The sequence below is a fragment of the Prevotella bivia DSM 20514 genome, assembly GCF_000262545.1.
GTDB classification, from domain to species: Bacteria; Bacteroidota; Bacteroidia; order Bacteroidales; family Bacteroidaceae; genus Prevotella; species Prevotella bivia.
In genome coordinates this window covers 5,240-62,068 of the sequence record NZ_JH660659.1, presented here as the reverse complement: position 1 = coordinate 62,068, position 56,829 = coordinate 5,240, and the positions used below count along the sequence as shown (strand labels likewise).

Here is a 56,829-nt window from a genome sequence, read left to right as displayed (position 1 = left end):
AGGTCTACACTTCCATATTGGCTCACAAATTCTTGATATGGACGATTTTATTGCCCTATGTAATCGCATCAATGAAATACAAGACGATTTGGAAGTAAAGGGTATCAAGCTAAAGATTATCAATGTTGGGGGTGGTTTAGGAATTGATTATAACAATCCTTCAGAGAACCTTATCCCTAACTTCAAACTCTACTTTGATACTTATGCTAAATACCTACAGTTGCGAGAAGGACAAGAAGTACATTTTGAATTAGGCCGTTCTGTAACTGGTCAAATGGGAAGTTTGATTACTAAAGTGCTGTATATAAAACATAGCTCTACAAAAAAGTTTGCTATTTTAGATGCTGGCATGACCGACTTAGTTCGCCCTGCTCTCTATCAGGCTCACCATAAAATTATCAATCTTTCAAGTACAGAAGTCAAAGAAACCTATGATGTTGTTGGTCCTATCTGCGAATCGAGCGACATCTTTGCAAAAGATATTCTGCTACCTAAACTCCATCGTGGCGATTATGTTGCTTTACAGTCGGCTGGTGCGTATGGAGAAATTATGGCATCACAATATAACTGCCGTAAACTTCCTATTGGATATTTGTCAGATAAGTTGTAAATTTGTCCATAGATTTGGAAATAAAAAGATGCAAAATATAGATACTCTAACAATAATAGTATCAGTAGTGCTAATTTTTCTAGCACTACTGACACCTTTTATAAATCCTTTCTTTAGAAGTGTTCGTAAAAAAGGATATGCACAAAGTAAGGATAACATTATAGAAACTTGTGAAAGACCAACTACAAATTCTGAAACAAGCCAAAAAGAAGGCTATCCTTCTATTTCTATCTTGCTTACACCAACAGACAATGCAGAAGTAGTATCGGAGAACCTTTCTTTATATCTTAACCAAGATTATCCTAGCGATTTTCAAGTGATTGTTGTAGCCCCAGAAAAGGATAAAGAAACGGAAGATGTTCTAAAGCAACATACTAATGAAAGACTTTATTTTACTTTCATACCCGACTCTTCACGCTATATGAGCAAAAAGAAGCTCGCTATTACCCTAGGAGTGAAAGCTGCTGAATATAATTGGATAGCAATGGCTGATATTTTCTGTAAACCATCATCTGAGAACTGGTTGAAAACACTTGCTGATGGCATATCAGAGAAAACTGATCTCATTGTAGGCAGCACCCAATATGATGAGGGAACAACCGATTTTAAAAAGTTCGAACGCTTCCTGACTGCGCAATATCTCCTACGAGAATATGCCTTTAAAACCCCATATCGTTGTGAAGACAATGCACTTATGTTTAAGAAAGACATGTTTTTAAACAATGAGGGCTTTAGAGGTAACTTAAAGTACATTCGAGGAGAATTTGACTTTATCGTAAATAAATATGCACTAAAAGGAAACCTTACCTATATAGATAATGAAGAGGGAACATTGATAGAACCAGCTCCTACAGACAAGATGTATCGTGACAAACATCTATTCTATATGGAAGATAGAAAGCATTTGGAACGAAGCACAAAGCATCGCCTGATTTTTAATATTGATCAATGGGCATTACACCTTAACTATATTGCTTTATTAGCGGGGGGAACTTTCGCTGGAGTTACAAAGAATTGGATCATATTAGGAGCAGCAGTTCTAGCTTTGCTGCTCACGCTTAGTATCCGTATCTTGATATTCTATAAAAGAAGCAAACTTTTAGGAGTAGACATTTCTTTATGGAAAATTATTTTCTATGAAATAAGAATAATTTGGCACAATATAAAATTCATGATAATGTATCGTCGTGCTGATAAATATGACTTCATCTCACATAAGTTATAATGAAAGTATTACATTACGTTGATAATCTCAAGCATAGCGACCTACGGTCAGACAGCATCCAAACATTAATAGATGCTGAAAGGAATTATGCAGAAACTTATCTAGCTAAAAACTTTGATGACTTTCAGAAATTATCAAATGATGTTCATCCTGATATTATCCATTTACATGCTTGTTGGGATCATCAAGCATATCGTTGCGCCAAGTTTGCCACAAAGAAAAATATTCCAATAGCATTATCCACTCATTGGAGTTTAAACTCTTTTGCAAGAAAGAATGAACAGCATGTTGAGAAGGTTATTAAGTCTATTGCTTATTTTTCGCAGTTAGTTAAGCTTGTAGATGCTTTTGTTCTTGACGATGAGAAAGAAAAGAAAGCAATCCTAAAACAAGGCTGGAGTAATCGCATAGATATTATCGCATCAAGTATTCTTAATAGTGCTATAAGCACTGATAGTATGGCTACTAGTATGATTACTTTTTATAAAAAGGTACTTAATACTGGTTATCAATTTTCTATGTCTGCACAAGAATACGAAGCTATGATTAGCTTAATGACTGCTGGAATTGATCAGGCCACTAATCATAATCCATTGCCCAGTAACCAACTACTCAATCTTAGAAGTTTAAATCCAAACCAATGGAGACATATTTTCCTCTACGCTGACGATGAAGGGGTTAGGGATATTATAGATAAAAGTATTCAATACTTACAATTATATGCTCCCAATATTAACACTACAGAAATTGTTAGATACCCTTTATTTCTACAGAAAAATTTACAATCTCTTGATGAGTATAGAGATAAAACTGGAAAGAAACTTGCAAAAAAACTTTTTGCCGATGAGGATATACCTTGCGAATACATATTAAAAGATATTGTAATTGCATTTTATCATACAAAGCAACTCTATGATAAAGGAACACTTAGTTTGCTTCATTTATGCAACTTACATACGCTCATAAAATATAATGATTACGATGAAGATCAGCTAAAAGATATTCTTAAAAGAATGCAACTATATAAGTTTAGCCGTCGGATGATTAAAATATTGGAAGAGTTTACTCAACTTGAAGAAGGCTTTATGCCACTCATTCCACTTGACGACAAACATACGAAACAGATACGAAACATCTTTAACAAACGAAAATAAAAACGTTTCAGCCATTCAATAATGACTATTATGACAAAAAAAATATACGATTTACAAAAAGACGAGAGGTATCTACAACTCTTATCACAAACATTCCCTACTATCGCAGATGCTTCTACAGAGATTATCAACCTAGAGGCTATAATGAACTTACCTAAGGGAACAGAACATTTTCTAGCAGATATACATGGTGAATATGAAGCTTTTCAACATGTTTTAAAAAACGCTTCTGGTAACATTAAACGAAAGGTTAATGAGCTTTTTGGAGACACGCTCCGCACCTCTGAAAAGAAAGACTTATGTACACTGATTTATTACCCAGAACAAAAACTTGAGTTAGTAAAGAAAGAAGAGAAAGATCTCAACGACTGGTATCACATTACTATCTACCGTTTGGTAGAAGTTTGTCGTGATGTTTCTAGCAAATACACTCGTTCAAAAGTACGCAAAACATTGCCAATCGACTTTGCTTACATCATTCAAGAACTTCTCCATGAAAATTCAGATGATAAAGATAAAACCGATTACATTAGTGCAATTATCACAACCATCATCACAACAGGACGTGCTGATGCTTTTATCACTGCCATTTGTAAAGTAATACAGCAATTGGTAATCGACCTCTTACACATTCTTGGCGATGTTTATGATCGTGGACCAGGCGCACATATTGTTATGGAAACCTTAAAAAACTATCATAATTGGGATATCACTTGGGGCAATCATGATATTCTTTGGATGGGTGCTGCTGCTGGTAATACATCATGCATTTGCAATGTTATCCGAATAGCATTACGCTATGCCAACATGAATACCATTGAAGATGGTTATGGTATTAATCTTATTCACCTAGCTACCTTTGCCATGGACACTTATGGCAATGATCCTTGTGCAGAATTTTATCCAAAAATCCTCGTTGAAGATAAACTTGACGAAAGAAACAAGACCCTCTTAGCACAGATGCATAAAGCTATTAGTGTGCTGCAATTTAAACTTGAGTCTCAGCTTTTTGAACGTTATCCGTTTTGGAAAATGCAAGACAGAGAACTGCTAAAACAAGTTGATTATGAGAAAGGAACAATAACACTTAATGGGGTTGTTTATAATATGCGTTCATGCCATTTCCCTACCATTGATCCTAACAATCCTAATGCCCTCACTCCTAAAGAGCAAACACTGATTGATCGATTGCAACAATCTTTCAAAACAAGTGAACGATTACAAGAACACATTCGGCAATTGCTTTTACATGGACGTATGTATCGTATCATTAACCACAACCTCTTGTATCATGCTTCCATCCCCCTTACAGAAGAAGGAAAGCTAAAGGAGGTTGAGATTTATCCTGAGTTAAAAGCATGTGGGCGTGAACTTCTTCACAATATTGGAGTTATTGTTCGTCGTGCTTTCCAAAAAGGTACAGAGAGCGACGGAGGTATTGATCCACAGTATGCCATTGATTTCTTCCTATACCTATGGTGCGGACCAGAAAGCCCTCTCTTCGACAAAGCCAAAATGGCTACCTTTGAACGCTATTTCATAGAAGACAAGGAAACCCACAAAGAAACAAAGGGAGCCTACTTCGTAATGCGAGATAAGGAAGAAATTGCAGATATGATCTTAGACGAGTTTGACGTGCCTAAAACAAACAGACATATTATCAATGGACACGTTCCTGTTCACGTAGCGAAGGGTGAAAATCCTATCAAAGCAGGAGGTAAACTCATGGTGATAGATGGTGGTTTGTCAGAAGCCTATCACAAGGAAACAGGTATTGCAGGATATACTTTGGTATTCCACTCACGTGGTTTCCAACTAGTGCAACATGAACCATTTACATCAGCAGAAGATGCTATCAAGCGTGGTACTGACATTGTAAGTACTACTCAAATAGTGGAAATGAATCAACGCCGCACTCGTGTGGCAGATACCGATATGGGTACCGAACTTCGCTTACAAATCAATGCGCTAAAAGAATTATTATACGCTTACCGCATAGGGTTCATAGCTGAGAAAGAGAGCAAAAATCCTCCTAAGAAATACTAAAGTATAGAGAGAATGAAAAGTAAAAGCACGGAAATCTGATCGCCATCAGATTCCGTGCTTTTTGAGTTATAACTAATTTATATATCTATTGTTCAAAGCTTGGAAGGTCAGAAACATCAAAATTGTTAATGTAAGCAACCTTTCCTATTACATTTTCTTCTGTCATTTTCACAAAGACATGTGCGCTCTTGGCAAAAAGTTCTGGAGCTTTAGAAGCATCTGCGATAATCAACAAAGACATAATGATCTCTGTTGTCATATCGTAAAGACGGCGCGCTAAGAAGTCTTGAACATCTTGATTCTCAATTTCTTTCACCTTATTTACAGCAGCTTCATAATCCTCTACCAATGTTGCTATAAGCTTACGCAATGGTTCCATTTCTACAGAAACCTCTTCTTCTAACATCTCACGGATGATAGATAAATAAGTACCATTAGTAATGTAACGAATAGCAGCTACCACTTGCAACTGGGTTGTACCTTCATAGATAGAGAAGATACGAGCATCGCGGAACAAACGTTGGCACTTATACTCCATAATAAAGCCTGAACCGCCATGTACAGAGATACCATCGTAAGCATTCTGATTAACATATTCAGAGTTCATTCCTTTAGCAATTGGAGTGAAAGCATCAGCCAAGCGAGTGTATTTTTTCATTTCCTGACGTTCTTCTGGAGATAGCTTCTCATCGCGTGCAATATCTTCCAAAGCTTTATAGATATCTACATAACGAGCTGTTTGATACAACAAAGAACGACCTGCATCTAGTTTTGCTTTCATACGAGAAAGCATATCATAAACAGGAGGCATATTAATGATTTTCTTGCCAAACTGAGCACGATCCTTTGCATACGCTAAAGCTTCGTTGTAAGCCTCTTGGCTCACACCTACCGATTGTGCAGCAATACCCAAACGAGCACCATTCATCAATGCCATAACATACTTGATTAAGCCCATACGAGTGCTACCACATAGCTCAGCCTTAGCATTCTTATAAACTAGCTCACAAGTTGGCGATCCGTGAATACCTAACTTATGCTCAATATGACGAACATCAACACCGCCCTCACGCTTATCATAGATAAACATTGATAAGCCACGACCATCCTTCGTACCTTCTTCTGAACGTGCAAGAACAAGATGAATGTCAGAGTCGCCATTGGTAATAAAACGCTTCACACCATTCAAACGCCAGCATTTCTCTTTTTCATCGAAACTAGCTTTTAGCATTACACGCTGAAGATCTGAACCAGCATCAGGTTCGGTTAAATCCATTGACATAGTTTCGCCTGCACAAATACGAGGAATATACTTTTGGCGTTGCTCTTCACTACCAAACTCATAGAGTGTATCAATACAACTTTGTAATGACCATAGATTTTGGAAACCGCCATCGCCAGCAGAGATCATTTCTGACATCATGGAGAAAACTACATTAGGTAGGTTTAAACCACCATAACGGCGAGGCATGCTAACACCCCATAAACCAGCCTTACGCGTTGCCTCAAAATTCTCAAGGGTTTTGCTGGCGTAGTGCATACGGTTATCTATAAGGTGTGGACCTTCTAAATCTACTGCTTCAGAATTAGGTGCCAAAGTATCCCCTGCCACTTCACCTGTGATATCAAGAATACGCTTATAGTTCTCAATAGCATCCTCATAGTTTACAGGTGCTTCTTCAAACTTATCTTTATCAGCATAGTTGCGCTCTTTCAAGTCAACGATGCGTTTCATCAATGGATGATTGAGGTGGAACTCAATCTCTGGATGTTCTGTATAATAGTTAGCCATGATATCTTACTTTATTTAGTGTTCTGTTTGTAATACTTTATCATCTTAGGCACTACTTCTTCTACTGTACCTATAATAACATAATCGGCAATCTGATTGATGGGTGCATCAGGATCGCTATTAATAGAAATGATAATACCCGACTCCTGCATACCAGCAATGTGTTGGATCTGCCCAGAGATACCACAAGCAATATACACCTTTGGATGAACGGTAACACCTGTTTGCCCTATTTGTCGATCATTGTCTACCCAACCAGCATCAACAGCAGCGCGACTAGCACCTACCTCACCATGAATTTCCTTAGCTAATTGGAACAAAAGATCGAAACCTTCTTTTGATCCTACACCATAGCCACCAGCTACAACAATAGGTGATCCCTTAAGGTTATGCTTTGCTGCTTCAACATGTCGCTCTAGTACCTTTACAGCATAGCTCAACTCGCTAACATATTTATCTACTTCTGGATAAACAACCTCGCCTTTAGCTTTACCTTCATAAAGTGCTTTCTGCATTACACCTGAGCGTACAGTTGCCATCTGCGGACGATGCTTAGGATTAACAATCGTAGCAACAATATTACCACCGAAAGCAGGGCGGATCTGATAAAGGATCTTATCATAATGCTTTCCCTCTTTCTTATCATCGTATGAACCTATTTCTAATTGGGTGCAATCGGCTGTTAAACCACTTGTCAAAGATGAGGATACACGAGGACCAAGATCACGACCTATTACGGTAGCACCCATAAGACAAACTTGTGGTTCTTCCTCTTTGAATAAGTTTACTAAAATATCTGTGTGGGGGGCAGAAGTGTAAGGAAAAAGGCGTTCATCGTCAAATACAAACAACTTATCCACTCCGTATGGAAGCACCTGCGATTCCACTTTATCTTTAATACCAGCACCAGCTACAATGGCATTCAATTCCACACCAAGTTCATTGGCTAGTTTTCTTCCTTTTGTTAGTAATTCTAGCGAAACCTCTTGAACTGTAGAACCTTCAATTTCACAATATACAAATACGTTATTCATTTCTTGAATTGAAAATTAAGAATTGAGAATTGAGAAATAATCTCCTTATTAAGGGCTGAGAAAAAGGAAAAGGAAAACGCTAAAGCAAAAATTTTCTATTCGTAATTCTCAATTCTCAATTTATTACTATCCTATAATCTTCTCATCCAACAATTCTTTCATGAAGCCTTCTACATCTTCATCTGAACTGGTGAGCGTTTTACTCTCTTTAGCCTGAAACACAATATTCTGCACAGCTTTCACCATAGTTGGTGAACCTGACAATCCACATTGAGCTTCATCACCATCAACATCGGCAACCGACCATTGATTTAACGTTAAATAAGGACGCTCTTCGTAAAGCTGCGCCCATGGCTCATTGCCTGTGCGCTCCATTGGGCATTTAGCATATTTATACTTCATAACTCGCTTCACATTACATGGACGAGCAGGAGCAGCCGAACCATTTACCGTGATCAATACTGGTAATGGAGCCTCAACAAGCTCTACACCACCGTCTATATGACGACGAATAATAGCTTTACCATCTTCAATCTTTACGATTTCTTCTGCGTATGTAACTTGGTTCAAACCCAACTTCTGTGCCACCTGAGGACCAACCTGTGCGGTATCACCATCAATAGCTTGACGACCACCAATAACAATATCTACATCGCCTATCTTCTTGATAGCTATTGATAGTGCATAAGAAGTAGCTAAAGAGTCAGCTCCAGCAAACTTACGATCGGTAAGCAACCAACCAGTATCTGCTCCACGATAAAGACTCTGTCGAATAATTTCACCTGCACGTGGAGGTCCCATTGTTAATACACCGACGGTAGAACCAAGGTTCTGTTCTTTCAATCTTAAAGCTTGTTCTAGAGCGTTTAGGTCTTCTGGATTAAAAATTGCAGGAAGAGCAGCTCGGTTAACAGTACCAGCCTCTGTCATTGCGTCCTTACCCACATTTCGTGTATCGGGCACCTGTTTAGCAAGTACTACGATTTTTAAACTCATAGTTATATAATTGTTTATTATGATATTTCATTTACGGTATCCATAGGCAAAAGTAAGGCTTTTTCTGCTAGAATGGAAAACTTTTACTCTTTTTTCTATATATTTCTTACGTTATTGGATTTTACCAATAATTCTTCTTAATTTCACTTCGGCTTCCTAAAATCCTTTCTTTTTTTCTAGGGCTATTGCTTAATTTAACAAAGAAACAAGATGTACTCCCAAGAATCGTTACCGTTATAGAGCGATTTAAAGGTGTTGGTGGAAAAACTTTGCTTATGGCAAAACGGTAGCTCTGATGATCTTTACGTCTTCTACTGGACGATCATTAGAATCGGTTTTTACAAAGTCGATTTTCTCTACCACATCAAACCCTTCCACAACCTCCCCAAAAACGGTGTACTGACCATCTAGGTGTGGAGTGCCACCATGCTGTATATAGTATTGGCGCACTTCGGGAGTGAGCCTTACTGTGCCATTGGTACGCTTGTCAATTTTTGCCTGCATTTGATCAAGCCCAGCCTCATCATACACCTTACCCCATACGATATAGAATTGGGCTGCAGATGACTTTCGAGCAGGATTAACATCATCGCTCTCGCGTGCTGCTGCTAACGCACCACGTTTATGGAAGATTTTAGGATATTTTATCTCTGCATCTAAGGTGTAATTGAGATCGCCCTCACCGAGAAGATCACCAGGTAAGGCATGACGTGAGGTGGTATCGCCCGACTGGATCATAAAGTTGGCGATCACACGATGCCACAAAACACCATCATAGATGCCTTGACGGGCAAGTTTGAGAAAATTATCACGATGGCAAGGTGTCTCATTATAGAGTTCCACTACAATGCGCCCTTTGGAAGTGATGAGTTCTACACGTGCCCGCTTATCACATTGAGTTGCTCCACAGCATGAAAGCTTTTGTGCCATAACAATCATAGCGGTAAGCACAAGGCTAAATATCAATAATATTCTCTTCATATCTTAATTTATAAAACTAGACTGGTGCTAAATGTAAACCTTTCTAAAACGTAATCCGCCTACAGCTACCTTCTGTTTCTTCTATTGTTACCTTTACAACATTCTCAGGAAGAAGATCCTCTATAAGCTCTGGCCATTCTAAGAAGCAGAGGTTACCACTATCAAAATAGTCGGCATATCCCATATCGTAAACCTCGTCTAATTTCTTAATTCTGTAGAAATCGAAGTGGTAAATAGGACTACCTTTACCATCAGTATATTCATTTACAATGGCAAAAGTAGGTGATGTAATAACATCCTCAACACCCAACTCTTCGCAAATGGCTTTAATAAAGGTTGTCTTACCTGCTCCCATCTTACCATAAAAGGCAAAAACATTATCTTTGCTAATAGCACTAATAAACAGCTTTGCTGCTTCGTTGATCTCTTCTAGCTTACTAATTTTTATTTCCATACTTTATTGCTTTCTTTTTATCATCTTTCCATATTTTATCTTCACCCATTAATAATGGTGATAAGCTCATCTTTTATTTGATTAGGAACATTGATACCTCTCACTACTAAGCTCCTATTCCAACCCTTAGCTTCATGAGGTTGCATCGTATAAAGAACCTTGGCAAATTCTTCAGCTTCCTCTACTGTATAGCTATCCGATGACCTACCTATGAACCTATCCAACTCTTCATCATCATAATATTCAGCTTGCTTGGTAGCTGCTTCCATCATACAGACCTGCTCGCAACTATCAGCAATACCAGTACATGTAGAGCAATCGCCCGAAGTGGGCTGTACCACATCAGACTCACCTTCTTGTTTCTTGCTAAGAAGCGTGATTACCCCTGCTGTTAAGCCTAAGCCCATCAACGCTACCACACCTATTATTATAATATTCATCTTAATCTCTATTCTCTATTCTAAAGCCTACACTTTTGAGATCTTCCCAAAAATGTGGATACGATTTTGTTACTACCAACGGATCATTAATAGTTATTTTCCCCAACTTTAAAGCAAGAGGGGCAAACGCCATTGCCATACGATGATCTTCGTAAGTCTCAATAACAGGGTCGTTTTCAGCCTCACAACGTTCACCATCCCAATACAGCTCGGCATCATTCTTATCGTGCAACACATATCCTAGCTTACGCATTTCAGTTTTCATTGCCATTATTCGGTCAGTTTCCTTTATTTTTAAACTAGCTAATCCCGTGAAGTGGAAAGGCATATTCAACAATGGGCATAGTGCTATAAACGTCTGTGCAAGATCAGGTTGATTGATAAAATCATACTCTAATCGCTTCAACATACAAGCATGCTTTGACAACTTCACTGCCGATTGATCACCGTCGCCATTATTTACAAAAGCAGTCTTAATACCTAATAACGAAAAAATATAACGCACAGAGGAGTCGCCTTGTCGCGAACCATCTCTCAGCCCAGGTAAGGTGAGCTTTGCTTCAGTGCCTTTATGCAGAGCTAGGATTTCATACCAATAATTTGAAGCAGTCCAATCATTTTCAATATAATAGTTATCTGCTTGATAATCTTGAGCAGGAACAGTAATAGTATCAACATCTGTCCATTCTACTCTCACTCCATATTCATGCATAATGTGTAGCGTGAGGTCGATATAAGGACGAGATACGATATTACCTATCAATCTCAATTCTAACCCCTCTTCAAAGATAGGGCCTACCATTAACAATGCTGAAATGTATTGCGAGCTTACATTCCCTGCTATATCTAAGTGCCCTCCCTTCAATCGTTGTCCCTGAATACAGAGAGGTGGAAATCCTTCCTCACCCTCATAAGTGATACTAGCACCAAGCGATCGCAAAGCACTCACAAGAACCCCTATTGGGCGATGCTTCATTCTTTCGCTGCCCGTTATTATATGCTCACCAGCCGTTACACTTAAAAAAGCAGTCATAAAGCGCATAGCCGTACCTGCCGCACCTACATCTATCACCTTTGGCATATCTTTCAATGCTTTTATGATAACATTAGTATCATCGCAATCGGAAAGATTATTAGGCGTTATCTTACTTTTTGACAACACATTAATGATAAGCGAACGATTACTGATACTCTTAGATGACGGCAAATTAATGCTAGCATCTATCGGTTCAGTAGGAGGTTTTATCGTATATTGCATGATATTTTGCTTCTTAAAATGGTGCCATTTTACTTATTCTATAATAGTATAAAATCCGTTTCTAATAGCTCTAATTATAACTTCTATAAAGATAATGCAAACGAGGGCAATACAAGCACGCTTGAATATTGCCGAGTGCAGACTTTTCTATACAAAGATACTATTTATATTTGAGTAGCGTTAAAAACAAAATGAAAAATTTGCTAATCCCACTATTTCTCATTAATTTTGCACAACAAAATCACGAGCGGGATGTAGTTCAGTAGGTTTAGAATGCTGGTCTGGGGGACCAGTGGTCGCAAGTTCGAGTCTTGTCATCCCGACAAAAACAAAGTTAAGCGATTGATTATTTGATACTTCCGTATGGTCGGGGGTGTTGAGGTCGGCGAAAAGTCGGTGAAGCTTGATTTTAGTTTAATACTAATTGTTCAATGGGGCATTTCAAACAAAGTTTAGAAATGCCTAAAAAAAGTTTTCCTTATCAGAGTGGAGCAACAGTTATCAATGAGATAATTGGATGGAAAATTCCGAAGTTTCATCAGGCTTCGGAATGTTATGTTTCTCTTTCTGCCTTTGACCCTGCAAGGGGTAAGTTTCATATTAAGAAGTTTATGCTTGGTCATATTAAAGGTAAGCGTAGTCAGCGTATATTCGGCGAAGCTCTTATCAAAAGACTCACAGAAAAACTACTGCAGGGATGGAATCCTTGGGTGGAGATAGAACAGCCTTTAGCATATTCTTCTTTCGATGATGTATGTAGGAAATATGAGGAATATTTATGGAAACTACTGAAAGAGCATAATATGAGAGAAGAGTCAGTGGTATCTTATATGAGTAGACTGAGGGTATTGAAGGAGTGGAAGGAAAAAGAGAAAGTAAACCTATTTTATTCTTATCAGTTTGACCATCGAATGGTGGGTCAGTTTTTGGATTATGTTTTTATAGATAGGAATAATACACTTCGTACGAGGAATAATTATTTATCTTGGTTAAAGACGTTTTGTAAGTATTTGGTGGAGCGTGGTTATGTTCCGAATGACCCTACTAAGAGTTATTCCGTGGTAAAGCGTAGGGAACAGATAAAGAATCGTGATGTAATTCCTAATGAAGTGTTAACCATAATACATTCTTGGTTATGGGAGCATAATAGGCATTATTTGTTGGCTTGTTATATGTTACATTATCTTTTTATTCGTCCTCGTGAGATGAGTTATATAAAGGTGGAGGACTTTAGTGTTAAACGGAAGACTTTGTTTTTACATGGTAACATAACAAAAAATCATCACGATGCAGTGCTTACAGTTCCTGATCATGTGTTACGACTGATGATTGATTTGAAAGTGTTTAATAATCCAGGAAGTTATTATTTGTTTGGTGATGATTTTATGCCTGGTGCGGAGCGTAGGAACGAGAAGTGTTTTAGAGATTATTGGAGTCGAGTGCTGCGTAAGGAGTTAAATCTTAGCGACCGTTATAAGTTATATTCACTCAAAGATACTGGTATAACGAATATGCTTCATGCGAACACAGATATTTTGACAGTGCGTGATCAGGCACGTCATTCTTCGATATTAATAACTGACATTTATACACCAAAGGATATAAAGGAGGCTAATAAGTTGTTGCTAAGTTATAAAGGAGTGCTGTAACCTATTTAATATTTAAAAAAATAGAATGGCATATATTACCGTCCTACTATCCATCTTTCCTACAAATTATTAAACAAACGCACTCCATGCATAACTAAGGCAAAAAGAGCATACTCTTAGCCATGCGAGGAATGCAGTGAGAGGGATATGGGGGCATTAGTTCTGCCACCCCCAATACCATAAATGGTTCACCGCATCGTAGACGAATTGGTGAATACGTGCACCGTTAATACTTCGCTCAGTACCACTATTTCTGCTTGAGAATCTATCTACTCCTTGAGTGTGTATCGTTAAGGAACAGTCCACCCCAGGTACAATATGCACCACTTGCCCATCTTCACAGTCTGATGGTAGATACCAATTAAGATAGCCAGTTGTTGCGGTGTTGACAAGGAAAGTATCCATTTTGTCGATGTAATACGTTCTTGCGCCAATACGGGCAACTTTTAGCCTGAATCCTTTGATAGTGCCAGCAGATATATATAGAGCAATGTTGTTATTTTCTGTTTCAAATCCTGACCCTTTCGAAGATAAGTATAATGCTATGTTATTATGGACATCATTATAACCGTTAGTTTCTTTAATATTATATTCAAACCGTGCGACTCCTCGTAACATAGATGTTGCAGGCAGAGCATCTCCTAAAGAAACATACTGTCCTTTATCATGATCACCCAGCCATATACTAGGAATAGTCCACCCTGAAAATATACTTGGTTCACCGTGTAATTTATAATCCCTTATATCAAGTCCCCCAATACGACCTTTATCAGCTTCAATTGTTCCTTTCACGTTAACATTCTCAAACGTAGCATTCTCTGCATCAATGGTTTGTGCCTTGATGCCCTCTGCAACGATTTTCTTCGCATCTATAAAGTTGGCATTGAGCTTTCCATTCTCAAATAGAGATGCTTCTTTATCGTTATTGGTAACTTTCACCTTGTTACCCATTAAGTTCACGCTATCAGATGTTATCTCTATCCCTGCTTTCTTTAATCCGTCTGTAACAAACAACCTAATCTTGTCCGATAACATTTTGAACATAGAGTAAGCCTTACTTAGCAACGAACCATCCTCTTTCACTGCTGTATCCGATACTATCGCTTCGATAGCCTTTTCATTAGCTTCAAACTTAGCATCATACACGTGGTTAGCGTTCACGTTGAAAGCTACACTACCTACACGAGTGTTACCCTTGTAAGTAGACGTGATATCCACTCTTCCGCTATATGCGCCCTTGGTAACGCTAGTAATAGTTAGCACACCATTAGCAAGTGTAGCCGTACAATTCACAGGAGTTATATTGTACTTCTCGGCTGTTACCTCTGTCTGTCCGTCATACAATCCCACCTTAGCCGTGTTCGCTGATAACACCTTTGTAAGAATTGCTCCGCTCTCATCGGTATCAAAGACTAGCTGACTAGGAATGACAGCTAAGGTAAGGGCGGGCGTACCGTCCTTACGATCGATAGCGGGAATGCCCACAGCCTTTAGGCGTGGGATGAAAGCGTTATTTCTTTTGATCTTCAATGTATCTCTTAATGGTTTCTTCTGATATGTGTCCAACACTTTCGCAGTAATAAGAACGAGACCAAAGTGTAGGCAATCTTGATTTTAACCAAGGCATCTCGTTCCTTAATAGGCGTGAGGTATAACCTTTGAATTGATTGACCACAAAATGCACAGCAAGCGTTGGTGGTGTTTTGATGAACAAATGCACATGGTCAGGCATAACTTCCATCTTAACAATTTCCACATCTATGGACTTGGCTTTTTCAAGCAACAGTTCTTTTAAGCGCTCGTCAACTCCACCTGTAAGCACTTTCCTACGATATTTAGGACACCAAATAACGTGATAACCAATATTGAATACGCAATGAGAGTTGTAATGGTATCTATTCTTTGTTGTCATTAAAATAGTATATTTTTTATTTGCAATGTAAGAATAATATTATATATTTGCAAGTAGCATAACTTAAAATATGATTTCACAAAAGTACAAACTATATAGAACCGACAAGACGAAGCACCTTGACAAGATGCTTCGTGAGGGTGCATTTGTGTGGAATCATACACTCGCTTTGCAAAAGCGGTACTATAAGTTATACCATAAGTATGCAAGCGTTGTTGATATGCAAAAGCACCTTGCTAAAAGATTCAAGTTTGCAAGACTTCACTCTCAGACAGTGCAAGAAATCATACAACGCCTTGATGTTGCTTATAAGCGTTTCTTTAACCATATTTCCAAGCGTCCGCCAAAATTTAAGAGGGCATCTGATTTCTGCTCGATAGTGTTCAAGCAAGGTGGATATTCATTGAATGGTAATGTTCTGACTGTGAACAAAATCAAGAAACGCTATAAGTTCTCATTGAGCAGAATATATGAAGGCAAGATTAAGCGACTGACGATTAAGCGCAACCATTTAGGAGAATACTTTATCGTTATGTGTATCGACAGAGAAGTCGAGAAATACGGAAAGACACACGATGGTGCATCCGTAGGCATCGACTTCGGATTGAAGAAATACATGACGTTAAGCAACGGGGTAGAGATAGACAATCCGCAATTCCTTAAATCTGACTTGGGTGAGCTTAGGTGTAAATCACGCAATCTTTCTAAATGTGCAAAAGGCTCAAACAACAGCAAGCGGAAAAGGCTTGAATTGGCTAGGCTGTACAACGATGTTTCCAACAAGAGATGTGATTTCCAATGGAAACTCGCCCACGAACTATGTCGCCAGTATGACAACATATTTATAGAGGACTTGAACCTCACAGGTATGTCGAGATGTTGGGGAAGGAAGATGAGCGACCTTGCGCATGGAGAATTTGTATTGAAGTTAGAGTATGTCGCATCCAAGTATGGTTGCACAGTACATAAGATTGATAGGTTTCACCCATCAAGCAGGCTTTGTATGTGTGGCTACAAGAATGATACGCTGACACTCAAAGACCGTGTGTGGACTTGCCCTGAATGTGGGGCAGTACATCAACGTGATTTGTTAGCGGCGAACAATATACTTCGGCAGGGCATTGCCGAATTGGGGAGTGGTAGTAAGTCGTCCAAGCATCAGCGAGGACGCAGCCACGTTAGTCACCCAAGAATCTCATCCCTTTAGGGGTGAGAGTATGTCAACGTGAATATTCTTTCTAACCGAGAATGTCTTTTGTGCTAATACCATACGCTAGTCCTCCCCTAGGTTAGTTTAGTTCCACCGTGAAAGCCTGCGTACCGCTCAACAAGTCAGCGTATGCAATTGCCAGCTCATAGCGTGCCTGTTGTGCGTTGAGTGTACACTCTTTTTTACCTTGTGTTCCCCACGTGGTATCCATAGCATTGTTGGCAGCAAATCGCCACACGAACATCTTATGCGCCTGAAGAAAAGCAGCATTCGTAACGTAGGTAGCACCCTGACGGATTTTAAACCAATGTGCCAACGTACCGCCTATGTCCACGCTGTCGCCATTGGGCTGAAATACATCTATCTCATAAGGGTCGCTACCGTCATAGAGCGTACCAATAGCAAACACTTCCTTTTGCGCTGTGGCACTACCCGCATCGGCATCTTTGATAACACACTTAAAGATACCCACATTCGTAACTGCCGAAGCAGGTACGGTGATTTCGTTAGAGGTAACCCCCGTGATACCCTGTGCTGTGCTTGCATTCAGTTCCACCCACGAGCCACCTCTCAACATCATCCACTTGTAGGTAACATCTGTCTTATCAATATCGCCACCACGCATAAGATCACAGTGCAGCTTCAATGATGCTGTCGAGTTGTCGAACGTGTCGCCTTGTGGCATATACATACTTGCAAGAATGTTCATACCCGCATTCTCCACCTTGGTGATATCAATAGATGCCGTTATAGGTGCGGTAATCTTACTTGTTGGGTCGGTATAAGTCGCTTCACAAGTTATCTTCAAGCCTGTACAATCGGTAAGGTTGGTAGCCAACTTCTTAGCCGAACTACTCGCAACATCCACTAGCTTTGTAGCCGATGCCGTGCCGTCCTGCTTTGTTAATGTCCACTTAAACCCGCTAACATTAGCGATTTGATCGCCCTTGACATACTCTCACCCCTAAAGGGATGAGATTCTTGGGTGACTAACGTGGCTGCGTCCTCGCTGATGCTTGGACGACTTACTACCACTCCCCAATTCGGCAATGCCCTGCCGAAGTATATTGTTCGCCGCTAACAAATCACGTTGATGTACTGCCCCACATTCAGGGCAAGTCCACACACGGTCTTTGAGTGTCAGCGTATCATTCTTGTAGCCACACATACAAAGCCTGCTTGATGGGTGAAACCTATCAATCTTATGTACTGTGCAACCATACTTGGATGCGACATACTCTAACTTCAATACAAATTCTCCATGCGCAAGGTCGCTCATCTTCCTTCCCCAACATCTCGACATACCTGTGAGGTTCAAGTCCTCTATAAATATGTTGTCATACTGGCGACATAGTTCGTGGGCGAGTTTCCATTGGAAATCACATCTCTTGTTGGAAACATCGTTGTACAGCCTAGCCAATTCAAGCCTTTTCCGCTTGCTGTTGTTTGAGCCTTTTGCACATTTAGAAAGATTGCGTGATTTACGCCTAAGCTCACCCAAGTCAGATTTAAGGAATTGCGGATTGTCTATCTCTACCCCGTTGCTTAACGTCATGTATTTCTTCAATCCGAAGTCGATGCCTACGGATGCACCATCGTGTGTCTTTCCGTATTTCTCGACTTCTCTGTCGATACACATAACGATGAAGTATTCTCCTAAATGGTTGCGCTTAATCGTCAGTCGCTTAATCTTGCCTTCATATATTCTGCTCAATGAGAACTTATAGCGTTTCTTGATTTTGTTCACAGTCAGAACATTACCATTCAATGAATATCCACCTTGCTTGAACACTATCGAGCAGAAATCAGATACCCTCTTGAATTTTGGCGGACGCTTGGAAATATGGTTAAAGAAACGCTTATAAGCAACATCAAGGCGTTGTATGATTTCTTGCACTGTCTGAGAGTGAAGTCTTGCAAACTTGAATCTTTTAGCAAGGTGCTTTTGCATATCAACAACGCTTGCATACTTATGGTATAACTTATAGTACCGCTTTTGCAAAGCGAGTGTATGATTCCACACAAATGCACCCTCACGAAGCATCTTGTCAAGGTGCTTCGTCTTGTCGGTTCTATATAGTTTGTACTTTTGTGAAATCATATTTTAAGTTATGCTACTTGCAAATATATAATATTATTCTTACATTGCAAATAAAAAATATACTATTTTAATGACAACAAAGAATAGATACCATTACAACTCTCATTGCGTATTCAATATTGGTTATCACGTTATTTGGTGTCCTAAATATCGTAGGAAAGTGCTTACAGGTGGAGTTGACGAGCGCTTAAAAGAACTGTTGCTTGAAAAAGCCAAGTCCATAGATGTGGAAATTGTTAAGATGGAAGTTATGCCTGACCATGTGCATTTGTTCATCAAAACACCACCAACGCTTGCTGTGCATTTTGTGGTCAATCAATTCAAAGGTTATACCTCACGCCTATTAAGGAACGAGATGCCTTGGTTAAAATCAAGATTGCCTACACTTTGGTCTCGTTCTTATTACTGCGAAAGTGTTGGACACATATCAGAAGAAACCATTAAGAGATACATTGAAGATCAAAAGAAATAACGCTTTCATCCCACGCCTAAAGGCTGTGGGCATTCCCGCTATCGATCGTAAGTCCACTTACCAGCAACATCGGTGTAATGGTAAGATTCTGCTTTGTGTAGTCGGGCGCAAAACTCTTTGCATCGCGCGAATAAATCTGTGTTAAAGCCTTATCCACCTTTAGCGTAAAGGTGAGTGTCTTACCATTGATAATCTTTTTGACCGTAAAGGTCTTTTGTGCTAATACATTTGCCATTGTTTCTATTTTTTTTAATTAAAAAGTTCTACTTGCTAATACATCGTTACCGTCGGCACTTAAAAACGCACAGATAAACGAGGTATCCCCCTTTAAGTCATCGTAAGTTACCGATAGCGTATTACCTATATTCTCGTGCGCCCCATTCCAAGCCGTATCACCAGCCGAATACTCGCTTACCCTCGTCCAACGAAAGCGAGTAGTGGGCAGCGTGTCTGTCGTTTCAATATCATTCTCCCATACGTGCAGCTCAAAGGTAGCCCTCCAATCCGTCTGTCCCTCCGTAAAAGCTGCACTACCAGCCGAGGAGAAACCCTCCACCCTTAGCCCACTGCCACCCTTAGCAGCATAGATACCCCATGCTGCAGATTGATCGCTAGGTTCATCAGTTGTATCCATGAGACATATCCTTGTACTTCCGTTATAGGTATAAGTCTCATATCGGTGTGCTTTCGTTCCAGGCTTCCAATCGCCCATATATAGCACATTAGGCACTTCCGCACCACTCTCGCTAATCCATTTCAAGCTATTAGAGCGTAAGAACACTTGCCCAGCACTTAGATAAAATACGGCATTATCGGCAATGGAGTAATTGAAACTAGAGATAGACCTATATCCCGCACTGACAGGAGAACCACCGCTAGTGGTCTGCATAATCACATTCATACGATTGGCAGTAGTAGCCGTATCTATGCCGTGTGCAAGATCCCACACTGCATTATGCCCGAACTGCACCACGCTATCGCCAGCTTGTGGCGCATCTGTGCGCTTGTCGTCATAGTAAGGTGTTTCGTTAGAAAGAATAATATAAGCTTCTTCGCTGTCGGTCTTATCCTTAACATCGGCTACCACACGCCAATAAGTGCGATTAGCAGCATCTTTCGTCAATCCTTGGCGAAGATTAGAAGTTTGGCAGAAAGCCTGATCACCGGCAGCCCAAGTATTAAATATTTGTGTAGTGCCGTCATCTGTTTTGAGGTGGCACTTCCACGCTACCACCTTACCTTCAGTAAGTATTGGGATAGCATCTAGCAATACGCTAGCAGCATTGCTCTGCATCTGATCGCCACTAATACCAATCATACGCCTAACCTCCAACTCGTGGAAAGCAGCTCTCACCATTGCTTCAAAGAAATCTACTTGTATATGGCTTTTGCCCATGTGGTCTAACCACAACCTCCAACCAGCCCCACCTATACCTTCAGAGAAAGCATTACTCCCAAGACTGCCATGAACGGTAAGATTTCCTCCAATGGTAAGGTCGTGGCTAGTAGAGTCGTTGCGGTCTTTTCTCAGGATAGCATCCCAATCGGTGCTTTTCGGAGCAAGGTTGTTAGCTATCGTAGCCTTATCCGCCATTCCCGCTGCTATTTTCTCCGTTCCTAAAAGAAGATATTTTCCAAACCTATTCAGCGCATCAAGCACAGAGATATTGGTATGCGTATGACCAAAAGCTCCATCTCCCTTATATGCCGCAGTTATGGTCTCTTTGAGAAATGCAATAATAGCATCCGCGGTTGTTACCCCCCATGACTCAGCATAAGGGTTCTGCACGGGGAAGAGTGCCCCACCACTCAGTTGTAGCTTTTGGAACTCAACTAAGCGTGGGGCGATGGTAAAAGACCCAACATCGGGTACTTTAATATTGAGTTCAGAAAGTGTCTCAGAGAGCGGATTGCGTGGTAGGTTGAGATAAGGTCTGGCATCAGCATACTTATAAGTGAAACTATAGCTAGACGGTAGTTCCTTCACTTCATAATTGACATCGCTCTCCGTTACTACAATGCGCCGTATATACGCATTAACATAGATATACTTGCCCAGCGACGGAAAGAAATCAAGTAACCACTGCCGTTCCTGCTTAGATAGTAATCCTGTATTTTTCTTAAATTCCCTCGCCGTATCAACACGATATTCCAGCGCATCGTTCTCTATCTCCGCAATATTATGCGTATGCTTTGCCGTATTTTCAGCATCGCCATAAGCACGGAACGTATCAATACCCCCGAGCGAGTTTTCAAACAAGATCCACTGTTCCTGTTCGCTCTTGATATCAGAAGCATAGTACCGCTGCTTATAGGTGAGCCTGACACCCATGGTATTTTCTATCCAAACATCATAAAACGATGGCATCTTTTTAATTTTCTCCGCAATGATAGCATACTGTACGGGGATTGTCCACACACTGTCTTTAGGGAGATTAGCCAATAGCAAGTCGGTAGTACCGTACTGCCCATTGTTGTCAACAAAGGCTTGACACTTAGCCACCACATCTTCGGTGGCATAATAAGTTAAGAATTCAGGTGTATAATAAGTAACGGGCTTTATGGATGGTTGCCATGTAAGAAAGTTCTCTTTCAGGAAATTGGTAGGCGAGTCAGCCAAATGGTCGACCCCTGCCCTCATAACCCTAAATGTATAAACGAGTTTATTCTCCTGATCATCCTTTTCCGCTATTTCTACCTTAAACGAACGTGCTATGAGTTCCTGCTTATACGGTTCTTTCTCCTCTTTAAGTATGAAAGTTAATAGCGGAGCAATAATTTTTTCGACATCAATATCCACCCTATTCTTCTTATTGGGCGTATAAGCATGCTGCACGACTATAGAGTCTCCCTGCTCAAGCCTTAATACAAAGGAGATTTCTTTATTCGTCGCAATAACGAAGTGATTGATATTGCCAGTGAATGACAAACTATCAGGTCTTAATATAATATCCATAAACGAAGATATGTGAAAGTATTAAGCACAAAAATAATTACAAGCACACAGAAGAGAAAGGACATACTCTCTTATTATGGCAACGCTACCTAGTCACAATTAGGCACAAGCTCCAACCATACTGTAGTGCGTGTAAACTCCCATTCCGAGTGATGCCAAAAAGAGCTATCCCTAAGCATTTTCGAGGTGAAGGAGGTTTGTAACCCATATTTTTCCCCCACGAACTCCTTAGACGGTAATGGGGGATAAATTGTAACGAAGGTGCGATCCTTATCTATCCCCGAAGTCTCGTAAGCCTCTCTTGATACCTGCTCCTGCGTTACTTTAGGCACCCACTTGTATTCAGCCACCATATTAACAAGAATATCCTGTATTTTTGGAGCTTCGGTAATGGGCTCCATTAATGATATGGTCTTAAACTCCGACTCAATGGGTTCGTTCTTCCCACCGAGTGTAAACTTTAGCTTATTAAAAAAGAGCGGTGTACCTCTGATAACTATCTTAGCCACAGCGGGTAAGTTTTGCTTCTGCGATAGCGACAGTAACAATTTCACCTTCATGTCGTGTAACGAATTGCGAAGCATGAGATCGTAAGGACGATAAAACTTCTCGTAGATGCCCTCAGGACCATTATAATAGAGTGCGTAATCGAATAATTTAATATGATTATCACCATAAGCCACCCAATAGGGCGAAATGGTACCTCTAGTTAGGCTAAAATCATAATAAGTGAAAGCCAGCATTGTGTTTTGCTTCACCGGCTTTTCGGATGTCTCCTCCTTATCGCTACCTGTAACTACCATTTTCGAGTTAACCGCAATGTAATTCCCCACATACAAGAGTTTTCCCAATTCGGTAGTACGCTTCTTCCCCTGCACGTTTGTTTTAACTGTTAACATTCTAAACTCAGGGATGAGTTCTGGTATCTTTATTTCCTTTGGCTCTAAATGTTCACCTGTATTATAGTCTTGTGCCGCTTCCCCAATTTTCGTGATGACCTCATACGCGCCCGAGAAGCCCACCTTATAGAAAGTACCCTCTGCGGGATTGAACAATGCGCCAGGGTTAGCATAATACATACTCTTTAGGTCATCGTAAGAATCAGTAGACTCGGCATCGAGCTTATCAGCAGCTTGCAGGATAATTCTTTGGTAATCCTTTTCCGACTTATAGATAACTGTAGGTTCTTCTGTAACACAGTCCGTAAGATCCTCTGAAGGCACGTTCTGGAGAGCCTCCCTTAAAAATACTACCTTTACCTCACGGCTTCCCTCATCGGCAGAGAACTCACAGCAGAACTTCTTGCGAAAAACATCTAAAAAATCGAAACAAGTTACATCAGGTACAAGGTCAGCCACTTTTATTTTACCATTGACCAAAACATCGATAACATTATTAAGTACTGCCATATTATCAAAAGGCTCGGTAATAGAAAAGAAATTGTCTTGCAACGTGTATCCAAAATACTTGAAGATACGTTGTAGCAGATAATTAGCACGAATAAAGGGCGATATGTAGTAACCAGGCTTTAACCTAATGGGGATATTGTTGACATATTCCGTACGCTCTACAGCATTATAGAAGTCGCAAAACGGTCCACCCACATGAGGAATGAAAGCATAAACAGGGGCTCCTTTTTCCTCTTTTATTTTAAAACCTTCGGTTAGCACAAATCGCGGCTCGTACTGTACAGCTCCTTCCCGTCCAAAAGCATTAATGATTTTGTAATTATAAGCGTTAGCACCTCCAGAGTCGTCGGTAACGAGGATGGGGAAAATGGTAAACTTATCGTTGGTATTATCGAGGAGCTTACGACAGAACTCTATGCCCTGCTCCACGGTATTAACCCCAGGAATAAACTCACCTTTAAATACCTCCTTGAGCTTAATGTTTTGTATCTTCGAGTAAAAAGAACCATTATTGATGTAAAAAGACGTAGCAATATTGCCCTTATATTGTGCCGATAGTACCATTTGTCGGCATTGTGCAAAGTATTCCCCATCTTGGATAGTTACATCAATGAGTTGTGCTTTTCGCCTTTGTGCCAGCGTATCGGGAAAATTGAGCAATCGCCTATTGTGATCAGAGGCAGGAAGCTCCAGCGGAGTTGATTGCTCGCCATAGTCATTGAAGAACGGATTGGTACGTTCAATTTGTATTTGGGTATCAGGCTTGAGGTTGTAGTCCTCGCCCTTTTCGAGATTCGTTATTCTCATGATTTACTTCCGTATTTACGCGCTTTATCGCGCAGTTGTTGTTTCTGTTCAAGCTCGTTTAGTGCCACGCTAGCAGCGATGCCGTTGGTGGAGATATTATCGAGAACATCAGTAAGGCGTTTGATGAGCGAGTCCTTAAAGGAGTCCTGGACAATACCACGCACATCATTGGTGGTAGGAATAATGTGTCCCCCCGAGGCACGCCCCGAGGCTTGCTGTATGAGGAACTTATTCATATCGAGGGTGCGTATCTTACCTGCACGCTGGGCGCGGTCGATAATGTCGATGATAGGGGCTACGGTAGGGTTCTCGACGGCTGCATTCGATGCCACCCACTCCTTGCTATGACCATAGCCACCCTCGCCAACGATGACCGTAGGCTTGTTGATAAACCCTCGGCGGTCGGGGTCGTAGGCAGCGTGGAAGAGCTTGCCATCCTGCTCTCGCTCAATGTCTATGCTACCGCCCGACTCCAAACCAGTGGCGACACGTGCGCCCGAAGCAGAGGCTGAGCCACCAGCACCATTCAAACTCATTCGCTTCACTTTCTGACGTTCGGCGTTGGCTGCTGCAAGCTGTGCCACACCAGTGACACCCATCAGGGCTGCTGCGATAGGACCAGCGATAGGACCGAGTTCACCAAGAGCCTTCATAATGGAAACAGCCGTATCGGCAATAATCTGTGATGCCTTGATGGCAAAGTTCATATCGGCATACTTCTTCTGTATCTTCAGCTTCTCATTGGCTTTCTTCTTCTCGATGTCAGTAGTGTCCTTACCTGCGTTTCGTGCAGCCTCTATCTCGGCATCGTACTTGGCGTCGACATTCGCCATCTCGGCATCCTGAAGCGCCTTGACCGCACCACCTGCAAGATTAGCGTAGTAATCGAAAGCCTCTTTTGCCTTCTGTATCTTGAGGTTCTTGACGGCTTCTTCGTATTCCTGCTGTGAGATTTCCTTGTTCTGCAAGTGGAGCTGAAGCATCTCAAGCTCGGCGTTGTAGAGTTCCTGCTGGGTGGCAAGTCCGTACTGCTGACGTATCTGTAGGCGATGCTCCTCTGCCTCTCGGTCGAGGTTAGCAAGGGCTTGTTGATGCTCTTGTTCCGTAAGTAATCCTTTTGCGTGGTCGTCATTTATCTTCTGTTGGCGTGCCGCAAGCTGGTCCTCGAAAGTGTCAAGACCATATTCTTGGCGAGCCTGTGCCTTTTGCTGCTCAAACTCTTTTATCTTGGCGAGTTGCTTATCATTGTACTCCGACAAGATATTGAGGCGAGCCTGCTGGTAGGCAGCGTCAACGGCAGACTCGTCCTCTCCGCTTTGCTGCGCCAGCTGTAAAGCCGTGTCATAGAGCCCACGGAGGACTTCGAGTATGGCATCGCGTTCCTGTTCCAGGGTTAAGGTTTGCTGAACCTTGCCCTGGTCTATGAGCTGCGTCATTACGGCTTGATACTTCTCTTCGGCAGCGATGCGTGTCTCTTCAAGTTTCTGCTGGGCTTGGGCAACATTCTTACTCTGACCCGTTTCGAGTTCCTTCTTCTTGGCGGCATCCTTGAAAGCCATCTGCGTGGACTTGGTGTAATAGTTCTGCTCAATAGTAAGGAGGTTGGTAGCGTGCTGCGTGTTGAGCGCAGAGATATAGACGTCGTATTGCTCCTGTGAGATTTTCTTCTGGGCAAGCGACATATTGAGGTTGTTTACATCCTTTTGATAAGCGGCATTGGCTGCGTCGAGCGAACTTTGTCGGGATTTTGAAAAATTACGGGATGCTATATCATCGGGGTCTTTCTCCTTTTTCTCTTTCTTTACTTTTTCAGCCTTAGATGAGTTAGGTTTTTCTTTCTCTATTATTTTTTCTTCTAAGTCGATTTGTTGTTGCTTCGCTAACTTGCGTATGGCTTCAATACGGGCATTGCCATCCGATATATATTTCGTTTCTTCTTCTATACGTTTATCATTATAAAGAACTAACTTTTGGAAAGCCAAAATTTGATCTTCCGTATCTCTACTTATTTCTTGAATGAGTTTACCTGTTTTCTTATCAAAGATACCTTGCTTCATAGTAACATTTCCACCTCGACTGGCATGAATATCAAAAGTGCGAATCTCACGATCGTCATTCATGCCTAAAGCACGGAGCTTGTTAATGGCGTAGTTACGATTTCCTTTTCTGTTTTCAAGTAGCAGATTGTGATTTAGCTGATTACCAGTAATGCTCCCAATCTTACCTATCATAGCTTGTGCCATAGCTGCTTTCATAAGGTTCTTTGTATAGTCCTTGATGGCAGAGGTATTATTGTTTATCAATTTTCCCTCTGTTGTGAGCTGTGCATGATAGGATGGGATAATCCTCTTTAATTCGTCCAAAGCCTTAATTCGCTTTGCATTTGTTTCTGTGTTATCATTAATCGTCTTTGTGAGCATATCAATCTTCGACTTCTGTGATGTTACTGAGTCGTTAACAGCCCTCTTGATAGAAAGCTGGTCGGAAACAATTTGTTTTGATACGTTACTGGACATGGAAGCAAGACGTTTTTGTGTTTCCTCTAAACGCTTTGTTATTACATCTGCTTTCGATGTTCGGGCTATATAAGTACCGATAGCAACAGCTGCAGCAGCAATAGCTGTGGCAAGTAGCATCATTACGTTAGCCTTACAGGTAGCATTAAACAGGCGCATGGCAGCATTGGCGCGTGTAGTAGAACTGGTAATGGCAATAAAAAGGAGTTGTAAACCTTTAAAAGTACTTGTAATGGTTGCCCATCCAGCAACGATAGCTTTTGAAAGAGCCATGTTTGAAATGAATGCCTTGAAGCTGGTATTCAATGCTGTCATAGACACAACAAGGCCAACCATAGCAACAGTGAGGGATATAGTAGCGGTGCGATGCTGGGCAAAGAACTTGATAATATCGAGCAGCCCTATCTTAATTCTACCATAAACTCCCTCTACAAGCTCGTCATATTCCAATAAAGCCTTACCCACCTCATATTGTTTGTTTTGTAGGCGTACAGCTGCCTGTGCTGCACGGTCGGCGGCAGAAATATATCTGGGGCCAGCTTCCGACAAAGACTTCTCTACAATAGAAGCTACTCCACGCATAAAGTCTCCTGTTTCTTTGGTCTTTTCGCTGATTTCGGCAGCAGAAAGTCCAAGGTTGTCAAGAATTATGGGAGACTGGCGACCAAGACCTGTAACGAGGGAGTCTACCATATAATCCAGAGACTGACCCGTCTGTTGGGCTTTAAGCTGGGCGAAGGATAAGTACTTGCCAAGGTCTTCGAGTGGGATGCGGAAGTCCTTGGCCTTGACAGCAGCCTTCATTAGCTCTATATCTCCAACGGTTCCCTTGGTGGCGGTACGGAGTTGGTTTAATAATTCTGGGTTTCCAAACTGGCTAAAGGCATGAGTAATACCATCGGCAGAACGAGCCATCTCTACACCCTCGTTGGTAAGTTCTCGCACAGAATCACGTAATTCTCCCAGTTTACTACCGAACAATTCCAAAGCCTTATAGCCCACTTGACCGTAAAAGAAGTTATTAACTCCATCGCTTGCAGCCAATTCGGTAAACGACTTGGCATTTTGTCGAAGTTCAGCTATTCTACCATTGACATGGCTTAACTGATCCTCCAGTTTTTTATACTCTCCTGGATTGAGGGATTTAGAAACATTGTCGAGCTCGCGCTGGAGTTCCTTCGACTGTTTACGAAGCTGAGACATCGTCATAGTGGTTACATCAAGGGAACTACGGAGCTTTCTCATTTTATCCTCGTTATCCTTGATTTGCTTGCTATAGGACTTGCACTCTTCGCTTAACCTTTTATACTGTGCAGAGTTTTTTTGCCCTGTAGCCTCCAACTCTATCATTGCTTTGCGCCGTGCACTCTCCTCACGACGGAGTTGTGCCGTGGATTTACCAAGACTGTGAAGTTCCTGCTGTGCCTTGGAAGAATCGGCAGAGATAACGTATTTTATCTCATCCTCAGAAAGATGTTTTGATGCCATAATTATTTTGCTTTGAAATATGATTTGCTATCAGTGTCGAAAATATCCTTGAGTTCCTTGTTAATGCTTTTGCGCACTTCGTCCGTAAAACCAAAAGAAAGTTCGGGGAATGTCTCACGGTAAAGCACTCCCCATACAACACGGTTATAAAGAGCAAAGTTGCTGCGCTTATATTTTGCCACACGATCCTTCCTGATGCGATAAGCCATATCAAGAAAACGAAGATAGGGAAGAACACGAACAAAGAATTTACGCTGAAAGCCTTGGCTTTCGGCTGAAAAGTTATGGGCAGAAAGAGAGGTGAGAAGACGCCCTGTGCGTAACTGAAAGTTGTTACGAACCACCTGCTCCTGTGTGGAATAAATTTTGTGTATGCCACGAGTGATGGTCTGATGAACAAACTGCTCGCGGATAAGAGTTTCTGTTACCATATTTACCTATATTATATAAGGCAAAGATAGTAACAGAATAGATAAGAAAAAAGGACAGGAATGTGTGACTATTCCTTTCCGAAGAGTAATAGGTAAACAGGTATACCAATCAATGGCGTAAGCAAAGATACCAATAGGAACCATGCTAACCGTATCATGAATATACGGTTCATAGGAATAGTAATAATCGCTATAATAGTAGATATAATAAATATCAGTTCCATATTACTTATGTTTAAGTAATGCAAATATAAATTTTTATTAGGAATAACGCAAGTTATTCTTCGAAAATCTCCGCCTCTATTGCCCTGAATAATTCAAGGACAACTTGCGGAACCATAGAGTTGCCGAGGGCTTTTATTGACTCCTGTCGCCATCTTGTGAAAGGAATGGTAAGACGAGATATATCAAAGGGTAGCCCATCATTTCCTCTACAAATAGGGGAGACAGTTGGGAAGTCCCTCCACCAATCTTGTGGGCAATCTGCTCCGCCAAGTTGCTCTGCGCCGCGTTCTTCTTGCGATGCGCCTTGAGGTTGTCCATCGTCATTATGGCACGCATCCCGTCGCTCGCCCTTGGGGTCAGCAGCCAGTCGCATTTGCGGAACATCTCGGGCAATCCCTTCTGCTTGGAGTTCACGCCCCTCTTCTTGAAGTCCTGGGCACAGGGTGTCGGCAGGAGTTGAACCGTCCTTGCAAGACCGAGGCTGAAATTCGTTGTCGGGGTTACCTTGCGCAGAGTCCCTGAGGGTGTCTGTACTATTCTGTCGTTCTTGCCGAGGACTGCCCCCATCGTCGCATCTGCGGCACTCGGTGTCGGCAACATCCCATTGATAGCCATCGCTGTCAGCCCTGACCCCATCTGACTGTCGGGGTTGTATGTCGTAGCCCATTTCGTTGCCTCGGAGGCATTCGGGGTCGGCAGTATCCCGTGAAAGTTGATGAAGTCCATCAGACCGTTGGGTCGTTGCTCGCCGTTGGCTCTGCTGTCCATCGTCTTCCCTCCCTTCTCCTTCAGTGCCTTGATGCGCTTGCTGTGTTGTATCTCCACCGCTAAGGGCGTAGGGAGCAGACCGAGGGAAAGGAACCTCTGTTTGCTGTTCTCGCATACCTTTAGCCCTTGTGTTACTGGCGTGGGAAGAATATCGGAGTAGACCACTTGGCTCAGTAGGCTGTTGTACTTCGTTCCGTTCTTGTAGCCGTTGCGCTTCGCCCTCGCCCTCATCGACGCTGGGTCCTCGCAGAACTCCATCGTGCAGGGTGTCAATAGTAGGTGTGGGAACATTCCTTCTTGCGACGAACCACACTCGGTCTCGTTGGTGGGGCGCACCGACGGCACAAGCCGGAATAACAAACGGCTGGACGGAGTATCCTTCACGCTCAAGGTCTGAGCAGACTGTTTCGATGACGAACTGCTGTTCTTTCTTGTAAATGTCGTCGTTCTCGTCGAAGAGAGAGGTTGTGCTTCCCACCTTAACCTCTTCGCTGGGCTGTACCATCGAGAGGATACCAGCAACGTTCTCACCAATGACGAAAGTGGGCTGTATCTGCCTGATGACTCGTAACATCTCAGGCCAGAGGTAGCGGTCATCGTCCGCTCCAAGTCGCTGCCCTGCTGAGCTGAAAGGTTGGCAAGGAAAGCCTCCCGTGAGAATGTCAATTTGTCCTTGCCACTTTGAGAAATCTGTTGTCTTGATGTTTTCATAATTGATGGAGTTTGGAAACCAGTAGCTGAGGATTGTGTTGCAGAACTCGTTGATCTCGCAGTGAAAAACATTTTGCCACCCAAGCCATAAGGCTGCGAGTTCGGGTGCCCCAATACCGCTGAAGAGCGAAGCGTGTCTGATTATTTGTCTCATTCATTTTACCTGTTTGTTTGTCAATGGCAAATTTATGTACTTCTTTTTGGGTTGTAAAGGACACCTCGTCTCACGACGAAGTGCCCTGACAAACAAACATCCAAATGAATGGATGCTTTGACAAAAAAGAAAATTATCGCTCACGGAACATCCACTTGAACTCTAAGCCGTGCGCCCCGGGGCGGTTGCAGAAATTGAAACCTGCATCGATAAGGGCGGAGAACACTTGCTCGGGGCTGACCTTAGCAGAGGGGTCGATGCCACGAATGGCATCGACAACCTCGGCGGTGGAGAAGAAATGGGTGGCTTCGCCTGGTGCGAAAGCAGGGCGGTAGGTAGTGGAGAGAGCTGCCACATAAATGCTGATGTCGGTAATGGGCTGCTCAGGGTTTTCTTTCTTATTATTCATTGTCTGGAATATTTAGGGTTTGACGATCGTCGGCTTCGCCTGAGGGGTCTACCGAGGTGAGGAATGTGCCGAAGTCCTTACGCAGGGCGCGCAAGGTGTCGAGGAATGTGAGGGCTGCCTCGGGCTTGATGTTGTGGGCATCGCGCCACTGATCGATAAGGAAGTCCTCGATGGCCTGAAGACGCTCGGTGCGCTCATAGATGTAACCAGGGTCGAGCATCGCCTCAAGGGTAGCGGTGGCTTCCTCGCTCAGATGAATGAGAGTGGTTTTCATTGTGCGCCTCCTTCCTTTAAGCGGTTACTAATATCGCTGAACTTGCAGGAATTCAGGTCGTACTCCATAATGGAACGTGCAGGAGTGAACCTCATTCGGAGTAAGCTGTCTCCACTATTGCGATGCGAGTACACATAGATGCCGCCTGTATCTTCTTCGCTAAAGGAATTATACACCTCGACAAAAGCCGTACTGCCTTCGGGTTTTGACCGCTCAAGGCTTTTCTTGAGACAGTCGGTGAAAATCTGAAACTCATTATAGTCAAGAAACACCACACTATCAAATTTTGCCATCAGTTCTGCAACCGGTTGCATATACGACGGAAGTGTGGTTTTGATAGTAAGGTCGAAAACATAAATCATCGTTTACCTCCTTTTTTATCTGTTTTGTTGATACGATAGACGAGCCAGCCTGCGCAGAGGGCGGAGGTGATGGCAACGAGTGGACGCTGCTCGACGGCGATGGCGGTGAGCATGAGGCACAAAGATACGGCATTGACACGAAGCACCAAACGACGGGTTACGGGGAACTCGGCGATACGGCTGTAAAACTCGCTCTTCTGGTCGAGCCAAAGATTAATAGACTTGATTTTGCGCTGTATCGTAGCACGTACGTTGATGGCTGGGCGAGTAGTTTGCGCCTGAGCTTCAAAATTGATTGTCTGTTGCATGTTGCACATTGTTTAGCATTGCCTGGATCCGCCAGGTACGGATACAGAAAAAAGCGGATGCTCTTCCTGTCGCTAAACAATGTGTCTTACACCAACAAGGGCAAATTCACTGGAAGGCATCCGCCAATATCGAAAGTCGTAGCCGAGGCTACAATATGGGCATAAAAATAAGCCCATCGAAATTCTAATAAGTTCGGGGCTTGATGTTCATCTCGCCCTTATTTGTGTATTACTACACATTGTTTAGCGGTTGCAAAGATAGGTAGAAGTTTTGTAACTGCCAAATAAAAGCGCAATTATTTTTGCGTGGGGCAAAAAAAGGCGAAAACTTTATTGCTTTCACCTTTTGCCTCATTATCTAATGTCTCTTTTTAGTTTTCCTTGCGCTCATCTTTCTGTGCTTCTGAAAGATTATCTTTATCGGGCTCTTTTCGTAGTACAAATATAGTTCCCACAGTGGCAATAATGGCGACCATTGAACCAGCCAGCCAATCGTGCCCATTCATGCCAAGAAAAACACTTCCAGCAAGGCATACTAACACTATAACGGCTCCAATGACCTGTCCGTACTTGCTTTCCTTAAGCCCTGCATCAACGATTTTTGTCTCGGTGTTTATTCTGTGTTCCAACTGTTTTTCCGCCATTCTCAAGATACGCTCAGGTGCATCAGGCAGCACTACTTTGTAGGCATTAAAGTCTTCGGGTGCGGGAAGAGGACCTCTGAAAGACTTATGGGCTCAGTAGAAATTTAGTGGGGGATATTTTCATAATTGTTTTATTTTTCTTTCCTTTGTATTATGGAAGAGAAATATCTTTATCAGTTAGCCGAGTTAGTTCTTCCCAGCGAAGTCCTTCGGTATTTTTCAATAGTTAGGATAGAAAAGGATTCTACCTTGTTTCGTATTTATTTAGATGAGAAGATGGAAACGGAACTTCTCAATGACCTCCATTTTGAATCAAAGGGTTTTATGGCAGTAGTTGATATAACGGACTTTCCTATTCGTGATCACAAAGTAATCCTTTCCTTTCGCCGTCGTCGCTGGGTTGATACTCGTACAGGTAAAAGCTTCTCCTTGCCCTTACCCATAGATCTTACTTCCTCTGGAACTCGTTATAGTAAAGAGTTCGGAGATTTTTTAAAAGAAACGTATGGAGACATCCCCCGTGACCTGCCGTACGCTTGAGGATTTTTATCATATAAATGGACATACTTTTGAGAAACAATACAAGGAAACTTTAAGTGGTTATAGGGGTTGGGAACAGTTATCCCATGCTGATAAATGGGTGTTGTTTCCTGAGAATATAGGTAAGTTTCTTGCCATTGACGAGGTAGCTCTCTCAAATGGTGAATTATATACCCTCGTTACTAATCGTGATAAACACGGTAAAGAAGGCTGTTTGGTAGCTATTGTAGCAGGTACAAAATCAGATGAAGTCTGTAAGATATTAGATAAAATAGATGAACAACAAAGAGAACAAGTAGAAGAAGTTACTTTAGATTTATCTGATACAATGCGTAAAATTGTACATCATTGTTTTCCTAAAGCTCAAAGAGTTATTGATAGATTTCATATCCAAAAGTTAGCCTGTGATGCAGTACAACAGATAAGAATAGATTATAGATGGGATGCAATACAGGAAGCCACTGATGATATGGAAAATGCTAAATTAGAGGGTAAAAAATACGAACCATTTATTTATGAAAATGGAGATACGCGTAAAGAGTTATTGGCAAGGAGTAGGTATTTACTATTTAAGTCTGCTGATAAATGGACTACAACACAAAAGCAGAGAGCTAAAATATTATTTAGAGAATACCCCAAACTCAAGATAGCGTATGGACTATGTCATTCGTTAAGGATGATTTTTGCTAAAAATACTATTAAAGATGCTGCAAGACTAAGCATGGCTAAGTGGTATAATAAGGTAGAAGAAGCTGGATTTCATTCCTTTAATGTGATTGCTGCAACATTCTATGAACATTATAATGATATACTCAATTTCTATAATAACAGAGCTTCAAATGCGGCAGCAGAATCGTTTAACTCAAAAATAAAATTATTCAGAGCCAATCTAAGAGGAGTTACGGATAAAAAATTCTTTATTTTTAGATTAAGTAAACTATATGGATATCCCCACTAAATTTCTACTGACCCGACTTATGCTCTTCCATTGCACAGATTGCTCTGGCTATGATTTGTCGTTTTTCCGGTTCAATGGATTCAAGAACTTTATTTAAGTTTACAATTTCTGCCTGCTCGTTCTTGTCTATATTAGGCGTTTTTTCGGGCAGCACTTTTGCATTTTTATTATTTTGCTTCATAAGCCTTCATTGCTTTCCTAATATCATTGCCTATCGTACGCCAATCATTACGCATATCTTCTGTATTGCTGCCGAATATGTAGCCTCTGAATTTCATTGTCCCTAAAATATTTGTAAGCGAAATAACTCCGCTTCTATCATTCAATTGCTCACTGATGATATGAACAGATATCTTTCGGGATGGTTTATAAACTTTTATATTCATACACTTTAATAGTAATGACGACTATAATTACAGATGTGTTGAGCGTCAGTTTCTATAAATAAATGTCTCATTTATAATATGATGCGTAACGAGAAATCTTCAGGCTTCATATTGCGTAGTTTCTCCACCTGAGTGCGCTTGTTGGCTCTCAGTTCGTCAATAACCCTCCTTACTTCGGGAGTGGCATTGATAATGGTAACGGGAGTTTTCTTATAAGCCATAATTACGATAATACTATAAATGTTTCGGTGCAAATATAGAGATAATTAGCGTAAAAAACAAGACTTTACGCAATTATTTTTGCGTGGCGCAACTTTTTTTTAACGTTACGCAAATAATAAAAAGCCCCCTTGCTTGGTGCAAGAGGGCTAAGATGCGCCACCAGCCTGATGGCGACTTCGTGTTCAAATCGGCTATATAGTAGCAGCCGGGGCTGGAATACTATCGGCAGCTCGACGGATGCGGTTGCTAAGGTCTACAAGCGCACCACGAAGTTGCTGGGCTTCTTCAGGTGTGAAACCTCCGACACCACCGTTTCCGTCGATGCCATACATCTTATGCTGGAACCAAGGCACAGACTTCTCGAAGTAAGTGCGTGAGATTTCACGCCATGACACACTAAGATATATATCACTCATACGGTTCTTCATATCGGTGATTTTGTCTGCTTTCTGTACTGCTATTTCCATAATCTTGTAATTTTAGTTTTACCTTATAAGTGGCTCTCCCCAAAGGGAGAACCTTTTGTTTTAATCTTTTGGCATATCCGTTAGTCGGTCGAAGATGTCCTGTGCATAAATAAGGAGCTGTGGATAACCGTTTGGATAGCTGTCGCAATAATTTCTGATTGCCTGAATGAGGTCTTGTTCTTCGGAGGTAACCTGCATTTTGATTTTTCTTGTTTCATACTATATATTTATTTGAACAATACAAAGGTACTACTTTTTTTGGATAGTAACTAAATTTTATACTATCTTTTTTGATAGTAAAATGTATTTTTAACATTTGAAGCAAAAAAGCCCCCTTGCTTGGTGCAAGAGGGCTAAGATGCGCCACCAGCCCACGTGGCGACTTGGTGTTCAAATCGGTCAATATAGAAACCGAGGCTTAGTGTATGCCGTCAGCGGCTCGGCGGATGCGGTCGGCAAGGTCGGCAAGCGCACCACGAAGTATTAACTTCTCTGCCTCGCTAAACTCTGTGGGCTTCTTGTTGCCGTCGATGCCATCAAGTTTGTGGTAGAGCCAAGAACCTGATTTGCCGAAATAACGCTTTGCGAGATCTGACCATGAGATGGAAATCAGCAAGTCGCTCATTTGGGCTTTCATTGTGTCCGCCTGTGTTCTCTTTAATGTCATTGTTGCCATAGCTGTATCCTTTCTTTAATAACCCCTCCTCCGAAGAGGAGAGGCTTGTTTGTTTTAATCTTCGTTGCTTTCGAGCCATTCTACAAAGAGACGTTCAAGATAGTATCTTAACTCGGGGTCTCCGTTTGGATAACTCTTGCGGTAGTTACACCCTGTCTCAATCATATCCAACTAGATTTCTGTGAATGCTAATTTTTTGTCTTCATATTCTATATTTGTTTTATTGAACAATACTAAGATAATACTTTTATCCGTACTACACAAGCATTTCAGTACTTTTATTTGTACTGAAATAAAGTTTTAACATTTGAAGCAAAAAGCCGTAGCAGTTTGGGGGCTGCTACGGCTACTTTAACTTCTTATATTTTCTAAAGCATTTTTCAGCATAGAAATAACCGTCTTTAAATTGGGAACGACTATCTAATAAATGCACATAATGCTGTCTAGCGCAGTGGTCATGTTTGTGATGTTTCTTTCTCGACATTATAAACCCCGAAAGTTTTTATGTCCAACTTTCGGGGGTACTACAGTATGGAATATAGTTTTTCTTTTTTACTCTTTCTACAACTTAAAGGAAACACCTGCAACCACCCATACACCAGGCTGTTTCACATTTGCGACATCTACATAATGACACCCCAAAATATTATTGCCTGTAATATAAGCACTCCAGTTCTTATCATCCCAGCTAAGGCGTGCATCCACAATGCCATAACTGCCATAGTTGTGGCGTTTACCCTCTAGGTCGAGATAATTGTTCATACGATGCTGAAAACGATAATCAAGAGTAAGATTAAGTTTCTTTATAAGGCTCATATCCAAACCAGCAACCAACTTATGTTTGAGATAATCCAAAACATACTTGCTTGTAATATTGGCAGCTACTTCTTTATCTTGATTGAGATAGCAATACGACAATTTGAAAGTCTTGAGAATATGCTGACTAGGGAATATTTTTGAAAGCATTAGCTTACTCGAAAATTCTATCCCAAGATCATTGATTACGCCATAGTTGACACTCTTCCATATTGGTGAGTTATTTGCATCTTTACTACCATCGCTAATCCAATCAATAAGATGATTATGATGATTGTAAAACACACTTGCAGTTGCTATGATATAATCGGTGTTATATTTCGCTCCCACTTCGTATGCCGTTAGCTCTTCTGGACGTAAATGCTTATCGGGTTTAAAACCAGCTAATTTATAAAATAGTTCTGTGAATGATGGCATACGTAAGGCTGTATTATACGATGCGTATAATTGCCAATTCCTACTAAAACGATAACTAACATCAACACTTGGAAAAAACTTTAACGGCATATCTGCTTGACTGTTTTTTATGCCTATAAAGCCACCAGAGATTGTAAGATGATTTGTTGTTATATTGTGTTCTACATAGAACTGAGTGTTAGTACGTTCAAGACCACGTTGATATTGCTCATTAGTGCCCTGAATAGAATGTGGAGTATCAAGTGGATCACCCAATTTGTTACTCATCCAATTTTCATTTCTCACCTCCACACCAAAAGCTGTCTTATGCGTATTCGACCATATATAATAAGCATTCAAATTAGCTCCTAACACATCTGTTCGGTGATAGTTAAAAGAAAATTTATCGGGAGCATTACGATAGAGTTCGAAACGATCCCAACCCCTATTCCAATACACCGAAGGATGGACACGGAGTTTACCCACTTTATTTTCAGCTTGTATGGCAGTGTATAATTTGGTGGTATGTTCAAATTGATCGTCATATTTCACACCATAAAAGGTATTCGAACCAAAGTCTTTAATACTTAATCCTGCATACCAATTAAGTTTCCAAAGACGATTATCATAAGCTCCATCATAAAACAATTTAGTTGTTTTATAATCAGCATTAAGCCCTCCTGCAGTGTTTCTAAGATAACCATCGCTTCGGGTAAAATTGGTCGAGAGCTGATTAGTCCAATGATTATTGGTGATGTTACCACGCGCTCCCACTGAGAAATAGCCATACGAACCACCGTCTGTATGAATATCGAGAGAAGACTTTTGTGGAGTTTGGGTAATAATATTAATGGCGCCTAATAAAGAAGAAGTACCATATACGCGCCCTGCCGGTCCTTCTAAGATCTCTATCCGCTTGATATGAGAAATGTCTAATGGGAAATCGAAGGCATTGTGTCCTGTCTGTGGATCACAAATATTAATGCCATTCAGCAGCACTGCTATCTGTTCTTGATTTCCTCCTCGTATGCTAACATCGGTCTGCGCACCAATAGGTCCTCGTTGCCTTACGTCGACTCCTGCGGCATACTTTATTAAATCGTTAATACTCTGTACAGGGGCATGCTGAAGTTCATCACCGCCGAGTACAGTTACCTTTCTCACTTGCTCACTGACAGCAAGTGGAGCGCGCGATCCCGTTATACACACTTCATCCATTGCTACAACGCGCGATTGGTTGAGTTGTGTTGAGTCGTTGCTTGCCTTAATGCCTTCGTTACTCATACTCTTTGCAGTAGCATGCTGAAGGGTAGCAACACTCAATACACCAATCACCACCTCTTTTCCTAATACAGAAAAGAGCGAGTAGCCACGGCGTGAGAAGTGCTTAAACTTGATAACGCTACGTTCGTTAAAATTGGTTTTGTACATAATATATAATTATTAAAATTCTCACGAGGATAAACAAAATAGTTGTCCATTCCCTCGTAAGACGCTGCAAAGGTACGGAAAATGGATGAAGTATGGAAACGAAGAGGATTTAAATAAGAGTAGATTATTTTTTGCAAAATTTACAAACTAATAATAAATGTATTACCTTTGCGCCCATAAATCACTAAAAGAGATTAGATATTAGAGATTTGAGAACAGTTTGTCAACATAGCACATTAGCGCAAACCATACAATTCTAACCTCTTCTCTCTAAAAAAAACGTTCAATTATTCTTTTGGTATCTCTTATTTTTAGTAAATTTGCACGCAATTAATTATTGAGCGAAAACACAGGAATGTTGTTTTCCGCTCATTTTCTTTTATCAAAGTTTGACTATTAATTGTAACAATGAAGACTTTACGAGATCGCATCTTAAAAGATGGTAAGTGTTTCGAGGGAGGTATCCTCAAGGTAGATAAATTTATCAATCACCAGATGGATCCTAACCTGATGAAGCAAATTGCGGTAGAACTTATCCGCCGATATGCTTCTACAGAAATCAACAAGATTATTACTATCGAAGCAAGTGGTATAGCACCTGCCGTTATGATGGGCTTTCTGCTCGACCTGCCTGTGGTCTTTGCCAAGAAGAAGAAGCCTTCGACAATGAACGATATGCTCACAACGAAAGTATTCTCGTTTACTAAACAAAGAGAGTATAACATCGTAATATCAAAAGAATACCTTACGAAAGATGACAAAGTTTTGTTTGTAGACGACTTCCTTGCTTACGGTAATGCTGCAAAAGGTATCATCGACCTATGCCAACAGGCTGGGGCAGAACTCGTGGGTATGGGCTTTATCATAGAAAAGGCGTTCCAAGACGGTCGCAAGATGCTTGAAGCGGCAGGGGTGCGCTGCGAAAGTTTAGCTATCATAGAGTCGCTTGATAACTGCGAAATTAAATTGAAAGAACAATAATATATAAAAAGAGGTGGGCTTATATTGAGTCCACCTCTTTACGTATATACCTCTTCAAAGAGGCTATAATAAATGTTTATACAGTATTAATATTTTTCAAAACCTTTTCACTTCATCTAATGGAAGAATCAAAAGAACTCATTTATGGATTGAACGATCGTCCTCCCCTTCGTGAAACTCTTTTTGCTGCTATGCAGCATTTGTTAGCGATATTTGTTGCTATCATCACCCCTCCACTCATCATTTGTTCGGCATTGAAGTTCGATCTTGGCACGACAGCCTTCATGGTTTCTATGGCATTGTTTGCTTCGGGAGTAGCTACTTTTATCCAATGTCGCAGGTTTGGACCTATTGGTACTGGATTACTCTGCATTCAAGGTACCTCATTTTCATTCATTAGTCCTATCATAGGTGCTGGTATGATGGGTATGGTAGGCGGAAAAATGAATGTAGAAATGGGCTTGAGCTATATCTTTGGCGCATGTTTGGTAGCTTCTGTTGTAGAAATGATCGTAAGTCGTATTCTTCCTTACACACGCAAGATCATTACACCATTAGTTTCGGGCATCGTTGTTACGCTTATCGGATTGTGCCTCATCAAAGCAGGTATCAACTCATGCGGTGGTGGACAAATAGCGATGGATAATGGCTCTTTTGGCTCTATGCAACATCTCGGTTTGGCTTTGTTGGTGCTTATCAGCATTATTTTCTTCAATCGTTCTAGCAATCGCTTCCTACGTATGGCATCTATTGTTCTTGGACTTTTGATAGGCTGTATAGTGGCTTATTTCCTTGGAATGATTGATTTCTCAAAGATAAACGGCATCGCATCTTTCAATATTCCTATACCTTTCAAATATGGCTTACGCTTTGATATTGGAACCATTATAGGTATCGGACTCATCTATCTAGTAACTGCCGTAGAGGCTTTTGGTGATATTACTGCCAATTCTTTAATATCGGGACAACCTGTGGAGGGCGAAGTATTCATGAAGCGTGCGAGAGGTGGTATCCTAGCCGATGGTTTCAACTCAATGCTTGCTGCTGTGTTCAACTCTTTCCCTAACTCTATCTTTGCACAAAATAATGGCATGATACAGCTTACGGGTGTTGCAAGTCGCTATGTGGGCTATTTCATTGCAGCAGCCTTAATCATTTTAGGCTTGTTCCCTATTGTAGGTGAGGTGTTCTCACTTATTCCAGACAGTGTGCTAGGTGGTGCTACCTTGCTAATGTTTGGTACAGTAGCAGCAGCAGGTGTACGCATCATTGCTTCTACCGAGATCACCCGCAAAGCCGTGCTTGTTATGGCTATCAGCTTTGCTATGGGACTGAGCGTAGAGCTAGTGCCTAACATCCTTGACAAAATGCCTGAAGTAATCCGCAACATATTCTCAAGCGGTATCACTACAGGTGGCTTAACAGCTATCCTTGCAAATGCTTTTATCCACATTAAAGAATAGACAAATATAAGCTACAAATTTTATGTAGACAAGAAATTTATTTCAGACATGATTTACAAGATATTTAGTAGATAAGACTTATAGAAGAGCATAATAAAAACCTTATGATTTTTGTAAATCATGTCCGAAAATAAAAATCATATTAATCTTGTAAATCATGTCTAAAAGAAATATCTTGTAAATCATGTCTGAAAATAAAAATATTGCTTATCTTTGTAAGTGTTTGGGAGATGTATATATACAATCTTCTACTTATAAAATAAACCACATTTGCAACAGCTATGGCAAAAAATAAGAAGTTTACAAAAACGCTCACATTCAGAGTTCTCTGCATCATTGCAGCTATTCTGGTCGGCGGACTTATTTACAACTTTGTTGTAAACATAAAGAAAGAAAGCGAAAAGACAGTAGAAGAAGAGCAAGCTGAACAACAAGCTAAGGCTTCAAATGACACAATAGATATCATTGGCGATTATCTATGGACAACATCTAAAAAGAATACGGAAGAGGTTTCTGAAAACGATCAAGCACTAAAAAATGCAGCAGAGAAAGCAGCAAAAGATGAGAAAGATAAAGCTATTCGGGCAGCTAGAAAGGATCCTATACCAGTACCAGCACCAGAAATTGGGCCAGTACCAGTAGTGCCACAATCGTCAAATACTAACTCTTCAAAACCTGAAACAATGACAAAATCGGGTACACCTGCTAAATCGTCCCCTTCAACAGACAAGGTAGATGCGCCAAAGGTGGAGAAAATAGATTAAAACGTGAGTAAAAGAAATAAGAATTGTTCATTAACAATTTCTCAATTTTAGATAAATAATTAAGTTAGAGAGCGTATGAAAAAATTAATCACTATGCTATTTGTTGCAGTGCTTTTCATTGGATGTGCTACAACTTATTATGACTCAAATGGCAATCCTATTTCAAAGGAAACCATGAACCAACTCACAGCAGAAGCGGTAAATGGGCATCTAAACGAGCATCGTTATCGTATATTTGTTGATAGAATGTATCCTAACCAAGGACCATCTCGCTATCTAAACAACGATTATGGGCTAGAAGTAAGTGGCGACTCTGTAGGACTTTTCCTTCCTTACTGGGGAAGATTATATCGTGCTCCTATGGGTTATTCTGATCCTGCTTTACACTTTGTTCAACCGCTGCAAAGCTATGATGATCAACCTATTAAGGACGGTAGACGCATCATAATGACCACACGCAACAACTCGGAAGTTATCCAAATCATTATTGAGCAATTCATCAATGCTTCTGCAAGCGTAAGTGTCAGCTCCACCGATCGCGACCTTATTCGCTACACAGGTATCATGTCGTTAGACGATAAATTTACAAAGAAACAATAGGACAACACAACTTTCATACAATTATAGCTTACCTATTATCTGGTAATAGATAATAGGCAAGCTATTAAAATGTCATCTTTTAAAGATAAAAATAAATTATTTTTGTTTTGCTTTTAATTTATTTTTAAACGAAAAATAAATTAAAAATCATATTAAAAGATAAGCTTTTGCTGTATTAAAGGTTATCTTTTAATACTAAAAAGGTAAATTATTACTTATTAAAAGGTAGTGCTTCACACAATAAAATGCTACTGAATAGGACTTGAAGGCTTATCAGACTCCGTAAAATCGACATATTCTCCCTCATTATCCTTTATTACTTTCTTTGTGCGCTGCTCCATTGAACGATTGTCAATGATTGCATCTTCGCCCTTATAATTAGGCTCGCGATGCTGAGAAAAGCCACTAAAACGCTGGGCATGCTTACGCACTTGCTTAAAGAAAGTGTAAACAATCCAGCCTAAAGCTACAAAGAGAACTATGAATAAGAAAAGGGATAGTTTTAGAAATGTTGCCATAACCTATTAAGATTTGACTAAGTTCGACCCATTACGCTTCATTACCACCACTGATAACACTACATACCACGCAATGATAATGGCAAAAGCGGTAATTCCAAAAATTGATAATAAAGGAATACAAGATAAAAGAAATATATATTTTATCTCGTTACCTTTCCAACCCCATTGTTTAAACTTCAAGGCAAACATAGGAACTTCAGCCACTAAGAGCCATGAACTTACTAGTATTCCTCCCAAAACGAGGAATAAAGCAATGGGATAATTAGCGAGCTTATCGCCTATTCCTACTAACAAGGAACCCCAAAACAAGGCGTTAGCAGGTGTTGGCAAACCAATAAAGCCTAAAGCTTGACGTTCATCCAAATTAAATTTTGCTAAACGCAAACCAGAAAATGCTGCCATTATAAAGGCTAGAAAAGGAATGTATTCGCGCAAAGGCTCTAAGAAAGAGGGATAATCCATAATGCCTAATTGTGAGAATACGATAGTAGAAGGGGCTACACCAAAGGTAATATCATCGGCTAACGAGTCGAGTTCTTTACCTATTGGCGAACTAACATGAAGGAGTCTTGCCACCATACCATCGAAGAAATCAAACACTGCACCTATGATAATCCATACCAAAGCTATCTCAAGGTTACCACCAAAAGCAAAAGCTGTGGCTATGCAACCTGAGATAAGATTACAACAAGTGATACAATTAGGGATATGCTTCTTCATATTAAGCCTCACTCTTTGTCTTTAATTTTGCAATAACGGTTTTATCGCCAGTAGTGCTTTGATCCATCTTCACACACACTTCTGCATCTATAGGAAGAATAACATCTACACGACTACCTAGCTTTATAAAGCCAAGATGCTCATCTATATAACATTCTTCACCCTCTACAGCGTATGTCCTTATACGACGAGCCATTGCTCCTGCAATCTGTCGGCATAACACATCTTGACCATCATGAGTAGTAATGATAACATCCGTATGCTCGTTTTCTTCACTTGCTTTAGGCAACCATGCCTTATGGAAATTACCATTAAAATGTTTTACATACTTCACCACACCATCTACAGGAAACCAGTTAGCATGCACATTAAAAGGACTCATAAAAATAGAGATCATCAAACGTTTGTCATAAAAATACTTATCTTCGTCAATCTCCTCAATAACAACAATATGACCATCGGCAGGAGCTACTACTATACCTTCGGTATCTTCCGATTCAAAATAGCGAATAGGACAACGATAAAAATTTAAAACAATTCCGAAGATTGTTCCAAAGACTACAACAAATATACCAAAAGGAACTTTGGAAGGAATGGTAAACCAAAGAATTAATGCTATTAGAGTAAGGACTATTGCGGAAGACCACAATGTGTTAGTTCCTTCATGATGAATACGTATCTTCTTAAGTTTCTTTCTTATTTTTCCCATTTATTAAGACAAAATTTTGTACCTTGCAAAGGTAAGCCTTTTTCATTACTCAAACAAATATTTAAGAATTAAGTTTTGGCTATATGCCCTTTTCATCGTAACTTTGAAAGCTCAAAACAGCTAAGCTTAATGGAAGATTATATACATTTACACGTTCACACCCACTATTCTATTCTCGATGGTCAGTCGAAGATAAACAACCTCGTTGACAAAGCCATAAAGGATGGTATGAAAGGTATGGCTATCACCGATCATGGCGTGATGTTTGGCATCAAAGAATTTGCTGATTACTGCGCAAAGAAGAACAAAGAGCGTAAAGCCAATGGAGAAGAACCTTTCAAACCCATCTTTGGATGTGAAATGTATGTGGCTCGCCGCAAGCAAACAGATAAGGTGAAAGAAATGCATGATAACTCGGGCTATCACCTAGTGGTGTTGGCTAAGAATTATAATGGTTATAAAAACCTTATAAAACTGGTATCGAATGCATGGGTAGATGGCTATTATTACCGCCCAAGAACCGACCGTGAACAGCTTGAAAAATACCATGAAGACCTTATTGTTTGTACGGCTTGTTTAGCAGGAGAAATACCGGCAAAGATCAGAAAGGGTGATATAGAGGGGGCAAGAGAGGCATGTCTATGGTATAAAAACTTGTTTGGAGAGGATTTCTATCTTGAACTTCAACGACATGAAGTAACCGACCCTACACTCATTGCCAACCGCGAAGCATACCCACTTCAGCAACAGGTAAACAAGGTTTTAATGCAATTCTCGAAAGAATATGGCATCAAACTAGTATGTACCAACGATAGCCACTTTGAAGACAAGGAAACTGCTGAAGCGCACGACCACTTGCTTTGCCTCTCTACCAATGAGGATTTAGACGATCCTAAGCGCATGCGCTACTCGAAACAAGAGTGGTTTAAGACGCGTGAGGAGATGAACCAAGTGTTTGAAGACGTGCCAGAAGCAATGGCAAATACCATTGAGATTTTAAACAAAGTGGAGATGTACAACATCGATCACGGGCCCATTATGCCTTTCTTCCCTATCCCAGAAGATTTTGGAACAGAAGAGGAATGGCGACAGAAATTTAGCGAAGAAGATCTTTTAAAAGAATTTACTTCCGATGAAAATGGTGAAAATCCATTGCCAGAAGACGAAGCTAAAAAGGTAATAGAGCGTTTAGGTGGTTATGAAAAGATATATCGTATTAAGTTTGAAGCCGATTATTTGGCAAAACTTTCCTACGATGGGGCTAAGCGTTTGTATGGGGATCAATTGTCTGAAGAGGTCGATAGCCGTATCCGCTTTGAACTTCACGTGATGAAAACTATGGGTTTCCCAGGCTATTTCCTTATAGTGCAAGACTTTATCAATGCTGCAGAGAACGAACTTGGTGTAATAGTAGGTCCCGGACGTGGATCTGCCGCAGGATCGGTGGTGGCTTATTGTCTAGGTATTACAAAGATTGATCCTCTAAAATACGACTTGCTTTTTGAGCGTTTCTTGAACCCTGACCGTGTTAATCTCCCTGATATTGATACCGACTTTGATGATGATGGACGTGGCAAAGTGCTACAATGGGTAATGGATAAGTATGGACATGAAAACTGTGCACATATCATTACCTACTCTACTATGGCTACAAAGAACTCCATAAAAGATGTTGCCCGTGTAGAAAAATTACCACTCGATCGCTCGAATGCGCTATGTAAAGCTATCCCCGACCGACTTCCTGACGGTTTAAAAATGAACCTCAAGAATGCCATTTCATGCACACCGATGCTGCAAGAAGCAATGGTGAGCGAGAACGAACGTGAACGCAATACCATTAAATATGCAAAAATGCTAGAGGGAACGGTGCGCGGAACGGGTATTCATGCTTGTGGATTTATTATCTGCCGTAATCCTATTGATGATTGGGTGCCTGTATCTACAGCTACCGATCCAGACTACCCTGATCAAAAAGTGCCCGTAACCCAATATGATGGACACGTGATTGAGAGTACTGGACTGATAAAGATGGACTTTCTTGGACTGAAGACTTTGTCGGAGTTGAAAGAGGCTTGCAAGGTAATTAAGCAAACTACTGGCAAGGAAATCGACATCGAAAAAATACCAATTGACGACGAACTTACTTACCAGCTCTACCAAAAAGGACAGACAGTAGGTACTTTCCAGTTTGAATCGGCTGGTATGCAGAAGTATCTTCGCGAGTTACATCCCACTGTGTTTGAGGATCTAATTGCAATGAATGCGTTGTATCGCCCAGGTCCAATGGACTATATCCCTGATTTTATCAAGCGTAAACACGACCCTACCCTTGTACAATACGACATTCCTTGCATGGAGAAATACCTCAAGGATACATACGGCATCACTGTTTATCAAGAGCAAGTGATGTTGCTTTCACGCCAGTTAGCCAACTTTACACGTGGCGAAAGTGATGCACTTCGTAAGGCGATGGGTAAGAAAAAGAAGAACATCGTTGATGCCATGAAGCCTAAGTTTATCAAGCAAGGGCAAGAAAATGGACACGACCCAAAGGTTCTTGAGAAAATTTGGAGCGATTGGGAGAAGTTTGCAAGCTATGCTTTCAATAAGTCGCATGCCACTTGTTACTCATGGGTGGCTTACCAAACAGCCTACCTCAAAGCACATTATCCTGCAGAATATATGGCTGCGTTGATGACTAGACGGTTTAGTCAAATTACTGAAATCACAAAATTGATGGAGGAATGTAAGGCCTTAAAGATAGAAACACTTGGCCCTGATGTGAACGAAAGTCAGATAGGCTTTGGTGTAAATAAGCGTGGTGAGATACGCTTTGGGCTGTCTGCTATCAAAGGCATAGGTACAGGAGCTGCTGAAAACATTGTGAAAGAAAGGGAAACAAATGGTCCTTATAAGGATATATTCGACTTTGTAGAGCGTGTAGATCTTAGCAGTATTAACCGAAAAGTAATCGAAAATTTGGCATATAGTGGAGGTTTTGATTCGCTCGGAACAATCACACGTCGTGAAGAATACTTTGGAGTAAACAGCAAAGGAGAAGCTTTCCTTGACACACTATTGCGTTATGGGCAGCTGTATCAAACCTCAAAAGCAGAAGCAGCCAACTCTCTATTTGGTGGATTTGATAGTATTCCCGTAGCACGACCCGCTGTGCCTCCTGCTGAAGCATGGGCAAACATAGAGAAATTGAACAAAGAACGTGAACTGGTAGGTATCTACCTTTCGGCTCATCCACTAGATGAATTTTCGGTAGTCCTCAATCATCTTTGCAACACTCATTGCTCACAAATCAGCCGAAATGCCGATATGGTAGCGCTAGCAAAGACAGAAGAATTAACTTTCGGGGGCATTGTAACCAATGTTCGCGAAGCTTTCTCGCAGAAAACGGGTAAACCTTATGCATTTGTAACTATAGAAGACTTTGAGGGTGTAGGCGAGATTGCGCTCTTTGGAGACGATTGGACACGATGGAGTAGCTTCCTAAAAGTAAGCTATACCGTATACGTTACAGCAAAATGTCAGCAACGCTACCGATATAATCCAGATCTTTATTCGCTTAATGTGCAAAATGTTCAACAGCTATACGATGTGAAAACCAATCGTATTGAACGCTTAACGCTTAGCATAGATCCGTCAACGCTAAACGAAGACATGGTAAACGAACTGACCTCTGTTTTTGAAAAGCATCCCGGTAATACTCAACTTTATTTTAAGTTGCGCGATCCTAAGAATGACAACTTGCTTCTCCATAGCCGTGGAGCAGGTATAAATCTTGACAGAAAGCTAATTACTGAGCTTGATAGTTACGATAATATAGAATACAAAGTTAATTAAATCGCTTGTGCTTTATGGCATAGTATTTGATAACAGAGTAATATAACAAAGAAAAATATAGTATTAACATTTAAATAAAAAGAAACGATGGAAGTAAAAATTACATCAGAAAACTTTGAAAGTTTGAAGAATGGCGAGTTGCCATTGGTAGTAGACCTATGGGCAACATGGTGTGGTCCTTGCAAGATGATAGGTCCTATCATCTCTGAATTGGCAGAAGATTACGACGGAAAAATCGTTGTAGGTAAGTGCGATGTTGAGGAAAACGATGATATAGCAATCGACTACAATGTTCGCAACATTCCTACTATTTTGTTCTTCAAGGGTGGTGAGCTAGTAGATAAGTTTGTTGGTGCAGCATCAAAGGCTGTTCTTGATGAGAAATTTAAAGCATTATTGTAAGCATATAGCTTAGCTTTAACCCAAACAAAAGAGACATATCCTTAACTACAGATATGCCTCTTTTTTTTTGTATCTTTGCACCTAGAATAAATATGAATATATGGGAAATAAACAAGACTACAAGCTCCGCAACAAACGTTTTCTACAAGAAATAAAGAAGAAAGAAGGCATTTTAGCCCTTGCAGACGGCGTAATGGCTGATATAATCAAGAAAGGAGAAGGCTCAATCTCGCCTTCAGCGCGCTCTATTGTTACTTGTAAATATAAGGGTAGCCTTATTACAGGTGAGGTTTTCGATAGCAATTGGGACAACGAATACCCAGAGGCTTTCCGTGTTAATGAACTAATAGAAGGTTTCCAAATAGGTATTCAAGCCATGCATCAAGGTGACATCTTTCGCATTTATATCCCCTATATGCTAGGATATGGCAACAAGCGCAATGGCAATATACCAGCTTGCTCTACACTCATCTTTGAAGTAGAACTCATCGGTGTGATGTAACTTTAACCTCCTTAACGCAAAAAAGGCTTCTCTTTTGAGAAGCCTTTTCTTATGAGGTGCCTGGCGGAATCGAACCGCCCTACACGGTTTTGCAGACCGTTACCTAACCGACCGGCCCAGGCACCATTGCTGTTTTGCGGTTGCAAAGATAGTAATTATCTTCTACTCCACCAAATATTCCGAATATTTTTTAACTAAAAGCCGCTGTTATTGGTTATCACTATGACAAATGGGCTTCGAACGCCCCTCTAATTTTTGCTGTTCCTTTAGTTTGTTATGGATGGCACAGCCTTTACAACCTCCACACGGATCGTTTGCCGATACTATTGTTTCTCTGATTTTTTTAAACGCATAATAGAACGCAATGCCTAACACTGCACCTATTATAATATACTGCCACATAAAATAATCCTTTCACCTTATTTATCAAAGGCAAGCACTTCGTCTACATAACGCTTTGCCTCTGGATATTCCGATTTTACTTTTCTCACTTTGGTTTTCACCATGATAGAGGAAATAATTCGATAGATAACAAAAAGCACTAAACCTATTGCCACAGCCATAATAACGCTAAGCATCCCCGTAAAGGGTAGATTTTTATCGGGAATAGCCGAAATAACCAAGATAGGAAGAACGATTAAAATACCCGCAATGGTATATTGCGTGCGCTCCGATCCACCACTATCCAAGGCTGCTTGATAGTAGAAAAGATAGTCGGACAATTCTTCTTCCGACACCTTTTCACTGCGAACAGGGAAACCGGGTGTGCCGTCTAATCGCTTAATTTTGTTTTCTACCTTATGCTGAAAATCGTTTAATAAAGTAGAAGGGTTATGCCATTCTTTCATAATATACGCCTATTATCATTGAAAAATCCCCTCCTCTCGCCTGTCCCTCTGCAAGCATTTGCTTGTAGAGGGAGACAAAGCGTATGGGGTAAAACAGTGTTCCTATAAGCCGGGTTCTGTATTTTACACCTCTTTCGATGTGCAAACCGCCTGTCATTTATCTACTCTATGAATTGCTCCATAGCTCTAGCGTTCTACCCTCCGTTGTGTCCTAAGACTCGGGCGGGCAACCCTCAAACAACGGTTTACATGAACTTGCAGCTCCTGAACGGCACAGCCAGCTGATCACCCAACTGCTGGTGGTCTCTTACACCACCTTCTCACCCTTACCAATCCTTGCGAATGGCGGTTTTTTCTTCTACCTTCATCTACTGTTACCAATAGCTTCTACTTTCGGAAGCAGGATACCCTATGCTGCCCGGACTTTCCTCTCGCACACCGAAGCATGCCAGCGACAGAGCCAGAACACTGCCTTATGAGTTGGCAAAGTTACGGAAAAACAAAGGAAAAGCAAAGACAAAACAATAAAAGATATAAACATAAGCAACATAGTACTATGCCCATTTACTATGTTACTTATATCAAGACACTATGTTACTATGTCTGTATACTATGTTACTATGTCAAAAAGGAGTACTATGTCTCCTAAGATAATTATGCAGTCGATTGATGAACTCGTAGTTTTTCAATCCCCATTTAGGAGCAATCAACAGCTCGGCTGGACTCTGACTCACAAAGCGTTCCAATACTAAGTCTTTGCGCAACAAAGCAATATAATCGGCTATCAACTCGATGTATTCATCTACAGTATAGAGGTGAAACGGATTTTCATTATACATCTTGGCAAGCTTTGTTCCACGGATAATCTGCATTTGGTGGATCTTCAAAGTGGTGAGCGGAAGGGAAGATATAATAGGTGCTTGTCGAATACTTTCGGTTCTGTCCTCGCCCGGTAATCCTAAGATTATATGTGCACCTGTACGAATACCACGTTCGGCAGTGCGTTCTATCATACGGCGTGAACATGCGAAGTCGTGTCCACGATTAATCAACGCTAATGTTTTATCGTTACAACTCTCCACACCATACTCTACAAGCAGAAAAGTGCGCTTATTCAGTTGCGTAAAATAATCTAACAGCTCGTCGCTCACACAGTCGGGACGGGTTCCAATAACCAGTCCTACCACATTCTCCACTTGTAAAGCCTCATCGTATAGCTTCATCAAGTGTTGTACACTGCCATAAGTGTTAGTGTAAGCCTGAAAATAAGCAAGGTATTTCATAGCAGGATACTTACCCGAAAAAAAACGCTTTCCTTCTTCCAACTGCCTCGTTACCGAGTTCTTATCATCGGAGCAATACGACGGATTAAACGTTCGGTTATCGCAATAGATACACCCTCCTCTACCAATGCTTCCATCGCGATTAGGGCAAGTAAAGCCTGCATCTATCGAAATCTTCTGCACTTTAAAGGGAAACTCTTCACGCAGCCAACTTCCAAAGTCTCTGTAATATTGCTCCATCATCTATTTTTTATAAAGACAAAGGTAGTGAATTTTTAGCATATACTTTATAAGCAATATCATTTAGCTAGCAAATATAAACGATAGTATTTGATCTTTTCTATACTTATTAGTATTTTTGTAAAAACTAACATATTAATTGCTAAATGCAATTATATAATATTACAACTAATATGTTAATTTCTAAACATGTATATATTTGAACCTATTTCGAGTCAAGATATTCAGAAAAGACTAGCAAATGATTGTCGATCTCGCCGATTGGAAAAAACATGTCGCAGAAAGAACTTTCAGTTACAAGTGGAGCCCCTCTGTCTAGTATACAGTGTTTCGAGCATACTGGCGAAGTATCTTTGAGCAGTTTTGCCAAAATTGTTCGTTTCTTGGGCTATGCAAAAGAGCTTATGGAAGTAATTTCTAAGCCTAAATATCAAAGCATTGAAGAAATGGTGAGGATTAATAAGAACAAAAGAAGAAAGAGAGGTACAAATGAAAGATTTTAGGGCCTATTCAATTCGTAAAGCAATAATTAAAACAACAAGTAGGGTGTGCCTATTTTGACACACCCGATACCCTTTGTGTATATAGTACCTTTATTTTTGTTTAGAAAACGACCTATTTCAAAGTACCATTATTTGCACTATTAATCATATCCTCAGAAGCGTACATGTAAACTTCCACACGGCGGTTTTTCTGACTTACACGAGCATTCTCAATAGGGTTAGCACTACCTAAGCCTTCTACCGAACGGATCTGACGACCTGAAACCCCATTGCTACGCAAGCAAGAAGAAACAGCATTTGCACGATTTTGAGACAAAGGCAAATTGATGTTATCGCTACCTGAAGCATCAGTATAGCCCTGAATAGCAACATCGCAATCGGCATTAGCTTTCATCACCTTAGCAAATTCGTAAAGGTCTTTCTTGGAAGCACTGCTCAAAGTATAGCTATTGAGAGGGAAAAGAATACCAGAATCGAAAGTTACCTTTACACACTGCAAACCGTTAGCATCAGTAACTTTCTCGACAGAAGCATTAGGAACACGAGATGCAACCTCACGAGCCACCTTATCCATGTGATGACCTATCAAAGCACCTGCGCCAGCTCCGATAACACTACCTATAGCTGCTCCAATAGCTGTACTCTTGCCATTATGCCCTATTACCTGACCTAAGATACCTCCGAGAACAGCACCACCACCAGCACCTATTAATGTTCCTGTACCTTGTTTTGTGTTACAACTTACAACTGAAAGCACGCATAAGCCTGCTGTTATTACCTTAACATTCTTCATAACTTATATAGTTTTGTCTTTTCAAATCCTACAGCATTATTGTACTACTTTAATTGTTATCCTTATGTAAGGGTAAACAATTTAATGTACGATTATCTGTTTGCCAACATTTTTTTGTAATTTTGCACAAAGATACCAACATAATTCGATGTTTCAAAAGGGAATTGCCTATAAACAAAAGGATTTCCCCTAAACATGAAGAAATAACATTAATAATAAATATGGCAAAAGAACTAAAAGAGCTTACCAAGAGAGCTGATAACTACTCTCAATGGTACAACGATTTAGTAGTGAAAGCTGACTTGGCAGAGCAATCGGCTGTACGTGGCTGTATGGTAATTAAACCTTACGGATACGCTATTTGGGAGAATATTCAGGCACAACTTGACAAAATGTTTAAGGCTACTGGTGTACAAAATGCTTACTTCCCCCTACTAATCCCGAAAAGCTTCTTATCTCGTGAGGCAGAACATGTAGAGGGTTTTGCTAAAGAGGCTGCCGTAGTTACACATTATAGATTAAAGACCAAAGAGAATGGTGGTGGCGTAGAGGTAGACCCTAGCGCAAAGCTAGAAGAAGAATTGATTATTCGCCCAACAAGTGAAACTATTATTTGGAACACTTATAAGAACTGGATCCACTCATGGCGCGATCTCCCATTGATGTGTAATCAGTGGTGTAACGTTATGCGCTGGGAAATGCGTACCCGCCCATTCCTTCGCACATCAGAATTTTTGTGGCAAGAGGGGCATACTGCTCACGCCACTAAGGAAGAAGCAGAAAAGGAAGCTAAATTGATGCTAAAGGTGTATGCCGATTTTGCTGAGAAATGGTTGGCAGTGCCTGTAATTCAAGGTGTAAAGAGCGAGACAGAGCGTTTTGCTGGTGCGCTTGACACTTATACTATTGAGGCTATGATGCAAGATGGTAAGGCGTTGCAGAGCGGTACATCTCACTTCCTAGGTCAGAACTTTGCAAAGAGTTTTGATGTTACTTTCTTAAATAAAGAAAACAAACCAGAGTATGTATGGGCTACATCATGGGGTGTTAGCACCCGCTTGATAGGTGCATTGATCATGACCCACTCCGACGATAATGGTTTGGTGCTTCCTCCAAAGATTGCTCCTATTCAGGTAGTCATCGTGCCTATCTTCAAGGGTGAAGAACAGTTACAACAGCTAACCGATAAGCTTCAACCAGTAATCGACGATCTTCGTGAGGCTGGCATCACTGTGAAGTTTGACAATAGCGACAATAAGCGACCAGGCTTTAAGTTTGCCGACTATGAGCTAAAGGGAGTCCCCGTTCGTTTGGCTATGGGTGGACGCGATTTAGAGAATAACACTATTGAGGTAATGCGCCGCGATACGCTGGAAAAGGAAAGCGTCAGCTTTGACGGTATTGCCGACTATGTGAAGAACTTACTCAACGATATTCAAGACAATATCTTTGAGAAAGCACTCGACTTCCGCAATGCTCGCATCTACGAATGTGATGACTACGAAGAGTTTAAGAAGAAGGTTAAGGACGGCGGCTTCTTCCTTTGCCATTGGGATGGTACAGAGGAAACCGAAGCTAAGATTAAGGAAGAAACACAAGCAACAATACGATGTGTGCCTTATATGTTTGAACAGACACCTGGCACCGATATGGTAAGTGGCAAGCCTGCTAAATATCGTGTTCTTATCGCTAGATCATATTAATATCATTAAAATATATCCGCATCACAAGTTTATAATTTGTGCTGCGGATTTTTGTTTAACTGCTATATATATAACGTTTATGAAAAAACTTATTCTATCGGTTGCAATCCTAGCAACATCACTTTGTGCAAATGCACAAACCCTCATCAAGCCCAACTTTAAGAAAGGCGATGTGGCACACTATGAGAATGTAACCTCTATGCAAATTGACCTTCCAATGGGTGCAGGCTCACAACAAGCTAAGGTTACAGCCTTATCAACTATTACAGTAAAAGAAGCTAATGCCGATGGTTTCGTATTAGAAGACCTCTGTACTAGCATTAAGCCAGAAGGTAACGAAGATCTTGCTGAAAACATTTCCGACTTTATACAATACCTAGAAAACACACCATTCTTGTTACAAACTAACAAAGATGGTGAGGTTATAAAGATTGTAAACTACAATGATGTAGCAGCAAAGATTTCAAAAGGTGCGGTAGCAAAGATTGATGAACTCTACAAAAAGACTCCAGAGCTTGAACAACAAGTACCTAAGGCAAAGCTCATCTTGGCACTTTCAACAAAATATTCTGAAGAAAAACTAATTAAGACCCTCAAAGAAACTGGTATTTATGCCTTATATGGTAAGACCCTCAAAACGGGTGATGTTGCAGAAAGAAATATTAACGGTGTAAAAGCAAAAACTACCTATACCATCTCTTCCGTGCTTGGCACTACTGCTATCGTTGGCACAAGCAAGGCCACTATGAGCGAAGAAGATGCTAAAGCATATATTGCAAACCAAATAAAGGAACAAGGTGGCGACGATGCGATGGCTCAACAAGTGCTTAGCAACTGGGCACAGTTTAAGCAAATGGGTATGGACAAGATCGACCTTGACATGACAGAAACTGCTCATATCAATAAAAGCAACTGGATAACCGACTATGCTACCAAAGGGGTTATTAAGGCAATGGGTACCAACGTGAAAATAGAAAGTAACACCAAGTTGTTAGACAAATAGTCCGTTTTCTACAGAGAAAATATAGATTTTATAGTTAAATCTTTATAAAAAGGCTTTATTCGATAGGATAAAGCCTTTATTTTGCGTAACTTTGCACGCCATTTGCGTATAATGGGTAGATTGTATAATTTTATTTTTGGAGGCATTATAATTCATGAGACAACTTAAGATTTCAAAAAGTATCACCAACCGATCTAGTGAAGCACTCGATAAATATCTAGTAGAGATTGGTCGAGAACCCATGATTACCGTTGATGAGGAAATAGAATTAGCTCAAGAAATCCATAAAGGTGGTCGTAAGGGCGAGCGTGCAAAGGAGAAACTTATCAAAGCTAATCTACGTTTCGTGGTATCTGTAGCTAAACAGTATCAGCACCAAGGCTTGTCATTGACCGACTTGATAGATGAGGGTAACATAGGCTTAGTGAAAGCCGCCGAGAAGTTTGACGAAACACGTGGCTTCAAGTTTATTTCTTATGCTGTGTGGTGGATTCGCCAAAGCATTCTTCAGGCAATAGCAGAACAGAGCCGTATCGTGCGCTTACCTTTAAATCAGGTGGGTGCTATCTCAAAGATTAACCAAGTAACCAACGAGTTTATCCAAAAGCACAACCGTCGTCCTTCTATCCATGAGTTGGCAGAAATGACTGGTATTGACGAGGCACGTATTCGCCAAAGTCAAAGTGCAGACAATCACCACATGAGTATCGACGCTCCTTTTAGTGATGATGACGACAACTCTATGAGCGATATGCTTTCATCAGGCGACGACTCTCGCACTGACAAGGGTGTAGACTTCGAATCAATGTCAGACGATCTCCGTGCTGTTCTTCAAAACACTTTGAAAGAACGTGAAATCAAAATCGTTACAGAATGTTTTGGTATCGGTTGTCAGGAAAAGGGGTTAGAGGAAATCGGAACCGAAATGGCACTTACACGCGAACGTGTGCGCCAAATCCGAGAAAAGGCTATTGAGAAGATCCGCGAAAGTGGAAACGCTCGCGTACTAATGAAATACTTGGGCTAATACTTCTGCTGAGAGAGAAGCAGTAGCCGCCTGAGAGTTAAAGCTATCTTTTTGATTATTATTTCGTAAGAAGCGATAACAAGATAGCATAAAAAAACGAGGAAATGTTTAATAAACATATCCTCGTTTTTTTATTATTGATAGGATAAAATTATCCGAAACAGCGTAAGCATCCAATATTAGCCGACTTTCACACCAACAAATAACCCTTATACGTCTGGCAG

56 protein-coding genes, 2 tRNA genes, 1 other RNA gene and 1 pseudogene (1 of these 60 running past the window's edge) are annotated in these 56,829 nt (G+C 40.8%); 21 read left to right on the top strand and 39 right to left on the bottom strand.

Translation table 11 applies throughout. The features are described 5' to 3' along the window. The 4 genes in view from lysA to PREBIDRAFT_RS00875 are tightly spaced (at most 30 nt apart) and all read left to right on the top strand, a layout consistent with a single transcriptional unit that may run on beyond the window. A protein-coding gene (lysA, locus tag PREBIDRAFT_RS00890; RefSeq protein WP_004337219.1) for a diaminopimelate decarboxylase crosses the window boundary here: on the top strand, window positions 1-610 show its 3' portion. 542 nt of this gene lie to the left of the window's left edge; 610 of the gene's 1,152 nt are visible here — the last part of the coding sequence; the start codon falls outside the window, past its left edge; its stop codon occupies window positions 608-610. Window positions 611-638: 28 nt separating this feature from the next. Continuing rightward, on the top strand, window positions 639-1,835 hold the full coding sequence (locus PREBIDRAFT_RS00885) for a glycosyltransferase (protein ID WP_004337217.1): 1,197 nt from the start codon (window positions 639-641) through the stop codon (window positions 1,833-1,835). Next, entirely contained in the window at window positions 1,835-2,989 is a 1,155-nt protein-coding gene (locus PREBIDRAFT_RS00880; protein ID WP_004337215.1) for a glycosyltransferase family protein, read from the top strand. Before PREBIDRAFT_RS00885 ends, PREBIDRAFT_RS00880 begins: the two co-directional genes overlap by 1 nt. Before the next feature lie 30 nt (window positions 2,990-3,019). Continuing rightward, window positions 3,020-5,035, top strand: coding sequence for a fructose-1,6-bisphosphatase (locus tag PREBIDRAFT_RS00875; RefSeq protein WP_004338972.1), 2,016 nt, complete (start codon window positions 3,020-3,022; stop codon window positions 5,033-5,035). 85 nt (window positions 5,036-5,120) lie between these two features. Here the strand turns inward: PREBIDRAFT_RS00875 and PREBIDRAFT_RS00870 are convergent, their stop codons facing one another. The 7 genes from PREBIDRAFT_RS00870 to PREBIDRAFT_RS00840 all read right to left on the bottom strand — a co-directional run bounded on the left by PREBIDRAFT_RS00870 (window position 5,121) and on the right by PREBIDRAFT_RS00840 (window position 11,990). Beyond that, entirely contained in the window at window positions 5,121-6,827 is a 1,707-nt protein-coding gene (locus tag PREBIDRAFT_RS00870; RefSeq protein WP_004337212.1) for an acyl-CoA dehydrogenase family protein, read from the bottom strand. An 11-nt stretch (window positions 6,828-6,838) separates the two neighbouring features. Beyond that, on the bottom strand, window positions 6,839-7,861 hold the full coding sequence (locus tag PREBIDRAFT_RS00865; RefSeq protein WP_004337209.1) for an electron transfer flavoprotein subunit alpha/FixB family protein: 1,023 nt from the start codon (window positions 7,859-7,861) through the stop codon (window positions 6,839-6,841). A gap of 126 nt (window positions 7,862-7,987) precedes the next feature. Then, entirely contained in the window at window positions 7,988-8,857 is an 870-nt protein-coding gene (locus PREBIDRAFT_RS00860) for an electron transfer flavoprotein subunit beta/FixA family protein (RefSeq protein WP_004337207.1), read from the bottom strand. Window positions 8,858-9,130: 273 nt separating this feature from the next. Further along, window positions 9,131-9,838 (bottom strand): peptidylprolyl isomerase, encoded by a 708-nt coding sequence (locus PREBIDRAFT_RS00855; protein ID WP_004337205.1) that lies wholly within the window; start codon window positions 9,836-9,838, stop codon window positions 9,131-9,133. A gap of 43 nt (window positions 9,839-9,881) precedes the next feature. Beyond that, entirely contained in the window at window positions 9,882-10,292 is a 411-nt protein-coding gene (gene tsaE / locus PREBIDRAFT_RS00850) for a tRNA (adenosine(37)-N6)-threonylcarbamoyltransferase complex ATPase subunit type 1 TsaE (protein ID WP_004337200.1), read from the bottom strand. Between the two features lie 41 nt (window positions 10,293-10,333). Continuing rightward, window positions 10,334-10,732 (bottom strand): hypothetical protein, encoded by a 399-nt coding sequence (locus PREBIDRAFT_RS00845; RefSeq protein ID WP_004337198.1) that lies wholly within the window; start codon window positions 10,730-10,732, stop codon window positions 10,334-10,336. A gap of 1 nt (window position 10,733) precedes the next feature. Further along, window positions 10,734-11,990 (bottom strand): 3-phosphoshikimate 1-carboxyvinyltransferase, encoded by a 1,257-nt coding sequence (locus PREBIDRAFT_RS00840; protein WP_004337193.1) that lies wholly within the window; start codon window positions 11,988-11,990, stop codon window positions 10,734-10,736. A 248-nt stretch (window positions 11,991-12,238) separates the two neighbouring features. Here PREBIDRAFT_RS00840 and PREBIDRAFT_RS00835 point away from each other — a divergent pair. Continuing rightward, window positions 12,239-12,313, top strand: a tRNA-Pro gene (locus PREBIDRAFT_RS00835). A gap of 135 nt (window positions 12,314-12,448) precedes the next feature. Continuing rightward, window positions 12,449-13,639, top strand: a complete 1,191-nt coding sequence (locus PREBIDRAFT_RS00830) for a tyrosine-type recombinase/integrase (protein WP_004337191.1) — start codon at window positions 12,449-12,451, stop codon at window positions 13,637-13,639. 156 nt (window positions 13,640-13,795) lie between these two features. Here PREBIDRAFT_RS00830 and PREBIDRAFT_RS00825 read toward each other — a convergent pair whose 3' ends face one another. Together PREBIDRAFT_RS00825 and tnpA (PREBIDRAFT_RS00820) are read right to left on the bottom strand one after the other, a co-directional pair. Next, a complete protein-coding gene (locus PREBIDRAFT_RS00825) occupies window positions 13,796-15,169 on the bottom strand; it encodes a hypothetical protein (protein WP_004338970.1) in 1,374 nt (457 codons plus the stop codon). Then, a complete protein-coding gene (tnpA, locus tag PREBIDRAFT_RS00820; protein ID WP_004338458.1) occupies window positions 15,150-15,551 on the bottom strand; it encodes an IS200/IS605 family transposase in 402 nt (133 codons plus the stop codon). Before tnpA (PREBIDRAFT_RS00820) ends, PREBIDRAFT_RS00825 begins: the two co-directional genes overlap by 20 nt. A gap of 70 nt (window positions 15,552-15,621) precedes the next feature. Between tnpA (PREBIDRAFT_RS00820) and PREBIDRAFT_RS00815 the strand changes: the two genes are divergently transcribed. Next, window positions 15,622-16,758: an RNA-guided endonuclease InsQ/TnpB family protein gene (locus PREBIDRAFT_RS00815; protein ID WP_004338969.1), complete on the top strand. Its 1,137-nt coding sequence runs from the start codon at window positions 15,622-15,624 to the stop codon at window positions 16,756-16,758. Between the two features lie 82 nt (window positions 16,759-16,840). Here the strand turns inward: PREBIDRAFT_RS00815 and PREBIDRAFT_RS00810 are convergent, their stop codons facing one another. Together PREBIDRAFT_RS00810 and PREBIDRAFT_RS10875 are read right to left on the bottom strand one after the other, a co-directional pair. After that, the gene (locus PREBIDRAFT_RS00810; RefSeq protein ID WP_244864320.1) at window positions 16,841-17,629 is read right to left on the bottom strand and encodes a hypothetical protein; all 789 of its coding nucleotides are present in this window, start codon (window positions 17,627-17,629) and stop codon (window positions 16,841-16,843) included. A gap of 96 nt (window positions 17,630-17,725) precedes the next feature. Next, window positions 17,726-18,862 (bottom strand): RNA-guided endonuclease InsQ/TnpB family protein, encoded by a 1,137-nt coding sequence (locus PREBIDRAFT_RS10875; RefSeq protein ID WP_004338968.1) that lies wholly within the window; start codon window positions 18,860-18,862, stop codon window positions 17,726-17,728. A 70-nt stretch (window positions 18,863-18,932) separates the two neighbouring features. Between PREBIDRAFT_RS10875 and tnpA (PREBIDRAFT_RS00800) the strand changes: the two genes are divergently transcribed. Further along, the gene (gene tnpA / locus PREBIDRAFT_RS00800; protein WP_004338458.1) at window positions 18,933-19,334 is read left to right on the top strand and encodes an IS200/IS605 family transposase; all 402 of its coding nucleotides are present in this window, start codon (window positions 18,933-18,935) and stop codon (window positions 19,332-19,334) included. Between the two features lie 16 nt (window positions 19,335-19,350). On the opposite strand, the gene PREBIDRAFT_RS00795 is transcribed toward tnpA (PREBIDRAFT_RS00800), so the two are convergent. The 12 genes and pseudogenes from PREBIDRAFT_RS00795 to PREBIDRAFT_RS00745 all read right to left on the bottom strand — a co-directional run. Then, entirely contained in the window at window positions 19,351-19,569 is a 219-nt protein-coding gene (locus PREBIDRAFT_RS00795; RefSeq protein WP_036875420.1) for a hypothetical protein, read from the bottom strand. 18 nt (window positions 19,570-19,587) lie between these two features. After that, window positions 19,588-22,290: a hypothetical protein gene (locus PREBIDRAFT_RS00790; RefSeq protein WP_004338381.1), complete on the bottom strand. Its 2,703-nt coding sequence runs from the start codon at window positions 22,288-22,290 to the stop codon at window positions 19,588-19,590. Window positions 22,291-22,379: 89 nt separating this feature from the next. Next, on the bottom strand, window positions 22,380-24,506 hold the full coding sequence (locus PREBIDRAFT_RS00785; protein WP_004338382.1) for a hypothetical protein: 2,127 nt from the start codon (window positions 24,504-24,506) through the stop codon (window positions 22,380-22,382). Beyond that, window positions 24,503-28,510: a coiled-coil domain-containing protein gene (locus PREBIDRAFT_RS00780; RefSeq protein WP_004338383.1), complete on the bottom strand. Its 4,008-nt coding sequence runs from the start codon at window positions 28,508-28,510 to the stop codon at window positions 24,503-24,505. The genes PREBIDRAFT_RS00785 and PREBIDRAFT_RS00780 overlap by 4 nt, the downstream gene beginning before the upstream one ends. Window positions 28,511-28,512: 2 nt before the next feature. Further along, a complete protein-coding gene (locus PREBIDRAFT_RS00775; RefSeq protein ID WP_004338384.1) occupies window positions 28,513-28,941 on the bottom strand; it encodes a hypothetical protein in 429 nt (142 codons plus the stop codon). 68 nt (window positions 28,942-29,009) lie between these two features. Further along, window positions 29,010-29,165, bottom strand: coding sequence for a hypothetical protein (locus tag PREBIDRAFT_RS11550; protein WP_004338385.1), 156 nt, complete (start codon window positions 29,163-29,165; stop codon window positions 29,010-29,012). A gap of 53 nt (window positions 29,166-29,218) precedes the next feature. Beyond that, window positions 29,219-30,799 carry a DNA cytosine methyltransferase gene (locus PREBIDRAFT_RS00770; RefSeq protein WP_004338386.1) on the bottom strand — a complete coding sequence of 527 codons (1,581 nt, stop codon included), beginning with the start codon at window positions 30,797-30,799 and terminating at the stop codon, window positions 29,219-29,221. Between the two features lie 133 nt (window positions 30,800-30,932). Continuing rightward, entirely contained in the window at window positions 30,933-31,208 is a 276-nt protein-coding gene (locus PREBIDRAFT_RS00765; protein ID WP_004338387.1) for a hypothetical protein, read from the bottom strand. Then, complete coding sequence (locus tag PREBIDRAFT_RS00760) at window positions 31,201-31,482, bottom strand: hypothetical protein (protein ID WP_004338388.1); 282 nt, start codon at window positions 31,480-31,482, stop codon at window positions 31,201-31,203. The genes PREBIDRAFT_RS00765 and PREBIDRAFT_RS00760 overlap by 8 nt, the downstream gene beginning before the upstream one ends. After that, a complete protein-coding gene (locus tag PREBIDRAFT_RS00755; RefSeq protein WP_244864319.1) occupies window positions 31,479-31,775 on the bottom strand; it encodes a hypothetical protein in 297 nt (98 codons plus the stop codon). Before PREBIDRAFT_RS00755 ends, PREBIDRAFT_RS00760 begins: the two co-directional genes overlap by 4 nt. Before the next feature lie 65 nt (window positions 31,776-31,840). Beyond that, window positions 31,841-32,152, bottom strand: a complete 312-nt coding sequence (locus tag PREBIDRAFT_RS00750) for a hypothetical protein (protein WP_004338390.1) — start codon at window positions 32,150-32,152, stop codon at window positions 31,841-31,843. 371 nt (window positions 32,153-32,523) lie between these two features. Beyond that, window positions 32,524-32,850, bottom strand: a pseudogene (locus PREBIDRAFT_RS00745) (DUF2335 domain-containing protein); the annotation flags it as partial. Window positions 32,851-32,949: 99 nt separating this feature from the next. Here PREBIDRAFT_RS00745 and PREBIDRAFT_RS00740 point away from each other — a divergent pair. After that, window positions 32,950-33,336, top strand: a complete 387-nt coding sequence (locus PREBIDRAFT_RS00740) for an ISAon1 family transposase N-terminal region protein (protein ID WP_004338966.1) — start codon at window positions 32,950-32,952, stop codon at window positions 33,334-33,336. Then, window positions 33,302-34,294, top strand: a complete 993-nt coding sequence (locus tag PREBIDRAFT_RS00735; protein ID WP_004338965.1) for an ISAon1 family transposase — start codon at window positions 33,302-33,304, stop codon at window positions 34,292-34,294. The genes PREBIDRAFT_RS00740 and PREBIDRAFT_RS00735 overlap by 35 nt, the downstream gene beginning before the upstream one ends. A gap of 4 nt (window positions 34,295-34,298) precedes the next feature. Here PREBIDRAFT_RS00735 and PREBIDRAFT_RS11345 read toward each other — a convergent pair whose 3' ends face one another. The 7 genes from PREBIDRAFT_RS11345 to PREBIDRAFT_RS00715 all read right to left on the bottom strand — a co-directional run bounded on the left by PREBIDRAFT_RS11345 (window position 34,299) and on the right by PREBIDRAFT_RS00715 (window position 38,688). Then, window positions 34,299-34,475 carry a hypothetical protein gene (locus PREBIDRAFT_RS11345; RefSeq protein ID WP_155122321.1) on the bottom strand — a complete coding sequence of 59 codons (177 nt, stop codon included), beginning with the start codon at window positions 34,473-34,475 and terminating at the stop codon, window positions 34,299-34,301. Continuing rightward, window positions 34,462-34,680, bottom strand: a complete 219-nt coding sequence (locus PREBIDRAFT_RS00730; protein WP_004337350.1) for a hypothetical protein — start codon at window positions 34,678-34,680, stop codon at window positions 34,462-34,464. Before PREBIDRAFT_RS00730 ends, PREBIDRAFT_RS11345 begins: the two co-directional genes overlap by 14 nt. Window positions 34,681-34,751: 71 nt before the next feature. Beyond that, on the bottom strand, window positions 34,752-34,901 hold the full coding sequence (locus PREBIDRAFT_RS11340) for a hypothetical protein (RefSeq protein ID WP_155114394.1): 150 nt from the start codon (window positions 34,899-34,901) through the stop codon (window positions 34,752-34,754). A gap of 192 nt (window positions 34,902-35,093) precedes the next feature. After that, the gene (locus PREBIDRAFT_RS00725) at window positions 35,094-35,369 is read right to left on the bottom strand and encodes a DUF5053 domain-containing protein (protein ID WP_004337349.1); all 276 of its coding nucleotides are present in this window, start codon (window positions 35,367-35,369) and stop codon (window positions 35,094-35,096) included. 60 nt (window positions 35,370-35,429) lie between these two features. Then, window positions 35,430-35,567 (bottom strand): hypothetical protein, encoded by a 138-nt coding sequence (locus PREBIDRAFT_RS11545; RefSeq protein WP_004338964.1) that lies wholly within the window; start codon window positions 35,565-35,567, stop codon window positions 35,430-35,432. 220 nt (window positions 35,568-35,787) lie between these two features. Then, window positions 35,788-36,045, bottom strand: coding sequence for a DUF5053 domain-containing protein (locus PREBIDRAFT_RS00720; protein ID WP_004337347.1), 258 nt, complete (start codon window positions 36,043-36,045; stop codon window positions 35,788-35,790). 561 nt (window positions 36,046-36,606) lie between these two features. After that, the gene (locus tag PREBIDRAFT_RS00715; protein WP_004337346.1) at window positions 36,607-38,688 is read right to left on the bottom strand and encodes a TonB-dependent receptor plug domain-containing protein; all 2,082 of its coding nucleotides are present in this window, start codon (window positions 38,686-38,688) and stop codon (window positions 36,607-36,609) included. 408 nt (window positions 38,689-39,096) lie between these two features. Here PREBIDRAFT_RS00715 and xpt point away from each other — a divergent pair, with 408 nt between their 5' ends. The 4 genes from xpt (at window position 39,097) to PREBIDRAFT_RS00695 (ending at window position 42,496) form a co-directional block, all read left to right on the top strand. Next, window positions 39,097-39,669: a xanthine phosphoribosyltransferase gene (gene xpt / locus PREBIDRAFT_RS00710; protein ID WP_004337345.1), complete on the top strand. Its 573-nt coding sequence runs from the start codon at window positions 39,097-39,099 to the stop codon at window positions 39,667-39,669. Between the two features lie 119 nt (window positions 39,670-39,788). Next, entirely contained in the window at window positions 39,789-41,132 is a 1,344-nt protein-coding gene (locus tag PREBIDRAFT_RS00705; RefSeq protein ID WP_004337344.1) for a nucleobase:cation symporter-2 family protein, read from the top strand. A gap of 281 nt (window positions 41,133-41,413) precedes the next feature. Then, window positions 41,414-41,896 carry a hypothetical protein gene (locus PREBIDRAFT_RS00700; protein ID WP_004337343.1) on the top strand — a complete coding sequence of 161 codons (483 nt, stop codon included), beginning with the start codon at window positions 41,414-41,416 and terminating at the stop codon, window positions 41,894-41,896. 75 nt (window positions 41,897-41,971) lie between these two features. Then, a complete protein-coding gene (locus tag PREBIDRAFT_RS00695; protein ID WP_004337342.1) occupies window positions 41,972-42,496 on the top strand; it encodes a DUF4251 domain-containing protein in 525 nt (174 codons plus the stop codon). Window positions 42,497-42,744: 248 nt separating this feature from the next. Here PREBIDRAFT_RS00695 and PREBIDRAFT_RS00690 read toward each other — a convergent pair whose 3' ends face one another. From PREBIDRAFT_RS00690 to PREBIDRAFT_RS00680, 3 genes are read right to left on the bottom strand one after another with little or no spacing between them, the layout of a single operon-like run. Next, entirely contained in the window at window positions 42,745-43,014 is a 270-nt protein-coding gene (locus PREBIDRAFT_RS00690) for a hypothetical protein (RefSeq protein ID WP_004337341.1), read from the bottom strand. A gap of 6 nt (window positions 43,015-43,020) precedes the next feature. Continuing rightward, a complete protein-coding gene (locus tag PREBIDRAFT_RS00685; protein WP_004337340.1) occupies window positions 43,021-43,737 on the bottom strand; it encodes a CDP-alcohol phosphatidyltransferase family protein in 717 nt (238 codons plus the stop codon). A gap of 1 nt (window position 43,738) precedes the next feature. Further along, window positions 43,739-44,446 (bottom strand): phosphatidylserine decarboxylase family protein, encoded by a 708-nt coding sequence (locus PREBIDRAFT_RS00680; protein ID WP_004337339.1) that lies wholly within the window; start codon window positions 44,444-44,446, stop codon window positions 43,739-43,741. Between the two features lie 129 nt (window positions 44,447-44,575). On the opposite strand from PREBIDRAFT_RS00680, the gene dnaE reads away from it, so the two are divergent. The 3 genes from dnaE to PREBIDRAFT_RS00665 all read left to right on the top strand — a co-directional run bounded on the left by dnaE (window position 44,576) and on the right by PREBIDRAFT_RS00665 (window position 49,205). Then, the gene (gene dnaE, locus PREBIDRAFT_RS00675) at window positions 44,576-48,301 is read left to right on the top strand and encodes a DNA polymerase III subunit alpha (protein WP_004337338.1); all 3,726 of its coding nucleotides are present in this window, start codon (window positions 44,576-44,578) and stop codon (window positions 48,299-48,301) included. Window positions 48,302-48,388: 87 nt separating this feature from the next. Continuing rightward, window positions 48,389-48,703, top strand: coding sequence for a thioredoxin (gene trxA / locus PREBIDRAFT_RS00670; protein ID WP_004337337.1), 315 nt, complete (start codon window positions 48,389-48,391; stop codon window positions 48,701-48,703). A gap of 100 nt (window positions 48,704-48,803) precedes the next feature. After that, window positions 48,804-49,205 (top strand): FKBP-type peptidyl-prolyl cis-trans isomerase, encoded by a 402-nt coding sequence (locus PREBIDRAFT_RS00665; protein ID WP_004337336.1) that lies wholly within the window; start codon window positions 48,804-48,806, stop codon window positions 49,203-49,205. A 54-nt stretch (window positions 49,206-49,259) separates the two neighbouring features. On the opposite strand, the gene PREBIDRAFT_RS11335 is transcribed toward PREBIDRAFT_RS00665, so the two are convergent. From PREBIDRAFT_RS11335 to PREBIDRAFT_RS00650, 5 genes are all read right to left on the bottom strand, one after another. Then, window positions 49,260-49,330 (bottom strand) — tRNA-Cys (locus PREBIDRAFT_RS11335). Between the two features lie 82 nt (window positions 49,331-49,412). Then, entirely contained in the window at window positions 49,413-49,607 is a 195-nt protein-coding gene (locus PREBIDRAFT_RS00660; RefSeq protein ID WP_004337335.1) for a hypothetical protein, read from the bottom strand. 17 nt (window positions 49,608-49,624) lie between these two features. After that, window positions 49,625-50,053, bottom strand: a complete 429-nt coding sequence (locus tag PREBIDRAFT_RS00655) for a hypothetical protein (protein ID WP_004337334.1) — start codon at window positions 50,051-50,053, stop codon at window positions 49,625-49,627. A gap of 89 nt (window positions 50,054-50,142) precedes the next feature. Then, window positions 50,143-50,525: RNase P RNA component class A (rnpB, locus tag PREBIDRAFT_RS10785), an RNA gene on the bottom strand. Window positions 50,526-50,676: 151 nt separating this feature from the next. Further along, window positions 50,677-51,576 (bottom strand): TIGR01212 family radical SAM protein, encoded by a 900-nt coding sequence (locus PREBIDRAFT_RS00650; RefSeq protein WP_004338960.1) that lies wholly within the window; start codon window positions 51,574-51,576, stop codon window positions 50,677-50,679. Between the two features lie 272 nt (window positions 51,577-51,848). Here PREBIDRAFT_RS00650 and PREBIDRAFT_RS11330 point away from each other — a divergent pair, with 272 nt between their 5' ends. Continuing rightward, complete coding sequence (locus PREBIDRAFT_RS11330; protein ID WP_230959356.1) at window positions 51,849-52,079, top strand: XRE family transcriptional regulator; 231 nt, start codon at window positions 51,849-51,851, stop codon at window positions 52,077-52,079. A gap of 112 nt (window positions 52,080-52,191) precedes the next feature. Here the strand turns inward: PREBIDRAFT_RS11330 and PREBIDRAFT_RS00640 are convergent, their stop codons facing one another. Further along, window positions 52,192-52,872 carry an OmpA family protein gene (locus PREBIDRAFT_RS00640; protein WP_004337331.1) on the bottom strand — a complete coding sequence of 227 codons (681 nt, stop codon included), beginning with the start codon at window positions 52,870-52,872 and terminating at the stop codon, window positions 52,192-52,194. 221 nt (window positions 52,873-53,093) lie between these two features. Between PREBIDRAFT_RS00640 and proS the strand changes: the two genes are divergently transcribed. The 3 genes from proS to PREBIDRAFT_RS00625 all read left to right on the top strand — a co-directional run bounded on the left by proS (window position 53,094) and on the right by PREBIDRAFT_RS00625 (window position 56,605). Beyond that, complete coding sequence (proS, locus tag PREBIDRAFT_RS00635; RefSeq protein WP_004337329.1) at window positions 53,094-54,575, top strand: proline--tRNA ligase; 1,482 nt, start codon at window positions 53,094-53,096, stop codon at window positions 54,573-54,575. Between the two features lie 79 nt (window positions 54,576-54,654). Next, window positions 54,655-55,578 (top strand): hypothetical protein, encoded by a 924-nt coding sequence (locus tag PREBIDRAFT_RS00630; protein ID WP_004337327.1) that lies wholly within the window; start codon window positions 54,655-54,657, stop codon window positions 55,576-55,578. A 154-nt stretch (window positions 55,579-55,732) separates the two neighbouring features. Further along, complete coding sequence (locus PREBIDRAFT_RS00625; protein WP_004337325.1) at window positions 55,733-56,605, top strand: sigma-70 family RNA polymerase sigma factor; 873 nt, start codon at window positions 55,733-55,735, stop codon at window positions 56,603-56,605. Window positions 56,606-56,829: the final 224 nt, after the last annotated feature.

What these genes read in the sequence shown, in the direction of transcription:
- PREBIDRAFT_RS00885 (WP_004337217.1), top strand. Translation starts at nt 639, where the DNA reads ATGCAAAATATAGATACTCTAACAATAATAGTATCAGTAGTGCTAATT.
- PREBIDRAFT_RS00880 (WP_004337215.1), top strand. Translation starts at nt 1,835, where the DNA reads ATGAAAGTATTACATTACGTTGATAATCTCAAGCATAGCGACCTACGG.
- PREBIDRAFT_RS00875 (WP_004338972.1), top strand. Translation starts at nt 3,020, where the DNA reads ATGACAAAAAAAATATACGATTTACAAAAAGACGAGAGGTATCTACAA.
- PREBIDRAFT_RS00870 (WP_004337212.1), bottom strand. Translation starts at nt 6,827, where the DNA reads ATGGCTAACTATTATACAGAACATCCAGAGATTGAGTTCCACCTCAAT.
- PREBIDRAFT_RS00865 (WP_004337209.1), bottom strand. Translation starts at nt 7,861, where the DNA reads ATGAATAACGTATTTGTATATTGTGAAATTGAAGGTTCTACAGTTCAA.
- PREBIDRAFT_RS00860 (WP_004337207.1), bottom strand. Translation starts at nt 8,857, where the DNA reads ATGAGTTTAAAAATCGTAGTACTTGCTAAACAGGTGCCCGATACACGA.
- PREBIDRAFT_RS00855 (WP_004337205.1), bottom strand. Translation starts at nt 9,838, where the DNA reads ATGAAGAGAATATTATTGATATTTAGCCTTGTGCTTACCGCTATGATT.
- tsaE (WP_004337200.1), bottom strand. Translation starts at nt 10,292, where the DNA reads ATGGAAATAAAAATTAGTAAGCTAGAAGAGATCAACGAAGCAGCAAAG.
- PREBIDRAFT_RS00845 (WP_004337198.1), bottom strand. Translation starts at nt 10,732, where the DNA reads ATGAATATTATAATAATAGGTGTGGTAGCGTTGATGGGCTTAGGCTTA.
- PREBIDRAFT_RS00840 (WP_004337193.1), bottom strand. Translation starts at nt 11,990, where the DNA reads ATGCAATATACGATAAAACCTCCTACTGAACCGATAGATGCTAGCATT.
- PREBIDRAFT_RS00830 (WP_004337191.1), top strand. Translation starts at nt 12,449, where the DNA reads ATGCCTAAAAAAAGTTTTCCTTATCAGAGTGGAGCAACAGTTATCAAT.
- tnpA (WP_004338458.1), bottom strand. Translation starts at nt 15,551, where the DNA reads ATGACAACAAAGAATAGATACCATTACAACTCTCATTGCGTATTCAAT.
- PREBIDRAFT_RS00815 (WP_004338969.1), top strand. Translation starts at nt 15,622, where the DNA reads ATGATTTCACAAAAGTACAAACTATATAGAACCGACAAGACGAAGCAC.
- PREBIDRAFT_RS10875 (WP_004338968.1), bottom strand. Translation starts at nt 18,862, where the DNA reads ATGATTTCACAAAAGTACAAACTATATAGAACCGACAAGACGAAGCAC.
- tnpA (WP_004338458.1), top strand. Translation starts at nt 18,933, where the DNA reads ATGACAACAAAGAATAGATACCATTACAACTCTCATTGCGTATTCAAT.
- PREBIDRAFT_RS00795 (WP_036875420.1), bottom strand. Translation starts at nt 19,569, where the DNA reads ATGGCAAATGTATTAGCACAAAAGACCTTTACGGTCAAAAAGATTATC.
- PREBIDRAFT_RS00790 (WP_004338381.1), bottom strand. Translation starts at nt 22,290, where the DNA reads ATGGATATTATATTAAGACCTGATAGTTTGTCATTCACTGGCAATATC.
- PREBIDRAFT_RS00785 (WP_004338382.1), bottom strand. Translation starts at nt 24,506, where the DNA reads ATGAGAATAACGAATCTCGAAAAGGGCGAGGACTACAACCTCAAGCCT.
- PREBIDRAFT_RS00780 (WP_004338383.1), bottom strand. Translation starts at nt 28,510, where the DNA reads ATGGCATCAAAACATCTTTCTGAGGATGAGATAAAATACGTTATCTCT.
- PREBIDRAFT_RS00775 (WP_004338384.1), bottom strand. Translation starts at nt 28,941, where the DNA reads ATGGTAACAGAAACTCTTATCCGCGAGCAGTTTGTTCATCAGACCATC.
- PREBIDRAFT_RS11550 (WP_004338385.1), bottom strand. Translation starts at nt 29,165, where the DNA reads ATGGAACTGATATTTATTATATCTACTATTATAGCGATTATTACTATT.
- PREBIDRAFT_RS00770 (WP_004338386.1), bottom strand. Translation starts at nt 30,799, where the DNA reads ATGAGACAAATAATCAGACACGCTTCGCTCTTCAGCGGTATTGGGGCA.
- PREBIDRAFT_RS00765 (WP_004338387.1), bottom strand. Translation starts at nt 31,208, where the DNA reads ATGAATAATAAGAAAGAAAACCCTGAGCAGCCCATTACCGACATCAGC.
- PREBIDRAFT_RS00760 (WP_004338388.1), bottom strand. Translation starts at nt 31,482, where the DNA reads ATGAAAACCACTCTCATTCATCTGAGCGAGGAAGCCACCGCTACCCTT.
- PREBIDRAFT_RS00755 (WP_244864319.1), bottom strand. Translation starts at nt 31,775, where the DNA reads ATGGCAAAATTTGATAGTGTGGTGTTTCTTGACTATAATGAGTTTCAG.
- PREBIDRAFT_RS00750 (WP_004338390.1), bottom strand. Translation starts at nt 32,152, where the DNA reads ATGCAACAGACAATCAATTTTGAAGCTCAGGCGCAAACTACTCGCCCA.
- PREBIDRAFT_RS00740 (WP_004338966.1), top strand. Translation starts at nt 32,950, where the DNA reads ATGGAAGAGAAATATCTTTATCAGTTAGCCGAGTTAGTTCTTCCCAGC.
- PREBIDRAFT_RS00735 (WP_004338965.1), top strand. Translation starts at nt 33,302, where the DNA reads ATGGAGACATCCCCCGTGACCTGCCGTACGCTTGAGGATTTTTATCAT.
- PREBIDRAFT_RS11345 (WP_155122321.1), bottom strand. Translation starts at nt 34,475, where the DNA reads ATGAAGCAAAATAATAAAAATGCAAAAGTGCTGCCCGAAAAAACGCCT.
- PREBIDRAFT_RS00730 (WP_004337350.1), bottom strand. Translation starts at nt 34,680, where the DNA reads ATGAATATAAAAGTTTATAAACCATCCCGAAAGATATCTGTTCATATC.
- PREBIDRAFT_RS11340 (WP_155114394.1), bottom strand. Translation starts at nt 34,901, where the DNA reads ATGGCTTATAAGAAAACTCCCGTTACCATTATCAATGCCACTCCCGAA.
- PREBIDRAFT_RS00725 (WP_004337349.1), bottom strand. Translation starts at nt 35,369, where the DNA reads ATGGAAATAGCAGTACAGAAAGCAGACAAAATCACCGATATGAAGAAC.
- PREBIDRAFT_RS11545 (WP_004338964.1), bottom strand. Translation starts at nt 35,567, where the DNA reads ATGCAGGTTACCTCCGAAGAACAAGACCTCATTCAGGCAATCAGAAAT.
- PREBIDRAFT_RS00720 (WP_004337347.1), bottom strand. Translation starts at nt 36,045, where the DNA reads ATGGCAACAATGACATTAAAGAGAACACAGGCGGACACAATGAAAGCC.
- PREBIDRAFT_RS00715 (WP_004337346.1), bottom strand. Translation starts at nt 38,688, where the DNA reads ATGTACAAAACCAATTTTAACGAACGTAGCGTTATCAAGTTTAAGCAC.
- xpt (WP_004337345.1), top strand. Translation starts at nt 39,097, where the DNA reads ATGAAGACTTTACGAGATCGCATCTTAAAAGATGGTAAGTGTTTCGAG.
- PREBIDRAFT_RS00705 (WP_004337344.1), top strand. Translation starts at nt 39,789, where the DNA reads ATGGAAGAATCAAAAGAACTCATTTATGGATTGAACGATCGTCCTCCC.
- PREBIDRAFT_RS00700 (WP_004337343.1), top strand. Translation starts at nt 41,414, where the DNA reads ATGGCAAAAAATAAGAAGTTTACAAAAACGCTCACATTCAGAGTTCTC.
- PREBIDRAFT_RS00695 (WP_004337342.1), top strand. Translation starts at nt 41,972, where the DNA reads ATGAAAAAATTAATCACTATGCTATTTGTTGCAGTGCTTTTCATTGGA.
- PREBIDRAFT_RS00690 (WP_004337341.1), bottom strand. Translation starts at nt 43,014, where the DNA reads ATGGCAACATTTCTAAAACTATCCCTTTTCTTATTCATAGTTCTCTTT.
- PREBIDRAFT_RS00685 (WP_004337340.1), bottom strand. Translation starts at nt 43,737, where the DNA reads ATGAAGAAGCATATCCCTAATTGTATCACTTGTTGTAATCTTATCTCA.
- PREBIDRAFT_RS00680 (WP_004337339.1), bottom strand. Translation starts at nt 44,446, where the DNA reads ATGGGAAAAATAAGAAAGAAACTTAAGAAGATACGTATTCATCATGAA.
- dnaE (WP_004337338.1), top strand. Translation starts at nt 44,576, where the DNA reads ATGGAAGATTATATACATTTACACGTTCACACCCACTATTCTATTCTC.
- trxA (WP_004337337.1), top strand. Translation starts at nt 48,389, where the DNA reads ATGGAAGTAAAAATTACATCAGAAAACTTTGAAAGTTTGAAGAATGGC.
- PREBIDRAFT_RS00665 (WP_004337336.1), top strand. Translation starts at nt 48,804, where the DNA reads ATGGGAAATAAACAAGACTACAAGCTCCGCAACAAACGTTTTCTACAA.
- PREBIDRAFT_RS00660 (WP_004337335.1), bottom strand. Translation starts at nt 49,607, where the DNA reads ATGTGGCAGTATATTATAATAGGTGCAGTGTTAGGCATTGCGTTCTAT.
- PREBIDRAFT_RS00655 (WP_004337334.1), bottom strand. Translation starts at nt 50,053, where the DNA reads ATGAAAGAATGGCATAACCCTTCTACTTTATTAAACGATTTTCAGCAT.
- PREBIDRAFT_RS00650 (WP_004338960.1), bottom strand. Translation starts at nt 51,576, where the DNA reads ATGGAGCAATATTACAGAGACTTTGGAAGTTGGCTGCGTGAAGAGTTT.
- PREBIDRAFT_RS11330 (WP_230959356.1), top strand. Translation starts at nt 51,849, where the DNA reads ATGTCGCAGAAAGAACTTTCAGTTACAAGTGGAGCCCCTCTGTCTAGT.
- PREBIDRAFT_RS00640 (WP_004337331.1), bottom strand. Translation starts at nt 52,872, where the DNA reads ATGAAGAATGTTAAGGTAATAACAGCAGGCTTATGCGTGCTTTCAGTT.
- proS (WP_004337329.1), top strand. Translation starts at nt 53,094, where the DNA reads ATGGCAAAAGAACTAAAAGAGCTTACCAAGAGAGCTGATAACTACTCT.
- PREBIDRAFT_RS00630 (WP_004337327.1), top strand. Translation starts at nt 54,655, where the DNA reads ATGAAAAAACTTATTCTATCGGTTGCAATCCTAGCAACATCACTTTGT.
- PREBIDRAFT_RS00625 (WP_004337325.1), top strand. Translation starts at nt 55,733, where the DNA reads ATGAGACAACTTAAGATTTCAAAAAGTATCACCAACCGATCTAGTGAA.